This window comes from Rhodovibrio sodomensis (assembly GCF_016583645.1).
Lineage (GTDB): Bacteria > Pseudomonadota > Alphaproteobacteria > Kiloniellales > Rhodovibrionaceae > Rhodovibrio > Rhodovibrio sodomensis.
This window is the reverse complement of the sequence record NZ_NRRL01000037.1, coordinates 1-40,748: the sequence shown is the minus strand read 5'-3', so window position 1 is coordinate 40,748 and position 40,748 is coordinate 1. Positions and strand designations below refer to the sequence as shown.

Annotated in this window: 38 protein-coding genes; 11 read left to right on the top strand and 27 right to left on the bottom strand. The window is 69.5% G+C overall.

Annotated features, from left to right (window positions below):
- Positions 1-202: 202 nt before the first annotated feature.
- Positions 203-1,003, bottom strand: a complete 801-nt coding sequence (gene hutG, locus CKO28_RS13965) for an N-formylglutamate deformylase (RefSeq protein WP_200341404.1) — start codon at positions 1,001-1,003, stop codon at positions 203-205.
- 175 nt (positions 1,004-1,178) lie between these two features.
- Here hutG and CKO28_RS13960 point away from each other — a divergent pair, with 175 nt between their 5' ends.
- Positions 1,179-1,625 (top strand): DUF4174 domain-containing protein, encoded by a 447-nt coding sequence (locus CKO28_RS13960; protein WP_200341403.1) that lies wholly within the window; start codon positions 1,179-1,181, stop codon positions 1,623-1,625.
- Positions 1,626-1,756: 131 nt separating this feature from the next.
- Here the strand turns inward: CKO28_RS13960 and CKO28_RS13955 are convergent, their stop codons facing one another.
- Positions 1,757-3,424, bottom strand: coding sequence for a formate--tetrahydrofolate ligase (locus CKO28_RS13955; RefSeq protein ID WP_200341402.1), 1,668 nt, complete (start codon positions 3,422-3,424; stop codon positions 1,757-1,759).
- Positions 3,425-3,913: 489 nt separating this feature from the next.
- Here CKO28_RS13955 and CKO28_RS13950 point away from each other — a divergent pair, with 489 nt between their 5' ends.
- Positions 3,914-5,257 carry an NAD(P)/FAD-dependent oxidoreductase gene (locus CKO28_RS13950; RefSeq protein ID WP_200341401.1) on the top strand — a complete coding sequence of 448 codons (1,344 nt, stop codon included), beginning with the start codon at positions 3,914-3,916 and terminating at the stop codon, positions 5,255-5,257.
- Positions 5,258-5,321: 64 nt separating this feature from the next.
- Here the strand turns inward: CKO28_RS13950 and CKO28_RS13945 are convergent, their stop codons facing one another.
- The 4 genes from CKO28_RS13945 to CKO28_RS13930 all read right to left on the bottom strand — a co-directional run bounded on the left by CKO28_RS13945 (position 5,322) and on the right by CKO28_RS13930 (position 8,400).
- Positions 5,322-6,023, bottom strand: a complete 702-nt coding sequence (locus tag CKO28_RS13945) for a glutamine amidotransferase-related protein (RefSeq protein WP_200341400.1) — start codon at positions 6,021-6,023, stop codon at positions 5,322-5,324.
- 49 nt (positions 6,024-6,072) lie between these two features.
- Positions 6,073-6,747, bottom strand: coding sequence for a 4Fe-4S dicluster domain-containing protein (locus tag CKO28_RS13940; RefSeq protein WP_207168825.1), 675 nt, complete (start codon positions 6,745-6,747; stop codon positions 6,073-6,075).
- Complete coding sequence (locus CKO28_RS13935) at positions 6,744-7,184, bottom strand: GFA family protein (protein ID WP_200341398.1); 441 nt, start codon at positions 7,182-7,184, stop codon at positions 6,744-6,746. Before CKO28_RS13935 ends, CKO28_RS13940 begins: the two co-directional genes overlap by 4 nt.
- 136 nt (positions 7,185-7,320) lie before the next feature.
- Entirely contained in the window at positions 7,321-8,400 is a 1,080-nt protein-coding gene (locus tag CKO28_RS13930) for a GlxA family transcriptional regulator (protein WP_338050133.1), read from the bottom strand.
- Positions 8,401-8,789: 389 nt separating this feature from the next.
- Between CKO28_RS13930 and CKO28_RS13925 the strand changes: the two genes are divergently transcribed.
- Positions 8,790-9,971, top strand: coding sequence for an ABC transporter substrate-binding protein (locus CKO28_RS13925; RefSeq protein WP_437127630.1), 1,182 nt, complete (start codon positions 8,790-8,792; stop codon positions 9,969-9,971).
- Between the two features lie 169 nt (positions 9,972-10,140).
- Complete coding sequence (locus tag CKO28_RS13920) at positions 10,141-10,479, top strand: hypothetical protein (protein WP_200341396.1); 339 nt, start codon at positions 10,141-10,143, stop codon at positions 10,477-10,479.
- Positions 10,480-10,743: 264 nt separating this feature from the next.
- Here CKO28_RS13920 and CKO28_RS13915 read toward each other — a convergent pair whose 3' ends face one another.
- The 7 genes from CKO28_RS13915 to CKO28_RS13885 form a co-directional block, all read right to left on the bottom strand.
- Complete coding sequence (locus tag CKO28_RS13915) at positions 10,744-11,712, bottom strand: methylenetetrahydrofolate reductase (protein WP_200341395.1); 969 nt, start codon at positions 11,710-11,712, stop codon at positions 10,744-10,746.
- 19 nt (positions 11,713-11,731) lie between these two features.
- A complete protein-coding gene (locus CKO28_RS13910; RefSeq protein WP_200341394.1) occupies positions 11,732-12,031 on the bottom strand; it encodes a virulence factor in 300 nt (99 codons plus the stop codon).
- Between the two features lie 48 nt (positions 12,032-12,079).
- Positions 12,080-12,712, bottom strand: coding sequence for a DUF1638 domain-containing protein (locus tag CKO28_RS13905; protein ID WP_200341393.1), 633 nt, complete (start codon positions 12,710-12,712; stop codon positions 12,080-12,082).
- 119 nt (positions 12,713-12,831) lie between these two features.
- A complete protein-coding gene (locus tag CKO28_RS13900) occupies positions 12,832-13,542 on the bottom strand; it encodes a corrinoid protein (RefSeq protein WP_200341392.1) in 711 nt (236 codons plus the stop codon).
- A 326-nt stretch (positions 13,543-13,868) separates the two neighbouring features.
- Positions 13,869-14,570 carry an ABC transporter ATP-binding protein gene (locus CKO28_RS13895; protein ID WP_200341391.1) on the bottom strand — a complete coding sequence of 234 codons (702 nt, stop codon included), beginning with the start codon at positions 14,568-14,570 and terminating at the stop codon, positions 13,869-13,871.
- Positions 14,564-15,334, bottom strand: coding sequence for an ABC transporter ATP-binding protein (locus tag CKO28_RS13890; protein WP_200341390.1), 771 nt, complete (start codon positions 15,332-15,334; stop codon positions 14,564-14,566). The genes CKO28_RS13895 and CKO28_RS13890 overlap by 7 nt, the downstream gene beginning before the upstream one ends.
- Positions 15,331-17,211 carry an ABC transporter permease gene (locus CKO28_RS13885; protein WP_200341389.1) on the bottom strand — a complete coding sequence of 627 codons (1,881 nt, stop codon included), beginning with the start codon at positions 17,209-17,211 and terminating at the stop codon, positions 15,331-15,333. The genes CKO28_RS13890 and CKO28_RS13885 overlap by 4 nt, the downstream gene beginning before the upstream one ends.
- A gap of 190 nt (positions 17,212-17,401) precedes the next feature.
- Here CKO28_RS13885 and CKO28_RS13880 point away from each other — a divergent pair, with 190 nt between their 5' ends.
- From CKO28_RS13880 to CKO28_RS13855, 6 genes are all read left to right on the top strand, one after another.
- Entirely contained in the window at positions 17,402-17,755 is a 354-nt protein-coding gene (locus tag CKO28_RS13880) for a hypothetical protein (RefSeq protein WP_200341388.1), read from the top strand.
- 173 nt (positions 17,756-17,928) lie between these two features.
- Positions 17,929-18,843: a methyltetrahydrofolate cobalamin methyltransferase gene (locus CKO28_RS13875; protein WP_200341387.1), complete on the top strand. Its 915-nt coding sequence runs from the start codon at positions 17,929-17,931 to the stop codon at positions 18,841-18,843.
- An 81-nt stretch (positions 18,844-18,924) separates the two neighbouring features.
- A complete protein-coding gene (locus tag CKO28_RS13870; protein ID WP_200341386.1) occupies positions 18,925-20,967 on the top strand; it encodes an ASKHA domain-containing protein in 2,043 nt (680 codons plus the stop codon).
- 231 nt (positions 20,968-21,198) lie between these two features.
- Entirely contained in the window at positions 21,199-22,848 is a 1,650-nt protein-coding gene (locus CKO28_RS13865) for an acyl-CoA synthetase (RefSeq protein ID WP_200341385.1), read from the top strand.
- A 396-nt stretch (positions 22,849-23,244) separates the two neighbouring features.
- On the top strand, positions 23,245-24,789 hold the full coding sequence (locus CKO28_RS13860; RefSeq protein ID WP_200341384.1) for a DUF2867 domain-containing protein: 1,545 nt from the start codon (positions 23,245-23,247) through the stop codon (positions 24,787-24,789).
- Positions 24,790-24,914: 125 nt separating this feature from the next.
- Entirely contained in the window at positions 24,915-26,183 is a 1,269-nt protein-coding gene (locus CKO28_RS13855; RefSeq protein WP_200341383.1) for a M20/M25/M40 family metallo-hydrolase, read from the top strand.
- 264 nt (positions 26,184-26,447) lie between these two features.
- On the opposite strand, the gene CKO28_RS13850 is transcribed toward CKO28_RS13855, so the two are convergent.
- From CKO28_RS13850 to CKO28_RS13785, 14 genes are all read right to left on the bottom strand, one after another.
- Positions 26,448-27,104, bottom strand: a complete 657-nt coding sequence (locus CKO28_RS13850) for an SCO family protein (protein WP_200341382.1) — start codon at positions 27,102-27,104, stop codon at positions 26,448-26,450.
- Positions 27,105-27,179: 75 nt separating this feature from the next.
- On the bottom strand, positions 27,180-27,362 hold the full coding sequence (locus CKO28_RS13845) for a hypothetical protein (RefSeq protein ID WP_200341381.1): 183 nt from the start codon (positions 27,360-27,362) through the stop codon (positions 27,180-27,182).
- On the bottom strand, positions 27,359-27,643 hold the full coding sequence (gene pqqD / locus CKO28_RS29615) for a pyrroloquinoline quinone biosynthesis peptide chaperone PqqD (RefSeq protein ID WP_200341380.1): 285 nt from the start codon (positions 27,641-27,643) through the stop codon (positions 27,359-27,361). The genes CKO28_RS13845 and pqqD overlap by 4 nt, the downstream gene beginning before the upstream one ends.
- On the bottom strand, positions 27,640-28,410 hold the full coding sequence (pqqC, locus tag CKO28_RS13835) for a pyrroloquinoline-quinone synthase PqqC (protein WP_200341379.1): 771 nt from the start codon (positions 28,408-28,410) through the stop codon (positions 27,640-27,642). The genes pqqD and pqqC overlap by 4 nt, the downstream gene beginning before the upstream one ends.
- Positions 28,407-29,342, bottom strand: coding sequence for a pyrroloquinoline quinone biosynthesis protein PqqB (pqqB, locus tag CKO28_RS13830; protein ID WP_338050132.1), 936 nt, complete (start codon positions 29,340-29,342; stop codon positions 28,407-28,409). Before pqqB ends, pqqC begins: the two co-directional genes overlap by 4 nt.
- 294 nt (positions 29,343-29,636) lie before the next feature.
- Positions 29,637-29,753: a pyrroloquinoline quinone precursor peptide PqqA gene (gene pqqA / locus CKO28_RS13825; RefSeq protein ID WP_200341378.1), complete on the bottom strand. Its 117-nt coding sequence runs from the start codon at positions 29,751-29,753 to the stop codon at positions 29,637-29,639.
- 126 nt (positions 29,754-29,879) lie between these two features.
- A complete protein-coding gene (locus tag CKO28_RS13820) occupies positions 29,880-30,194 on the bottom strand; it encodes a c-type cytochrome (RefSeq protein WP_200341377.1) in 315 nt (104 codons plus the stop codon).
- A gap of 124 nt (positions 30,195-30,318) precedes the next feature.
- Positions 30,319-31,569 (bottom strand): PQQ-dependent sugar dehydrogenase, encoded by a 1,251-nt coding sequence (locus CKO28_RS13815; protein WP_200341376.1) that lies wholly within the window; start codon positions 31,567-31,569, stop codon positions 30,319-30,321.
- 359 nt (positions 31,570-31,928) lie between these two features.
- Positions 31,929-33,332 carry a 3'-5' exonuclease gene (locus CKO28_RS13810; RefSeq protein WP_242480562.1) on the bottom strand — a complete coding sequence of 468 codons (1,404 nt, stop codon included), beginning with the start codon at positions 33,330-33,332 and terminating at the stop codon, positions 31,929-31,931.
- Positions 33,333-33,345: 13 nt separating this feature from the next.
- Positions 33,346-33,870 (bottom strand): hypothetical protein, encoded by a 525-nt coding sequence (locus CKO28_RS13805; RefSeq protein WP_200341374.1) that lies wholly within the window; start codon positions 33,868-33,870, stop codon positions 33,346-33,348.
- A gap of 78 nt (positions 33,871-33,948) precedes the next feature.
- Positions 33,949-35,781, bottom strand: coding sequence for a DUF294 nucleotidyltransferase-like domain-containing protein (locus CKO28_RS13800; protein ID WP_242480561.1), 1,833 nt, complete (start codon positions 35,779-35,781; stop codon positions 33,949-33,951).
- A gap of 182 nt (positions 35,782-35,963) precedes the next feature.
- Entirely contained in the window at positions 35,964-37,754 is a 1,791-nt protein-coding gene (locus CKO28_RS13795; protein ID WP_200341373.1) for a sodium:solute symporter family protein, read from the bottom strand.
- A gap of 15 nt (positions 37,755-37,769) precedes the next feature.
- Positions 37,770-38,057 (bottom strand): DUF4212 domain-containing protein, encoded by a 288-nt coding sequence (locus CKO28_RS13790; RefSeq protein WP_200341372.1) that lies wholly within the window; start codon positions 38,055-38,057, stop codon positions 37,770-37,772.
- Between the two features lie 369 nt (positions 38,058-38,426).
- Entirely contained in the window at positions 38,427-39,308 is an 882-nt protein-coding gene (locus CKO28_RS13785; RefSeq protein WP_200341371.1) for a glycine betaine ABC transporter substrate-binding protein, read from the bottom strand.
- 1,080 nt (positions 39,309-40,388) lie between these two features.
- On the opposite strand from CKO28_RS13785, the gene CKO28_RS13780 reads away from it, so the two are divergent.
- Positions 40,389-40,748 (top strand): hypothetical protein (locus CKO28_RS13780; protein ID WP_200341370.1); only part of this gene is annotated, 360 nt, incomplete at its 3' end.

Below are 40,748 nucleotides of genomic sequence, written 5' to 3'. Positions count from 1 at the left end.
CCCTCTCCCCTCAAGGGAGAGGGGATGGCAGCTCGACGCCCGGCTATTGCCGCCTCACCCCGCGCGCCGGTCAGGGCGTGGGAGGGTGAGGGGGGCACTCCCCCGCTGACGGCGAGGAGTCTCACCCTCACCTATCCTCTCCCATCAAGGGAGAGGGACCCGCCGAAGCGGTCCGCTTCCAATCGAACAGCGCTACGTGCGCCTACCGGTTCGCGTGCGCCTCGGCCCATTCCCGCATCGTCTCGACGATCCGGCGCAGGTGAGGGCGAACCGACCCGCCGCCTTTGTTGCTGTAGGTCCAGGGCGGGGATTCCTGCATGTAGGTGCGCTGGGCGAGCTCGACCTGCAAGGCGTGGGTGCCCTCATCCGGGCGGCCGTAGCTGCGGGTGATGAAGCCGCCTTGAAAGCGGCCGTCGAGCGTGTGGCTGTAGCCCTCGGCCGCGCGGACCACCTCGGCGACGCGTTCGCGCAGCTCGGGCGCGCAGCTGGCGGCGCCGCGGGTCCCGATGCTGAAGTCCGGCAGCGTGCCCTCGAACAGGCTCGGGATCTGGCTGCGGACGGTGTGCGCCTCCAGCAGCACGACCACGCCGTAACGGTCCTTCGCCTGCAGCATCAGGTTGGCGAGCGCCAGGTGGTAGGGCTGCCAGTAGTCGCGCCAGCGCGAGCGGATCTCGTCCTCGTCCGGTTCGCAGCCGTCCTGGTAGATCGGCTCCCCGTCGAAGCTGTGGGTCGGGCACAGCCGGCTCGGCGCCGCGCCCTCGTAGAGCGGCGAGCCGGCCGGCGGCCGGTTCAGGTCGCAGACGTAGCGCGAGTAGATCGAGCGGATGTGCGGCACCTCGAGGGTGGCCAGAAAGTCGTAGAGGCGGTTGACGTGCCAGTCGCTGTCGGCGGCGGCGCGGCCGGCGTCGGTCATCCGCTCGGCGATCTCCTCGGGCGTCAGCGCGCCGGCGTGCGGCATCGACACGACCAACGGGCCGGTGCCCTCGACGACCTTGTACACCATGGGCGCGTAGGTCCCCCTGTCGGCTTGCGGGTTATCGGCGTGCGGGCGGCGGCGGGCGTGATAGACCAGCCGGGCCGCCGGGTGAAGGGGCGCTGGACGGGCGCGCACCCCGGCCCCAGTTCGCGGGCGGCCGACTGCAACTGCCATCTCGGGGGTCGGTGTGGCGAAAACCGTTATGAGACCAGTCGTGTACCTGGCCGCCCTGACGCTTCTGGCCGTGGGCGCGGCGGCTGCAAGCGAGGCCGGCATGCAGCGCTTCCAATGGCAGAACCGACCGCTGCTGATATTCGCGCCGGCAGCCGGCGGTCCGGCGCTGCGGCGCCAGCTCGAAATCGCGGCGACCCACGCCGAGGGCTGGCGGGACCGCGACATGGTGACGATCGTGGTCGCCGGCGACCGGCCGGTCACGGTCGACGGGACGCGCGCCAAGGACCTGGCGAACGCGGCGCTGCGCCAGCGTTACGACGTTCCTGAAGACCGGTTCGCGGCGATCCTGGTGGGCAAGGACGGCACGCAGAAGCTGCGCCGCGACGGACTGATCCCGGCGTCCAAGCTGTTCCAGACGATCGACGCCATGCCGATGCGACGGCGCGAGATGCGCGAGCAAGACACCTCGGGCTGAGCCGCGGGAACGCGCCCGATCCGGCACACGGCGCTCACGCGCCGACGCCTGCGGGTCGGGCCGGCAGTCGCTGGCCGAGCCCTAGAGCAAGATTCACGATGAAGGTCGACTCGACCTTCATCGATTTTGCTCTAGAACAGGCCCGCGACCTGGCCCTGGTCGTCCAGGTGGATGTCCATCGCCGCCGGCCGCCGGGGCAGGCCCGGCATGGTCATGATCCCGCCGGCCAGCACCACCAGGAAGCCGGCGCCCGCGCTCACCCGAACCTCGCGGATCGGCACCACGTGGCCCTCCGGCGCCCCGCGGGCGGTGGGATCGGCGGAGAAGGAATACTGCGTCTTCGCCATACAGATCGGGAAGCTGCCGTAGCCCTGCTCCTGCAGTTCCTTGAAACGGGCGCGCACCTTCGCGTCGGCGTCGATGTCCTTGGCGCCGTATAGGCGCGTGGCGATCGTGCGCACCTTCTCCCACAGGTCCTGGTCGTCCGGGTAGAGCGGCTGGAAGGCGTCGGTGCCGGCCTCGGTCAGCTCGACCACCTTGTGCGCCAGCGCTTCCGCGCCCGCGCCGCCGTCGGCGTAGTGCGTGCAGGTCACCGCCGGGGTGTCATGCGCCGCGCAGTAGTCCAGGACCGCCTGGATCTCGGCATCGGTGTCGGCGTGGAAGCGGTTGATCCCGACCACCACCGGGACGCCGAAGCCCTTCACGTTGGCGACGTGCCGGCCGAGGTTGGCGCAGCCTGCCTTGACCGCGGCCACATCTTCCTTGTCCAACTCGCCCTTCGCCGCGCCGCCGTGCATCTTGAGCGCGCGCACGGTTGCGACCACGACCGCGCAGTTCGGCTTCAGTCCGGCCTTGCGGCACTTGATGTTGAAGAATTTCTCCGCGCCCAGGTCGGCGCCGAAGCCGGCCTCGGTCACAGTGTAGTCGGCCAGCTTCAGGGCCGCCCGCGTCGCCACCACGCTGTTGCAGCCGTGGGCGATGTTGGCGAACGGACCGCCGTGGACGAACGTCGGGTTGTTCTCCAGCGTCTGCGCCAGGTTCGGCATCAGCGCGTCGCGCAGCAGCACCGCCATCGGCCCCTCGGCCTGCAGGTCGCCCGCGGTGATCGGCGTCAGATCACGGGTGTAGCCGATCACGATCGACGCCAGGCGCCGCTCCAGATCGGCGAGATCGGTCGCCAGGCAGAAGATCGCCATGACCTCGCTCGCGACCGTGATGTCGAAGCTCTCCTCGCGCGGGAAGCCGTTGGCCGGGCCGCCCCGGCCAACCGTGATCTGGCGCAGCGCGCGGTCATTGATGTCCATCACCCGGTTCCAGGCGATCCGGCGGGTGTCGAAGCCGAGGTCGTTGGACCAGTGGATATGGTTGTCGATCAGCGCGGCCAGCAGGTTGTGCGCGCTGGTGATCGCGTGGAAGTCGCCGGTGAAGTGCAGGTTGATGTCTTCCATCGGCACCACCTGGGCATGGCCGCCGCCGGCAGCCCCGCCCTTCATGCCGAAGCAGGGGCCGAGCGAGGGCTCGCGCAGGCAGATCGCCGTGCGCGTTCCGATCCGGTTCAGCGCATCGCCCAGGCCGACGGTCGTCGTGGTCTTGCCCTCGCCCGCCGGGGTCGGGGTGAGCGCGGTCACCAGCACCAGCTTGCCGTCCGACCGGCCTTCGAGGGAGCGCAGGTAATCGTAGGAAACCTTGGCCTTGGTGCGGCCGTAGGGAAGCAGTTCGTCCTCCGGGATCCCAAGCTTCTCGCCGATCCGTTCGATGCGCTCGGTCTTGGCGGCGCGGGCGATATCGATGTCGCTCATGGCGCTTCCCCCCTGTCTCGCCCGGCCAACGTCGTGACGACGCGACCGGGCCCGGTTTTTCTCGCGACCCCGCGGACAAGACTCGCCCGGCCGGTGACCAGACCTTCCGCGATCTTGCCCGGCGATCGGCTTAGGACTTGGGTTCGGGCTTACACTGCGCGTGAACGCACGGCAACCGGTAGGGTTGCGCCCACACCCGTCGAAACCGCGCGCGGCGGGCGGCGCAGCGGGTGGAGAAGCGCCGCCCAGCGCCTTGAAATCGCCGGCCCATGGCCCGCCGCCACGATCCGTCGCGGCGGGTCCGCCAAGGCCTTCGTCCCGTCCGCTCCGCGCCCGCACCGGCCGGCTTTGTCGGCGGCCTGTCTCTGAGAGACCAGCCGGCGTCGAATTTCCGGCAATGGCCGGGCGCGGCGTGGCGTAACGCTAGGAGCCGTCAGACGCCACCCGCGCCGCCTTGGCCGGCGCGCCAACGGGATAGAGAGAAGCTCCATGGCCCTGCCCTCCCATGCGAAATACGTCGTCATCGGGGCCGGCGTGCACGGCCTGTCCACGGCCTGGCACCTGGCCGAGAAGCTGAACGCCACCGGCAAGGGCGACGGGTCCGACGTCCTGGTGGTCGACAAGGCCGGGATCGCCGCCGGCGCCTCCGGGATCGCCTGCGGGGTGGTGCGCAACAACTACTATCAGCCGGCCATGCGCGAGCTGATGGCCCACTCGGTCGCGGTCTGGGAGAGCGACCCCGAGGCGTTTTCCTACCACCCGGTCGGCTACATGCAGATCAGCCCCGAGTGCATGCACGCCGACGTGGCCTCGATCCACCAGCAGCAGCAGAAGATCGGCTACGACAGCGTGTTCGTGGAGGGCGCGCGGGACAGTCAGAAGTACATGGAAAGCCTGCTGGACGACTGGCAGGCCAAAGGCATCACCAGCGTCCTGCACGAGAAGAAGGGCGGCTACGCCAACAACACCCGGTCGATCTACGGCCTGGCCGGCAAGGCGGAAGCCGCCGGCGTGCGGATCGTGACCGGCGTCACCGTCACCGGCTTCCAGACCGGGCAGAATTCCAACGCCGTTACCGCCGTCGAGACCGACCGCGGCCGAATCGCGTGCGAGCAGGTCGTGGTCGGCGTCGGCCCGTGGGTGAAGCAGATCTGGGACCTGCTGGAACTGCCCGGAACGGTCGACATCCTGGGCAAGGACGGCCAGACCCACCACGACGTGCCGATGTGGCGCTACTGGGCCCTTGAAGAGGGCGTGCTGGGCGTCGAGCCCGACGTGCAGAAGACGGTGGGCGGCGACAGCCCGCCGGTGATCCACGTCGACACCGACGCCCCGCTCTATTCCGACGTCGACGGCAGCCTGATCACCGATCAGCTGTGGGGCATCTACTACAAGCCCGACCTGAACTTCGGCGGCATCCAGGGCGGCGCGATGCCCCAGCCGGTTGCGCGCGACGCCGACGAGGTGCAGGTCGATCCCTACGGCCCGGAGAGCCCGGAGTTCGTGGTCGACGACAACTTCGCGCACATGTGGTGCTCGGCGCTGGCGTTCTGCCAGAAGCGCTTCGAAGGACAGATCCACAAGTACAAGAAGGAGCCGTCTGGCGGGCTCGGCTGCTTCACGCCGGACAGCTTCCCGGTGTTCGACCGCTTCCGCGAAAACGTCTACGTGATCGCCGACAGCAACCACGGCTACAAGATGATCGGGGTCGGCCAACTGGTCGCCGGCGAGCTCTTGAACGGCGAAAGCGAGTTGCTCAAACCGTTCCGCTTCGACCGCTACGCCAAGGGCGAGCTGCACCCGACCAGCCACAGCCCCTTCCCCTGGAGCTGAAGAAGCGAGTGTAAGTCGCTATTTTACGTTGATTCCTGGCTTCAACGGACTGCTTCCGCCGGCATCATCCCCGGGGCCCGACGAAGCCCTGCATGAAGCCGTCGAGCCAGCGGGCGAGATCCGGGTCGTGGCGCTTGGCGTCGGTGAAGATGGCGTCCTTCGGCTGGGCGCCGGGCCAGGTCAGCATGTGCCCGGCCTCCTCGATCCAGGTGGAGAAAATCTCGACCGTGGTCTCCGGGTGGAACTGCAGGCCGTAGGCGTGGTCGCCCAATCGGAACGCCTGGTTCGGGAACACCTGCCCTTCCGCCAGGCGCTCGCCGCCGGGCGGGGTCTCGACCCCTTCGGTGTGCCAGTGGAAGACGCGCATCGGGCCGGGGATCAGCGCCCGCCCGACCGCCGTCGGGGCGATGTCGGCGTAGCCGATCTCGTTTAGGCCGTCGGGATGCGGACCGACCTGCCCGCCGTAGGCCTTGCCCAGCAGCTGCGCGCCCAAGCAAAGCCCGAGCAGCGGCCGCTCCCGGTCGCACCAGCCGCGGATGAAGTCGATCTCGTCCTGCAGGTAGGGCTTCTCGACCGTGTCGTTGGCGCTCTGCGGGCCGCCGTAGACGACGGCGAGGTCGTGGTCCGCGGTCGCCGGATCGGGCAGCGGCTCGCCCTTGGCGGCGAAGCGGTAGTCCAGGTCGTAGCCGTGTCGGCCGAGCCAGGACGCGACGCGGTCGTTGCGCGCCTTGTCCATCTGAATGATCAGCAGTGCTTTTCCGGGCATGCCCGCGGGGTGTCCTTGCGCTGTCGGAAGGCGGAGCGGCGCGGGCAGCCTAGCCCGCGGGGTTGGCGGCGAGAAAGGCCCGCATGTGCCAGGACGCCTGCGCGCCGTCGTACCGGTACGCGGTGCCAACCGGACAGGCGCGCCGGGCCAGGCAGCCGCCGTCGACGCAGTCCTGCCCGTCGGGCGTCGCGATGTGGGCGGAACAGGCGGCGACATCGTAGCCCGCGGCGCTGAACGCTTCCACCGGGCAGGTGGTCAGGCACGGCTGGTCCGCGCAGGAGTCGCACGGCCGCGGCCGGTCGTCGGCCGGCGGCAGGTCGAGCGCGCGGGCAAACACCAGCGCGCCGCGGTAGGCGTGCCACAGGCCGTAGTCGGGGTGGATCAGGATGCCGACCGGCGATGGGGCGACCGGCTCCGCCCGCCGCGCCCAGCGCTGGAACGGGGCGTAGGGCGGCCCGTCGAACGGCAGGATGGCGCGCGCGCCGAAGCGCGCCGCGAGCTCGGTCATCACGCGCCGGCTCCAGCGGTCGAGGCCGTTCGCCGCGCCGTCGCGCGCCTCCGGCGCATGCGGGAACACCCGCCACAGAGCCGGGCCGGCGTTGCCGACCATCAGGACCGTCCCATCGCCCTCCGGCAGGCCGTCCCCCGCGGTCGCGCGGAAACCGCCCCGCAGCAGCAGGCCGCATTCGGAAAGCGCGCCTGCGACCTCGTCGTAAACGCTCACGCCGGCCACTCCGCGCTGCCGGTCAGGTCGGTGACGGGATCGCCGTGGCAACCGCCTTCGCGCTGCGGCAACCCGTCGTCGATCCGGTAATAGTCGCCCTTCTCGGCCGTGTAGATGTGGCCGATCAACGCCAGGCCGGTGGCGTCGTCCAGGCTGCCCGCCAGGATCGAGAGGCGGTCGGTGCCGTCCCAGTTCCAGAACAGCGCGCTGCCGCAGCGGCTGCAGAAGCCGCGCTCGGCGTCGTCGCTGGCGCGGTACCAGGTGATCGCCTCGCCGCCGGCGATCTCGACGTTGGAGCGCGCGGCCTGGCTGGCCGCGAAGTAGTGGCCGCTTTGCTTGCGGCACTGATGACAGTGGCAGGCGATCACCGGGCGCATCGGCCCGTCGACGTGATAGCGCACCGCTCCGCACAGGCAGCCGCCGGTCCGCACGTGCATCGCTGAACGCTCTCCCAGATTGAACGCTGTTCGTTGGCTCCGCCCGGCAGATGGGGCCCTGCGGGGCCGCGGGAAAGAGCCGGCCGGGCCTAGCGCAAAATCGAGAGGTGGCCTCACCTTTCAGCTGAATCTTGCTCTAGCCCGAAACCGTGCGTTCCTCCCGTGGGGTCTTGGCGAAATATTCCCGGTAGCACTTGGAGAAGTGGCTGGCGGAGACGAACCCGCAGGCGAGCGCGACGTCGAGCACCGACATCGACGTCTGGTGCAGCAGCATCCGGGCGCGGTGGAGGCGCATCTCCAGGTAATAGCGGGTCGGCGTGCGGCCCAGGTACTTGCGGAACAGCCGCTCCAGCTGGCGGGTCGACAGCCCGGCCCGGCGCGCCAGCTCCGCGCGTGACAGCGGCTCCTCGACGTGCGCTTCCATCAGCGCGATCACACTCAGCATCTTCGGGTGCGAGATGCCCAGGCGCGTACGCAGCGCCATGCGCTGGCGATCCTGCGGGTCGCGGATGCGCTCGTGCATGAAGTTCTCCGACACCGCCGCGGCGAGGTCGCGGCCGTGTTCGAGCGCGATCAGCGAGAGCATCATGTCGAACGCCGCCTCGCCGCCGGCGCAGGTCAGGCGGTTGCCGTCGATCTCGAACAACTCGTCGGAGATGTCGAGCTCGGGATAGGCCTCGGCGAAGGCGTTCAGGTTCTCCCAATGGATCGTGCAGCGGTAGCCCTCCAGCAGGCCGGCGCGGGCCAGCAGGTAGGCGCCGGTCGAAACGGCCCCCAGCCGCACCCCCTGCCGGGCCTGCCGGCGCAGCCAGGCGAGCGTGCCCTGGTCGTCGTATTCGATCCCGGCAAGCCCGCTGACCACCAGCACGGTATGCAGCCGGTCGGCGTCCGCCAGACTGGCGTCGCAGTTGATCTCGACCCCGCTGGAGGCGGGCACGGGCCGGCCGTCTGGCGACAGCAGTTGCCAGCGATAGAGCGTGTGCCCGCTTGCCCGGTTGGCCGCGCGCAACGGCTCCAGCGCGGAGGCGAAGGCGAACAGGGAGAAATGCGGCACCAGCAGGAAGCCGAACGTCGGTGCGCTGCCGGACGCGCCGGCGACCGGGGCGCCGGTGCCGGCCGGTGAGGTGCCGGCCGATGAGGTGCCGGTCTGGGCGCGGACGCCGCCGCGCGCGCGGGCACGCCCAGGGGCATGCCCAGGGCTCGTGGGTCCACTCACATCGCCTCCCCCACGCCGGTTCGGCTCCGTTCCACGACGGCCGCCGCCAGCGCGTTGTTGTGGCTCCCCACCCGCCCCGTCAGCGGCTTGCGAGACGGGTGCGCACCCGGGCGAGGGTGTCTTTGGAAGCCAACTTTTGTCGGCTGGAAAACAAAGTGCGCCCTTCAACTATGAAATCTTACAATCTGAAGGCAAAGCACAAACCCGCCCGTCGCAACCTGGTCACGAAGCGGCGCGTCGCGGGTGAGCGCCATTCGCCGCCGCGTCCCGCGCCGGCGCTTGACGGGGGTGTACCGGGCGACCCAGCTTTGTAGCCACGCACCGCCACGCATGCCGAGGGAGGGCTCACGTTGGCCGGATACACGCGCCGTACGGTTCTTCGAGGGACCGTGTTGGGGGCCGCATCGCTGGCGCTGTCCGCCGGCCCGGCAACCGCCCAGAAGCCGATCAAGATCGGCGACCTGAACAGCTACACCGACCTGCCGGCCTTCACGATCCCCTACCGCCAGGGCTGGAAGCTGGCGCTGCAGGAAATCAATGCCGGCGGCGGCGTGCTGGGCCGCCAGATCGAGGTGATCAGTCGCGACGACGGCGGGGCCCCGGGCGACGCGCTGACGGTCGCCAACGAGCTGGTCCGCGGGGAGGGCGTGTCGATGCTGATGGGCACGCTGCTGTCCCACGTCGGGCTTGCGGTCTCGAGCTACGCCGCCCGGCACGAGACGCTGTTCCTGGCGAGCGAGCCGCTGACCGACGCACTCGTCTGGTCGAAGGGCAACGCCTATACCTTCCGCCTGCGCCCAGGCACCTACGTCCAGGCCGCCATGCTGGCCGAACGCGCGGCCAAGCTGAACGCGCAGCGCTGGGCGGTGGTCGCGCCGAACTACGAGTACGGCCAGTCGGCGGTGGAGGCGTTCAAGAAGCTGCTGAAGGCGCAGCGCCCCGACGTCGAATTCGTCGAGGAGCAGTGGCCACCGCTGTTCAAGATCGACGCCGGCGCGGTCGCGCAGGCGATCGACCAGGCGGAGCCGGAGGCGATCTTCAACGTCACCTTCGGCTCCGACCTGGTGAAGTTCGTGCGTGAGGGCACCACCCGCGGCGTGTTCGCGGGCCGGCAGGTGGTTTCCCTCCTGACCGGCGAGCCGGAGTGGATGAACCCGCTGGGCGGCGACGTGCCCGAGGGGTGGATCGTCACCGGCTACCCCTGGGACACCCTGGACACGCCGCGCCACACGAAATTCCGCCAGGCCTACGAGGCCAGGTTCGACGCGCCGCCGCGAATGGGGTCGGTCGTCGGCTATACCTCGCTGAAGGCGCTCGCCAAGGCGATCCAGCAGGCCGGGACCACCGACAGCGCCGCGGTCGCCGAAGCGATGCGCGGCATGTTGCTGCCCTCGCCGTTCGGCGGGATCACCTTCCGGGCGAGCGACCAGCAGTCGACCATGGGCACCTTCGTCGGCGAGACCAAGCCGCTGGAGACCCGGGGCAAACTGGTCGACTGGGAATACAAGCACGGCGCCAACTACCTGCCGCCGGCCGAGCAGGTGAAGAAGTGGCGGCCGCAGGGCAGCTGAGCTGTAGCTGAGCCACACCGGCGGCTTTTCTGCGCCGGGCGCGGGATTTTTGTCGCCCGCGCCCGGTTGAAACCCGCATACGTCGTCCTCATCCTCCTCGGAAGGCGCGGCGTGTGCCGGCAACGCGTGACGCGCTGCAATCCAGACCCAAAATGCTCCGGAGCATGCGATGAAGCTGTCCGACAACCAGGTGAAGGCGGTCGAGGAACAGACCGGCCTGCAGCCGATCCCCGAGGACAATCCCGCGATGGACCAGCTGAAGGAAAACTTCGGCGACCACACCTTCTATGTCGACGATCGCGGGCTGTACATCCTGGAGACCCCGCAGGAAGACAACCAGGAGACCCAGGCGACGGCCGTTCAGGTCGCCCAGTGGACGGACGAAAACCGCAACGCCCTGCAGGCCCACGAGCCGACGGCGACCGACGCGGTGTTCAGTCTGCAGCCCCAGGGCGACGGCGCCGAGAGCGCCAACGGCGCGGCCAACGACCAGGGCAACAGCCAGTAAGCTGCCCGGTCCGGCCGCACGCCGACCCGTCGACGACAACGCCAACAGCATCACCGCCCCGCCGAACACCCTTCGCGCGGGCGGCTGAGCTGTTGGCTTGTTTCGATTCTGCGGCGTCTGACGGGCGCTTTTCCAACGCGGGACGTGCCGGCGGGATGCCGCGGTTCCGGACGGCTTGACCGGGTCGCGCGCAAACAGGGGGTCAGTGCGGCCGCCGCCCACCGGCGGCGACCCCACGCCAGGCAGAACCGTCCCGCTTGCGCGTTACGCCACCGCGCGGTTGACGGTGAAGCCGATGCCGTCGCGCTTCATCTCGAAGTCGCCCTCGGCGACCGCATTCGACCAGGCGGCTGACTTTTTCAGGCCGCCCAACGGGTACATGTGCACCCGCGTGATGCCGCAGTTCGGGTCGATCTCGGCATAGTGCGCCAGGTTCGACACCAACTCGTCCGGCGCGTTCACCGTCATCAGCTTGGTGACGTTGCGCGCCTGCCGGGTCAGGAACCGCATCGAGGCGCCGATGCCGCACGCCCGGGCGTGGTTGATCAGGGTCTTGAGGGTCGCCAGGCCGGGCACGCCGATGTGCACCGGCAGATAGATGCCCTCGCTCCGGATCTGGCGGTCCCAGTCGATGATCGGCTGGGACTCGAAGACGAACTGGGTGCAGATGTACATGCTGGCGTCGGTGCGCTCGGCGAAGCCCTGCTTCCAGCGCAGCGCCTGCCAGATCGCCCGTTCCGGGATGTCCGGGCTGCCCTCCGGGTGGCCGGCGACGCCGATCGTCGAGATGCCGTGACGGTCGAAAACCCCCGTCTCGAGCAGCTGCATCGAGTCCATGAAGTCGCCGACCGGCCGGTCGACCGCGCCCGCCAGCGCCACGACCTGATCGACTCCGGCCTCGCCGACCAGGCGGCGGACGTACTCGTCCAGGGTCTTGACGTCGGGCAGCGAGCGCGCGGCCACGTGGGGCGCCGGCTCCATGCCCTCGTTGCGCAGGCGCTTGGCGGTCGCGACCGTGTCGCGCCAGTCGCTGCCCGGCAGGAAGGTCACGGACACCTTGGTGCCCTCCGGCAGGTGGTCGCGGAAGTCGTCGATCTTGGCCGACCCGCCCGGGGTGGTCTCGATCGAGTAGTTCGCCATCAGGTTGACGATCTGGTCGGCGCGGGACCGCGGGGCCTGCGAGCCGTAGGTCGCGGTCGCGGCGGCGGCGGAACTGGTCTCCAGGAGGGTCATGGCGCGCGGTCCTTCACGCTTACTGTTCGACGCCGCGGGCGGCGACTAGGGCTTTCAGTCGGTCCTCGTCGTAGCTTTGCTCGAGCCGGTCGGCCGCCGCGGCGACCTCCGCCTCCAGGTCGTCGCCCACTTCGCTGGGGGCGCCGCGCGCCCAGTGGGCCAGGTAGTCGTCGGTCGCGCGCAGCTTGGCCTTCATCGCCGCCCGGTCGATCGCCGTCTCGAACCGCTCCGACAGCTGGCGTTTCGCCGACTTTCGCCCCGATTTAACGATGACCTGGGCCGGAATATCCCGCCAATAGACGACCGTCATTTGCGCCATTGCGCCGCCTCTCGACTGCGTGAGTCCTTGCGAGGGGACCCGGGAAGATTACGCGTATCTTACAAGCTCAGACGCGAGCTCGCCGTAACCGGTGAGGTCGCGGGTGTAGGCCAGGCCCAGGCGCGCAGCCGCCGCACGCGCCTGCCGGTCCAGCTCGGGGTCGTCCGTCTGCGCCAGATAGACCAGCGTGGTGTAGTTCCCGAAGTACATCTCGCTCAGCTCCGGAAACCGGTCGAGGCCGAGGCCTTCGACGATCAGCCGGTCGAAATGGCGCACCAGGTAGTCGGTCAGGTAGAAGCAGGCCGGATCGCGCTCGGCCATCGCCGCGAAGCTGTCCTGCCCGGCGTAGCTCGCGTAGCAGTGCGGGCCCGGCAGCCGGGTCACGCCCTCCTCCGCCAGCACCGCGTCCAGCTGGCCGCCGGTGCCGCAGTCGGCGTAGACGCAGAAGATCCGGTCGTAGACGTCGCGGTTGGCTCGGATCTTCTCGCGCACGCCTTCCGGGATCTTGCCCGGGGTGTTGTGCCAGATCGCCGGCAGGCAGGTCAGGTCCATGTGGTCCCAGCCCTCGCGCGCGATCAGCGCCAGGATTTCCCGGGCCAGCGCGCCGCACCCGATCAAGAGCGTGCGCGGCCGGCCCGCGCCGGCGGTCGCACGCACTGTCCCGGGGGCGGTGTCGGTCATGACCGGCCTCTAAGCCATCCGCGCCACGGCGCGGCGGGGTTGCGAAGGTGGGGGACGGGGCCCAGCCGGCCGGCCGACGCACGCGCCCTGGCGCGACGGCCGGCCCGGCTGGCGCGGAGCTATTGCGCGGCGGCCATCGGCTGCTGGTTGTGGCGGCGCACCATCAGCTGCTTCGCCGTATCCACGGCGACCGCCGCGTCGCGGCAATAGGCGTCGGCTCCGACCGCGTCGGCGAACTGCTGGTTGAGCGGCGCGCCGCCGACCATGACGATGTAGTCGTCGCGGATGCCGCGCTCCTTCATGCCGTCGATCACGACCTTCATGTAGGGCATGGTCGTGGTCAGCAGCGCCGACATGCCGAGGATGTCCGGCTTATGTTCCTCCAGCGCGTCGAGGTACTTCTCCAGCGGGTTGTTGATCCCGATGTCGATCACCTCGAAGCCGGCGCCCTCCATCATCATGGTGACCAGGTTCTTGCCGATGTCGTGGATGTCGCCCTTGACCGTGCCGATCACCATCTTGCCCATCTTGGGCGCGTTGCTCTCCGCCAGCAGCGGGCGCAGGATGTTCATGCCCGCCTTCATGGCGTTCGCGCTCATCAGCACTTCGGGCACGAACAGGATGCCGTCGCGGAAATCCACGCCGACGATCCGCATGCCCTCGACCAGGGCGGTCGTCAGGATACTGTACGGCTCCCACCCGCGCTCGAGCAGGATGTTGACCCCTTCGGCGACCTCGTCCTTCAGGCCGTCGTAAAGATCGTCCTGGATCTGCTTGACGAGTTCGTCGTTGTCCAACTCGCGCAGATCGAGATCGTCAGCGTCGGTCATCCTCAAACCCCGTGGTTCGCGTTTCGCCGGCCGTGCGCATCCGACGACCTTGATTCTATTTGGCAGGCAAGCGGCTCCCGGTGGCTGGCGTTGCCGCGACTTCGCGTATTCGAAAAGCGACAAACCGCCGAACCGCGCCGCTTCGCGCGGGACAATGCGACCCAGGCGCGCGCCCGCCGCTGCCCAGCCGGCGGCCGATCGTTCAATCCAGGCGGCGCCAGGGGCGTGTCACGCCTTAATCGTTGCTTAAGAAGAGCGCCGCGCTCGCGCGGCAGTACGTAGTCACGCCAGGTGCAGCACTTGATAAACGGCTTGGCTCGTCCAAGTCAGAGCGCCAGATAGGTGTGCCGCAACGCCGGGTCGTCCGCCAGCGCCGCCATCGCTCCGTCGAAGCGCACGGCCCCCTTTTCCAGCACCACGGCGCGGTCCGCGACCGACCCGGCAAAGCGCAGGTTCTGCTCGCTCAACAGCACGGTGACGCCGCCGGCCTTGAGCGCGCGCACCGCCGCCGCCATCTGCTGCACGATCACCGGCGCCAGGCCTTCCGACGGCTCGTCCAGCAGCAGCAGGCGCGGGTTTCCCATCAGCGTGCGCGCGACCGCCAGCATCTGCTGCTCGCCGCCGCTGGTCTGGCCGGCCCGGCGGTCGCGCAGATCGGCCAGGTTGGGGAACAGCCGCTCGACCTCCGCGACCGTCCAGGGCGCGCGCCCGTCCGCCGGCGCCCGGCGGCCGACCTCCAGGTTCTCCGCGACCGTCATGTCGGGAAATATGCGCCGGTCTTCGGCGACGTAGCCAAGCCCGGCACGCGCGATCCGGTAGGGCGGCCAGCCGTCGACCCGGCGCCCGTCCAGCCGGATCTCCCCGGACGCCGGCGGGACCAGCCCCATCAGCGCTTTCAGGGTGGTCGACTTGCCGGCCCCGTTGCGGCCCATCAGCGCCGTGACCTGCCCGCCCGGCACGTCGAAGCCGACGCCGAACAGCACCTGCGCCCGGCCGTACAACACCTCGAGCGCGCGCACGCTCAGCATGCCGTGGGCTCCGTGGACGCGGGCGCGCCCAGGTAGACCCGCTGCACTTCCGGCTCGGCGCGGACCGCCTGGGGCGTGCCGCGCGCCAGCACGCGGCCCTGATGCAGCACCACGACCCGGTCGGCATGACCGAACACCACGTCCATGTCGTGCTCCGTGAACAGCACCGCGATCCCGCGGGCGCGCGCGATCTCTTGGGTCAGCGCCATCAGCTGGCCGCGTTCGGCCGGTGCCATGCCGGCGGTCGGCTCGTCCATCAGCAGCACCCGCGGGTCGTTGGCGAGCGCGACCGCGAGCTCGACCCGCTTGACGTCGCCGTAGGCGAGCGTGCCGCAGGTCCGCTCCGCCGCCCAGTCCATGCCGACCTGCGCCAGCAGCGCCCGGGCCCGCTCGCGGCGGTAGCGGTTGGCGCGCCGCCACGGGCGCCACAGCTGGCGGTCGTGCGACAGCAGCGCGACCTGCACCGTCTCGGCGACCGACATCGAGGCGAACACCGCCGCGACCTGGAAGGTCCGGCCGATCCCCAGCCGCCAGACCGTGCGCGGCGGCAGGCCGGTGATCTCCCGGCCGGCCAGGCGGACCTGGCCCGCGTCGGCGCGTTCCTGCCCGTTCAAAAGGTTGAAGCAGGTCGACTTGCCCGCCCCGTTCGGGCCGATCATCGCCAGCACCTCCCCGGCCGCGAGGTCGAGCGAGACGCCGTCGACCGCGCGCACGCCGCCGAACCGCTTGGCCAGGTTCTCGGCTTCCAGGACCGGGCGGCTCATCCGGACGCGCCCTCCTCGGATACGGCCGGGGTGTCGCGCCGGCTCTCCTGCAGGGCGCGCAGGTTGCCGACGAGACCGCGCGGGAAGGCGACGCACAGCGCCACCACGCCGGCCCCGACGATCGCGCGCCAATAGTCGGTCTCGCTCATCAGCCAGGTCTGCAGGCCGTCGAATACGGCGGCGCCGACCAGCGGGCCGGCCAGCGTCTGCACCCCGCCCAGCAGCACCATGACCAGCGCGTCCAGCGACATCGGGATCGACAGCACCTCCGGGAACACGCTGCCCTTGGCGAAGGCGTAGAGCCCGCCGGCCAGCCCGGCGAACGCGCCCGCCAGCGTGAACCCATACCAGCGCTGCCGGCGGGTATGGATACCCACCGCCTCGGCGCGCAGGGTGCTGTCCCGCGACGCGCGCAGGCCGTAGCCGAACGGCGCGAACACGATCCGGCGCAACAGCAGCACGGCCGCGGCGACCAGCCCCAGCGTCAGCCAGTAGAAGGCGGCCGGAGCGCTGGCCCAGGCGGCGGGCCAGATGCCCAGCAGGCCGTTGTCGCCGCCGGTGAGCCCGACCCACTGGAACGCGACCGCCCAGGCGATCTGCGCGAAGGCGAGCGTCAGCATGGCCAGGTAGACGCCCGACAGACGCACGCAGAACCAGCCGAACACGAGCGCGCCCAGCGCGCCGGCGACCGGCGCCAGCGCGAGCGCGCCGGTCATCGGCGCGTGCCAGTGCGTCACCGACAGCGCGACCGCATAAGCGCCCAGGCCGAGGTAGGCGGCGTGGCCGAACGAGATCATCCCGCCGACGCCCATGATGAACTGCAGCGACGCGGCGAACAGCGCGAATATCAGGATCTCGCTGGCCACCGAGAGCTGATAGCCGCCGGCCACGAGCGGCAGCGCGGCCAGGGCCAGCAGCACCGCCAGGCCGATCAGGCCGAGCGTCCAGCCTTCCGGCCGGAGCGGGCTTTCCGGCGCGCCGTGGGTGGCGCTGCCCGCCAGTTCCTTGCGGCCCAACAGGCCCTGCGGGCGCAGCACCAGCACCACCGCCATCACCAGGAACAGCAGCACGATCGAGATCTCGGGCAGGATCAGGATGCCGAAGGCGTTCAGCTGGGCGACCAGCAGCGCGGCCAGAAACGGTCCGGCGATCGAGCCCATGCCGCCCACCACCGTGACCGCGAACACCTCCGCGATGATGTTGAGGTCCATGTTGAGGTTGGCCGCCTCGCGCGGGATCTGCACCGCCCCGCCCAGTCCGGCGAGCGCGGAGCCCAGGAACACCACGCCGGTGAACAGCTTCTTCTGATCGACGCCGAGCGCGCCCACCATCTCCCGGTCCTGGGTCGCAGCGCGCACCAGCACGCCCCAGCGGGTGCGGTGGAACAGCAGCCACAGGCCGGCGAGCACCAGCGGACCCAGCGCGATCAGCACCAGGTCGTATTCCGGGATCTGCTCGCCCAGCACCGTGACCGCCCCGGCCGCGCCGGGCGCGCGCGGACCCAGCAGGTCCTGCGGCCCCCAGGTGATCAGCGCGGCGTCCTTGATCACCAGCACCAGACCGAAGGTCGCGAGCAGCTGGAACAGCTCGTGCGAGCGGTACAGCCGGCGCAGCACCGCGACCTCGACCAGCGCGCCCAGCAGGCCGACGCCAAGCGCCGCCAGCGGCAGCGCCAGCCAGAAGCCGAGCCCGCCCAACAGCGGCATCAGCGCGCCCGACAGGGAATAGGCGCCGTACGCCCCGACCATGAAGAACGAGCCGTGCGCGAAGTTCACGATTCGCGTCACCCCGAAGATGATCGAGAGCCCACAGGCGACCAGAAACAGCGCGCACGCGCTCGCCAGGCCGGTCAGGAACTGCACCGCGACGAAATCCATGGCTCGGAGACTAGCGATCAGGTCGCGGCATGACAGGGGTTTTTCGCACCGGGCGGACGCTCGCGGGTGCCTGCGCGCGGCCGGCGCCATGGCGCCGCGCCGCTTGCTCCAGGCGCGCCGGCACGCTATGCGCGGAGGGCTCACCGCGCGTACCCTCGCCCAAGCGCGGTTCAACCACGGAGCTCCAGGCATGCCGCTTTGGCGTTTCAATCCCGTCGCCGATCCCCGCGACAGCCGTTGGCAGGACCGTCAGATCCGCGACGGGCTGGTCGTGCGCGCGCCCTCGGCCGCGCTGGCGCGGATCTATGCCGACCGGGAGGTGCCGAGTTCCGTGCACGGGGCGGTTGGTAACGAGACCTGCAGCTTCCGCGGCGGCTTCGCCGACGCCAACCTGTACTGGGTGCAGCGGGTCCCCGCGGAGGAAGCCAAGCAGCTGGGCGGCGACTCGGGCCCGGACGGCGTGGTCCGGGAAGGCACCGCGCGCGAGACCGAGCTGTCGGTCTATTACGGCGAGGCCGGCGCCCGGCGGCGCGAGCGTACCTAGGGCAGCGCGAGCGCCCCCCGCGCGACGGTCTTTCACTATAAGATGTCGCACCCGTGGAAGCCGTGGGACGCCAGCGGGCGCCTGATAGGTGTCGACGCTGCGGGTCAAGCCCGCGCGCCCCCGACACCGCACGCCCTTTGTCCGCGCCCCCAGCCACGGAGCCGCCCCTCAAGATGGCCCACACCGTCGTCACCTCCCACAAGAAGAAGGTCGTGATCGGCAACGATCAGCCGTTCTGCATCATCGGCGAGCGGATCAATCCGACGGGCCGGAAAAAGCTGGCGGCCGAGATGGCCGACGGCGATTTCTCCACCGTCGAGCGCGACGTGATCGCCCAGGTTCAGGCCGGCGCGCACATGCTCGACGTCAACGCCGGCATCCCCCTGGCGGACGAGCCGGCGATCCTGGCGAAGACCATCCAGCTGGTGCAGCAGCTGACCGACGTGCCGCTGTCGATCGACAGCTCGATCGTCGAGGCGCTGGAGCGCGGCCTGGAAGTCTACCAGGGCAAGCCGCTGGTGAACTCCGTGACCGGCGAGGACGAGCGCCTGGAGCAGGTGCTGCCGCTGATCAAGAAGTACAACGCCGCCGTGGTGGCGATCTCGAACGACGAGACCGGCATCTCCGAGGATCCGAACGTGCGCTTCGAGGTCGCCAAGAAGATCGTCGAGCGCGCCCAGGACCACGGCATCCCCAAGGACGACATCGTGGTCGACCCGCTGGTGATGCCGATCGGCGCGCTCGGCCAGGCCGGCCGGCAGGTGTTCCACATCCTCAACCGGCTGCGCGACGAGCTCGACGTCAACTCGACCTGCGGCGCCTCCAACGTCTCGTTCGGCCTGCCCAACCGCCACGGCCTGAACGCGGCCTTCCTGGCGATGGCGTCCAGTAACGGCATGACCTCGGCGATCCTGAACCCGCTGCACGAGCCGGAGGTGCAGGGCATCCTGGCGGCCGACGTGCTGATGGGCACCGACAAGGACTGCCTGCGCTGGATCAAGCGCTACCGCGAGCCCTCGCAGGCGGAAGCCGCCGGCGGCGAAGGCCGCGAGGACCGCCGCGAGCGCCGCCGCCGCCGCGCGAGCTAGCGCGGGCAGCGCTTCTCGGGAATGGCGCGCGCGGGACGACCCAGCGCGGCCCTCGCGCGTGGAGACATCGAGAGGACCCGGATGGCCGACAGCCAGGATACCGCGCTGATCGTGTTCACCCCCTCGGGCCGGCGCGGCCGGTTCGAGACGGGCACGCCCGTGCTGACCGCGGCGCGGCAGCTGGGGGTCGACATCGACAGCGTGTGCGGCGGCCGCGGCCTGTGCGGGCGCTGCCAGTGCACGATCGGCGAAGGCCGGTACGCCAAGCACGGCATCGACAGTGCGGCCGACCACGTCTCCGCCTGGTCCGAAACCGAGACGCACTACAACGCGCGCGCCCGGCGTCGGCCGATCAAGGCCGGCCGGCGCCTATCCTGTCAGGCGCAGATCCTGGACGACGTCGTCGTCGATATCCCGGCGGACGCGCAGGTGCACAAGCAGGTCGTGCGCAAGCGCGCGGAAGCCCGCGACATCGTGCTCGATCCCGCGGTGCGCCTGCACTACATCGAGGTCGAGCAGCCCGACATGCACAAGCCCACGGGCGACCTCGAGCGCGTCTACGGCGCGCTGGCGGCGCAGTGGGACCTGCACGAGCTCGAGGACTGCGACCTCTATACCATCCAGTGGCTGCAAAAGGCGCTGCGCGACGGCGACTGGAAGATCACCGTCGCGGTGCACATGGGCAAGCGGATCACCGCCGTCTGGCCGGGGTTCCGCGACCGCGCCTACGGCCTGGCGGTCGACGTCGGCTCGACCACGATCGCCGCCCACCTGTGCGACCTTCAAACCGGCGAGGTGCTGGTCGCCAACGGCGTGATGAACCCGCAGATCCGGTTCGGCGAGGACCTGATGAGCCGGGTCTCCTACGCCATGATGAACGCCGGCGGCGCGCGCGAGATGACCGACGCGGTGCGCGGCGCGCTCAACGAGCTGATCGTGGAGACCGCGGCGGAAGCCGGCATCGGCACCGACGAGATCCTGAACGCGACCTTCGTCGGCAACCCGATCATGCACCACCTGTTGCTGGGCATCGACCCGACCGAGCTGGGCGGCGCGCCGTTCGCGCTCGCCACCTCGGCGGGCCTGACGCTGTGGGCGAGCGAGATGGGCATCGCGCTGCACCGCGACGCCCGGGTCTACGTCCTGCCCTGCATCGCCGGCCACGTCGGGGCGGACACCGCGGGGGTCGCGCTGTCGGAAAGCCCGCACCTGTCCGAGGATACCGTGCTGATCGTCGACGTCGGCACCAACGCCGAGATTTTGCTGGGCAACAAGCACCGGGTGCTCGCCGCCTCCTCCCCCACCGGCCCGGCGTTCGAGGGCGCGCAGATCTCCGGCGGCCAGCGCGCGGCCAACGGCGCGATCGAGCGCGTGCGCATCGATCCACAGACGCTGGAGCCGCGCTACAAGGTGATCGGCTGCGAGCTATGGTCGAACCAGGACGGCTTCGCCAAGGCGGTGCGCAAGGTCGGCGTCACCGGCATCTGCGGCTCCGGCATCATCGAGGCGCTGGCGGAGATGTACCTGGCCGGCGTCATCGCGCCCGACGGCACGATCGACGGCGCGCTCGCCGCGCGCACGGAACGCGTGCAAAAGGACGGGCGCACCTGGTCGTACCTGCTGAACGCGGGCGAGCCGGAGGTGCGGATCACCCAGAACGACGTCCGGGCGATCCAGCTCGCCAAGGCCGCGCTCTACGCCGGCGCGCGCCTGCTGATGGACCAGCTGGAGATCGACACCGTCGACCGGATCGTGCTCGCCGGCGCGTTCGGCAGCCACATCGACGTCAAGTACGCGATGATCCTGGGCCTGATCCCGGACTGCGACCTCGCCAAGGTCAGCTCGGCCGGCAACGCCGCCGGCACCGGCGCGCGGATCGCGCTTTTGAACAAGAACGCCCGGCCGGAGATCGAACGGGTGGTGCGCCAGATCGAGAAGATCGAGACCGCCGTCGAGCCCGCCTTCCAGGCGCACTTCGTGGAAGCCATGGGCTTCCCGCACTCGACCGCCCCCTACCCCAGGCTGCGTCAGTCGGTCGCGCTACCGGAAGCCAAGAAGCCCGCTCCGCCCGAAGGCGGCGAACAGCGCACCGGCCGCCGACGCCGCGCGCGGGCGGCGGGTTAGGCGCAGCGGGTCCCCTCTCCTCCACTGGGAGGAGAGGGCTCGGGAGAGGAGGTTGCCCGCGGCATTGATGCCCGTGGCCCCTCCTCCCCTAACCGCTCCTCCCGGTTGGAGGAGGGGAATTAGTTTCGCGTCCGGCGCAGCGCACCCACCCGGTTCTCGCCAGCCGCCCCGCCCCGGTGCTAGACCAGTCACCAACACCGAGAGAGAACCGGTCTGGGGAGGCCTGGCGCCATGCTGCCCGACGTGCAGGGCTACGACGCCCTGGTCCGCGATTTCCGCTGGCAGGTGCCCGATCGCTACAACATCGGGGAAGCCTGCTGCGACCGCTGGGCGGCCAAGACGCCGGACGCCCCGGCGCTGATCCAATGGACCGACGGCGGCGTGCAGGCGGTCAGCTTCCGCACGCTGCGCCAGCGCGCCGACCGGCTTGCCAATGCCCTGCACGGCCTGGGCGTGCGGCCCGGCGACAAGGTCGGCATCCTGCTGCCGCAGTGCGTCGAGGCGGCGGAAGCGCATATCGCGGTCTACAAGCTTGGCGCGGTCGCGATCCCGCTGTTCACCCTGTTCGGGCCGGACGCGCTGGCCTACCGCCTGGCCGACAGCGGGGCAACCGCGCTGATCGGCACGGCCGAGGGCTTGCGGACGGTGCAAGCCCTCGGCGACCAGCTGCCGGCGCTGAGCCACTGGATCGCGGTGCACGGCGAGGCGCCCGGCGCGCACGGCTACGAAGCGCTGCTGGCGCGGGCGCGCGACCGCTTCCAGGCGGCCGACACGGCCGCCGACGATCCGGCGGTGGTGATCTACACCTCCGGCACCACCGGTAATCCCAAGGGGGCGCTGCATGCCCACCGCGTGCTGCTGGGCCATCTGCCGGGTGTGGAGTTCCCGCACGAGCTGTTCCCCAAGCCGGGCGACCGCTTCTGGACGCCCGCCGACTGGGCCTGGATCGGCGGGCTCTTGGACGTGCTGCTGCCCGCGCTCGCCCACGGCGTGCCGGTGGTGGCGCACCGCTTCGCCAAGTTCGATCCGGAACGCGCGCTCGCGCTGATGGCGGCGACGGAGGTGCGCAACAGCTTCATGCCGCCAACCGCGCTCAAGATGCTGCGCCAGGTCGACCGGCCGGCCGAGCGGTTCGGCGTGCGCCTGCGCTCGATCGGCAGCGGCGGCGAGACGCTAGGCGCGGAACTGCTGGACTGGGGCCGCGGCGCGTTCGGGCTGACGATCAACGAGTTCTACGGCCAGACCGAGTGCAACCTCGTCGTCGGCAACTGCGCCGGGCAGATGGCCGTGCGCCCCGGCGCGATGGGCCGGCCAATCCCCGGCCACACGGTGGCCGTGCTGGACGCCGACGGCCAGCCGCTGCCGCCCGGCCAGGAAGGCCGCGTGGCGATCAAGTCCCCCGACCCGGTGATGTTCCTGGAATACCTGAACAAGCCGGCGGCGACCCGGGCCAAGTTGACCCGCGACACCAGCGGTGGCGACTGGCTGCTGACCGGCGACACCGCCACGTCCGACGCCGACGGCTACCTTTGGTTCGTCGGCCGCGACGACGACGTGATCACCAGCGCCGGCTACCGGATCGGCCCCGGCGAGGTGGAGGACTGCCTGGGCGCGCATCCGGCGGTGGCGATGGCCGCGGTCGTCGGCGTGCCGGACGCGCTGCGCGGCCAGCGGGTCAAGGCGTTCGTCGTGCTGAACCCCGGCGAAAGCCCGTCCGACAGTCTGACCCGAGCGCTGCAGGACCACGTAAAGACCAGGCTCGCCGCCCACGAATACCCGCGCGAGATCGCCTACGTCCCGGCCCTGCCGCTGACCGCCACCGGCAAGATCAAGCGCAAGGACCTGCGCGAGCAGGGCACAGCGGCGTGTCCGACGGGGTGAGGGGTAGCTAACTCATCCCTCTCCTCCACTGGGAGACACTTTTGCACGCCGCTTTCGACCCCCCGTCAGGCGTCCTTCGACACGGCCGCGATGCGGCCTGCTCAGGATGAAGCTGGAGTTTGTAAATTGATAGGAAGATCAGAAGCTTAAAAACATTGACTTCATCCTGAGCAGCCGACCGCAGGTCGGCGTGTCGAAGGACGCCTGACGGGTATAGCCACCACCGTGCAAACGTCTCTCCACTGGGAGGAGAGGGGACCCGCCGATGCGCCCTGCCTGCACGCCCGCATCCGATTGATCCGCGCGAAAACGCGCCCCATCCCCCTGGGCGGATGGATCGGCTAGGCTAGGCTTATCGATTGGCGGCGCGACCACCCCGGAACGAGACGGACGGTCATGGCGGACAGCGATACCACGACAGGCGCGAAGAAACAGCAGAGCAAGACCGGCCAGCCTAGCCGCAAGCCGGTCCTGGTGTTCGGGGCGGGCGGCTACATCGGCCGGCACCTCGTCCCCGCCCTGTTGGCGGAAGGCGAGAAGGTGCGCGCGGCCGGGCGCCGGCTGGCGCCGCTGCAGGCGGAGGGCTGGCAAGGCGTCGAGCTGGTGCAGGCGGACGCGCACGACCCCGACACCCTGCCCAAGGCGCTGAACGGCGTCTCAGTCGCGTATTTCCTGGTCCACTCGATGGCCGACGGCGCCGACCTCCCGGAGCGCGAGCGCCGCGCTGCCGCCGCGTTCGCGCACGCCGCCGAGAAGGCGGGCGTCGAGCGGATCGTCTACCTGGGCGGCCTGGCGCCCCGGGACGCGGCGTCGACCCACCTCGCCTCGCGCGTCGCCACCGGCGCGGAGCTGCGCCGCGGCCAGGTGCCGGTGAGCGAGCTGCGGGCGCCGGTGATCGTCGGGCCCGGCTCGGTCGCCTTCGAGGTGATGCGCGACCTCGCCGCCTACTTGCCGGTGATGGTCACGCCCAAGTGGGTGCGCGCGCAGTCGCCGCCGATCGCGCTCGACGATCTGCTGGGCGACCTGGTCGCCCTGCCCCGGCGCACCCCGGCGGACAACACGATCTACGAAACCGGCGGGCCGGAGCAGCTGAGCTACGAGCGCATGCTGCGGATCATCGCGCGCGAGCTGGGCCGGCCGGAGCCGATCATCATCCCGGTGCCGTTCATGTCGCCGGAGCTGTCCAGCTACTGGCTGGCGTTCGTCTCCGCCACGCCGAGCGACGTGGCGCGGGCCCTGATCGGCGGGCTGAAGCACGACCTGTCGGCCGACGACGCCCGCTTACGCCAGCGCATCCCGCGCGACCCCATGCCGTTCGACGAAGCCACGCGACGCGCTTTCGAGCGGGAAAAGCAGTTCACCGCCCACGACCGCTGGCGCGAGGGCGCCTTCAACCTGCGCGGCGAGCGGCACGACATCGGCTATTACGCCAAGAAGATGGCGCGCTCGGCGACCACAGGCGTGGACGCGGAGACGCTGTGGCGCACGTTGTCCGACATGGGCACGCGGGAAGCCGGCTACTTCTTCCTGTCCAGCCTCTGGGAGCTGCGCAAAGGTGTCGACCGGCTGCTCGGCGGCAAGCCCGCAGGGCGCCGACGGCCGGGCCGCGATCCGGAGCCGGGCGAGCGGTTCGACATGTGGGAGGTGCTGGCGGTCGACCGGCCCCGGCGCCTGACGCTTAAGATCCGGGCGGTCGTGCCCGGGCGCGGCGGGCTGGAGTTCGAGATCGACAAAACCTCGGACGGCCACAGCCGCCTGACCGCGACGATGTACTGGCATCCCGCGGGCGCGCCCGGCCTGCTCTACTGGTACAAGCTGGGCCCGCCGCATGCGCTGCTGCTGCAGGGCATGGTCGCGCGGATCTGCCAGCGCGCGGAAGCGAGCGCGGAAAGCAGCCGCCCCCCGGCGCACCCAGGGCTGCGCCCAAGCCCGTCGCGGTGAGGCCGCACCGGCTCGCCCACACAAGCGGATCGAGCCACGGGATGACACCGCCACCCGGCATGGCCTAAGCCGGGCAACGGCTTACCTTGTCAAACACGCGAACAATTCGGGAGACCGAGCTAAAGATGAGCGACAGCAACGCGCCCTGGACCCAGCCGATGCCCCAGGAACAGTTCCAGCGGATGCGCGACATCCTGGCCGCGCCCAGCCCGGTCGGGCTCGAGGGCGCGATGACCTACGGCGTGCTGAAGCCGTATTTCGACTCGTTCGCGCCGACCGGCTGGCACGTCCACCAGTTCACCGGCCACGCCGGCATCGTCCTGGACAGCCATCCGGGCGAGGACGAGCGCTTCAAGATCATGGTGATCGGCCACGCCGACAAGATCCGGATGCAGGTGCGCTCGATCGGCGAGGACGGCAAGATCTGGATCAACAGCGACAGCTTCCTGCCGACCGCCCTGATCGGGCACGAGGTCACGCTGTTCAGCGAAAACCCGGACGCCCCCGGCCAATACCGCCGGATCGAGGGCGGCACGGTCGAGGCGGTCGGCGCGATCCACTTCGCCGATCCGTCGGTGCGCTCCGGCGACAAGGGGATCAAGAAAGAGCAGCTCTACGTCGAGCTGCAGATCCACGGCGACAACAAGAAGCAGCAGGTCGAGAACCTGGGCGTGCGCGCCGGCGATTCGATCCTGCTCAACCGCCCGATCCGCCACGGCTTCAGCCCGGACACCTTCTACGGCGCCTACCTGGACAACGGGCTGGGCTGCTTCGTCGCCGCGGAGGCCGCGCGCCTGGTCGCCGAGGCCGGCGGTCCGAAGAAGGTGCGGATGCTGACCGCGATCGCCAGCTACGAGGAGATCGGCCGGATGGGCAGCCGCGTCATGGCGGGCGAGCTCGAGCCGGACGCGATCATCGCCGTCGACGTCAACCACGACTACAAGGCGGCTCCCGGCGTCGGCGACAAGAAGTTCAACCCGCTTGAGATGGGCAAGGGCTTCACCCTGTCGGTCGGGTCGATCGCGAGCGAGCAGCTGAACGCGGTGATCGAGCAGACCGCCAAGGACCACGAGATCCCGATGCAGCGCGACGTCTGCGGGGCGGATACCGGGACCGACGGCATGGCCGGCGTGCTCGCCAGCGTCGACTGCGCGGCGACCTCGATCGGCTTCCCGATCCGCAACATGCACACGATCTCGGAAGCCGGGAACACCCAGGACGTGATCGCCGCCGCGCACGCGGTCGCCAAGTCGATCCAGGCGCTCGACGCCCGCGACGACGGCCGCGAGAAACTGCGCGCGCAGTTCCGCAACAACCACCCGCGCCTGGATACCGCCGAGCCGCTGCGCCACCAGGGCAGCGAGAAGCCCAAGGACACGGGCAAGGAGGAGTAAGCCCGGCGGGTGAACCGCCCGACGCCGGAGCCCCTGCACGGCGGCTTCGACACCTGTTGCCGACCCGTCGAGATGCCCAGCGCTGCTGGGCATCCCGGGATCGGGTTACGGGGTTTTTTCCATACGATAACGTAGCCCGATCCCGAGGCGCCGCGCTGAGCTTGTCGACCGGACGCGTCTGGGAGCATGCCCACGCGTGGTGCCGCATCAGGGACGAAAGGCCCGGACACGGGCCGGTCCACCCGGCGGCCGGCAAGCGGCCGGTCAGGATGCGTCGACGTGCTCTCTCAGGCCCGCGGCGATCTCGGCCGGGCCCGCCTCGTGCTTGAAGTTGGCGACGTAGCCGCCCGACGGGCCGATCAGCAGCATGTAGGCGGAGTGGGCCATCATGTAGTCGCCTTTCTCATGCCGTTCGGGCGCGTCGCCGCCGAAGTAGGTCTCGGGCATGACCTTCTCGTGATACACCCGGAACGCGTCGGCCGCGGCGCGGAGCTGCGCCGGGGTGCCGGTCAGGCCGACCAGGCGCGGGTGGAAGTTCTCGACGTAGGCGGCCATCGTGACGACGTCGTCGCGGGCCGGATCGACGGTAACGAAGACAGGCACGACCCGCTCAAGCTTCGCCGGCGCGGCGTCGGCCAGGCGGTCGAGCGCGCGGCTCATATCCATGAGCGCGCTGGGGCAGACGTCGGGACAAGAAGTGAAGCCGAAGAACAGCAGCATGTAGCGGCCGCGGAAGTCCTGGTCCGTGACCGTCTCGCCCTCGGTGTTGACCAGCTCGAACGGCCCGCCGATCGCGGCCTCTCCCCGGGTCGCGTGCGCGCCGCCATCGGACGCTTCAGTCACCACCCAGGCGGTCACGGCGCCCGCGACCACCCCGACGATCGCGACCAGCGCGATCAAACTCCGGCGCAACGCCAACATCCCAGTCTCCCGAGTTGAGCGACCGCCAGGGCGAACCGGCACGGCCGGCCTTGCGGTCCAAACGTGACGCCGACCTTACGGGGTTATCGAGAACAGCGTATTACCGGACGGACGGGCCGCCGCGGTGATCTCGGCGATCGCCGCCAAGTCTCCGGTCACCCGCAGCCACGGGTCGCTCGCAAGCTCGGCCAGCAGGGCCCGCGGCGGCACGGGCGGGGATTCGTCGGATGCATTCGCGGCGCGGTCGTTCGCGCTCATGCCTCGACGAACCCCTTCTCCGCCAGGTCGGCCAGCATCGCGCGCACGTCGGCCAGGATGGTGTCCGCCGGGGCGTCGTACTCCGCGGCCAGCTCGTCGGCCAGCTGGCCGAGGCTGCGCGCGCCGTCCAGACGCCGCAGCACCGCCACGGCCGTCTCGTCCAGCACCAGAACCCGCTCGGGCGCCAGCAGCACCGTCTGCCCGCGCGCCCGGTCGTCCTTAAGCCGCACGCCGGAGGCCAGCCGCGGCACACTCTCGGCGGTGAACCCGGGCGCGGTCATGCCGCCTCCGGCTCGAACGCGCCGGGCGGGACGTGGCCGGGCGCGACGTAGGCGTGGTGCAGGGCGTCCAGCATCGCCCACAGGACGTCGCACTTGAACTTGAGCGCCCGGATCGCCGCCGTTTGTGTCTCCGGCGTACGGGCGTGCTGCTTGACGTAATCGAGCGCCCAGTCGGCGTCGCGCGGGGCCTGGGTCAGGCGCGCGTTGAAGTAGGCCAGCGTCGCCTCGCTGACGAAGTCGTAGTTCGCCAGCATGCCGGAGACGCGCTGCGAGATGATGCTGGGCGAAAACAGCTCGGTCAGCGAGCTGGCGACCGCCTCCAGCAGGCTGCGCTCGGCCACGAAGCGGACGTACGCCTCGCAGGCGAAGCGGGTCGCCGGCAACGCCAGCTCCTGGCTGCGCACGGCCGCGACGTCGAGGTCCAGGCCCTCCGCCAGCTTGAGCCAACGGGCCAGGCCGCCGTCGCCCGGCGCGTCGCCATCGTGGTCGACCAGCCGGCGGCGCCATTCCCGGCGCAGTTCGGGATCGTCCGTGCGCGCGATCAGGGCGGCGTCCTTGCGCGGGATCGCCGCCTGGTAGCAGTAGCGGTTGAGGGCCCAGGCCTGCACCTGCCCCTTGGTCAGCTCGCCGGCGTGCAGCAGGCGGTGAAACGGGTGATGGACGTGATAGCGCTGCTCGCCCAGCCGGCGCAGCGCGTTGTCCAACTCGTCCGGGCTATAGCTCCGGCCCTCGGCCTGCGGGTCCGGGATCGGCGGAAACGGGTTCATGCCTCGAACTCCATGCCGTCGGCCGCGACGTCCCAGCCGGCCGCCTCCACCGCGGCGCGTTCGTGCGTGTCGGCGCACAGGATCGGGTTGGAGTTGTTGATGTGCACGTAAACGCTCCGCTTGATGCCGAGCCCGGCCAGCGCCGCCAGGCTGCCGTCCGGCCCGGCGACCGGCATGTGGCCCATCCGCCGGCCCGTCTTGTGGCCCAGACCGGCGGCGCGCATCTCGTCGTCGCGATACAGCGTACCGTCGAAGAACACCAGATCGGCCCCTTCGAGCCGGCGCGCGGTCGCCGGATCCAGGTCCGCGCAGTTCGGCACGTAATAGACGCGGGCGTCGCTGCCCGGCTGGATCAGCCGAACGGCCACGGTGTCGCCGGCCGCCCCGGCGTAGTCGCCCGCGCCGCGGCCTCGCTCCTGGTAAAGCGGGACCTTGCCCGGCACGGCGAACGTCTCGACCGTCAGCCCGATCTCCGCGCCGGCGCCGTCGAGGATCGGCGTGCGAACGTCGAGCGGCAAGTCCCGGCGCGTCACCGCCTCCGGGTTCAGGACCTGGAAAATCGGGTTAGCGTCCAGCGTGGCGTGCAGGCGTGCGTGCGCGTACAGGCTGAACGGCCAGCCCTCGCGCAGGTTGATCAGGCCGCCGGTATGGTCGACGTCGCCGTTGGTCACCGCGACCGCGGCGATCGGGCTATCGCGCAGGCCGGCGTCCGCGCGCGGGTGCAGGGCCGGGGTGTTCTGGATCTGCTGGCGCAGGTCCGGCGAGGCGTTGAGCACCAGCCAGCCCGCCCCGTCCGCCGACACGGCGAGCGAGGATTGCGTACGCGCCGGCGCCGCCGGGTCGCCCGTGCGCGCCCGCCGACAGTTGCCGCAGGCACAGTTCCATTGCGGGAACCCGCCGCCGGCCGCCGCGCCCAAGACGATCAGATGCACGATTGGCGGTCCGTAACAGGGCTGCGTCGCGGACGGACCCGGAGAGGTCCGTCCGCGACGCGGCACGCCTAGGGCGATGTCGCTGACGGTCGGGTCGACCTTCCGCGTGGATTTCGCCCCAAGCTCTTCACGACAAGGCAAGAGGCACGCGGGCGGTGCGTAAACCGTCCATGATCTTGCCCCAGAGCTACATGCTTGAAGGCCGAAACGGCCGTCGAGCTGAATGTAGCTCTAGCTTTTTGAAGCTAGGGAAGGATTCAGCTGAAAGGTGATTCCGCCTTTCAGCATCTTGCCCTAGCGCGCGCTCTCCGCGCAGGCGTAGGCATTGATCTCCATGCCCACGGCGATCTCGTTGACGCGCGGCTTGGACCAGACCTTCTTGGCGCCGTTATCGGCGGATCTACGCTTCATGGCGTGAAACCTCCCTTGGGACGTTAGCCGGTCCGTCTCGACGACCGGGTTGATTAGTGTGCGCGACGTCCCGCGGCGGTACAAGCCCGCTCCGGCGGATCGCGCACTTGGGGGCCGTGCCGGGGATCACTGGCACGGTTTCAGGCTGGCATAGTACGCCGCCAGATCGCTGATGTCCTGATTGCTCAAGTCCTTGGCGACGATACTCATCTGCGCCGCCGGGCGCCGCCCGGAGCGGAACGCCTTCAGCTGCTGCTCGAGGTAAGCCGCCTTTTGCCCGGCGAGATTTGGGTAGATGGGCATAATGCCCTGCCCATCCTTGCCGTGGCAGGTCCGGCAGCCGAGCTCCTTGGTTTTCTCCAGGCCCTGCTCGACGGACCCTGCCAGGGCCGGTGGCCCGGCCAACAGGAGACCTGTGAGCAGCGCGGCTGACACACGCATCAATAGGCTTCTCCACGTCACGGTGCGGCCGCCGGAGCGCGGGCACGCCGCCGCACGGGACGGCGCCCCGGCTTCGCGGTCCAAAGCAGGACGGCGGAAGCGGGCTCAGCTTCCGCCTCTTGCCCTATCCCTCGTAGTGGATCCGATAGATCGCACCGGTGAAGTCATCGGAGACCAGCAGCGAGCCGTCCGGCAACTGGGCGACGTCGACGGGCCGGCCCAGGTACTCGTCGTTCTCGGTCAGCCAGCCTTCGGCGAACGGCGTCTTGGAGACGACGTTCCCCTCCGCGTCGACGTCGACGTGCATCACCCGGGCGCCGACCGGCTCCTTGCGGTTCCAGGAGCCGTGCTGGGCGACGAACAGGTCGTTCTTGTAGCTGTCCGGGAACTGGCTGCCGGTGTAGAAGGTCAGGCCGAGGTTCGCCGTGTGCGCCTGGAACGTCAGTTCCGGGAACACGACGCCCTCAGGCGGCTCCTTGTCTTTCCACGGCTCGGTCCGGGTGTCGCCGCCGCCGTACCAGGGGAAGCCGAAGTGCTGGCCCTTCTGGGTCGCCTTGTTCAACTCGCCGGGCGGGATGTCCGGCCCCATACCGTCGACCTGATTGTCGGTGAACCACAGGTTGCCGGACTCAGGATGGTGCTCGACGCCGACCGAGTTCCGGATCCCGTGGGCGTAGACCTCCCAGCCGGAGCCATCCGTGTTCAGCCGCACGATCGTACCCTTCGGCTCCATCGGCCATTGATCCGGCGACGGGACGTTGTAGGGCTGGCCGATCGACATATAGAGCTTGCCGTCCGGGCCGTGGCTCAGCACGCGGAAGGCGTGGTTGAAGTACTCCTCGTCGCGCGGAAAGAACTTATTCTTCACGATGCCGACGGCCGGATCCTTGCCCTCGTAGAAGAACTCGGCGGCCGGAAAGGCCCAGAGCCGATTGTGGCCGGCGACATACAGAATCCCCTGGTCGTCGAACGCGACACCGTTGGGAAACTTGAAAGGGATGCCCGGCGCGAACTGCTTGACCTCGTCGCCCACCCGGTCCTTGTCGCGGTCGGTTACGGTCCAGACCCTTTCCTTGCGGGTTCCCACGAACACCACCGCGGTGTTGGGCCCGACCGCCATGTGACGGGCGTCCGGGACGACCGCATAGAGACTGATTTCGAAGCCGTCCGGCAGCTTGATCCGCTCCAACGTCTTGCGGATGTTGGCGGCCCGCTCGGTATCCTGCGGCACCATTTCGGGTTCGGGCGCTTCGGTTATTCTGAAATCCTGCAGCTTGTCCAAGGTCTCCTGGACGTTGCCCTGTGCCAGGGCCGTGCCGCCCGCGAGCAGCGTCGACGCGGCCATGGCGGCTGCAAATCCAAGGCGTGTACCCATGAGTGATCCTCCCCAGGATCGAATTCTGGTGAGCGTATGAGCCGGCCGGGTTTGTTGTTCGTGCTCTCCACGGCTCTCGGCTTTGCGCCGACCGTTGCCGGCACCCCCCGTTGCGTTTTTATCCAGACAGTGTGTCGGGGCGGTCGTGAACCATAGGCGCGCTTTCAGGCGCCATGCAAGCATGACCCCCGCCGCTGGTCTGGTGGCAAGACCTCTCAAGGCGGCATTAGAGCAAAATCGATGAAGGTCAAGTCGCCCCTCATCGTGAATTTTGCTCTAGCTGCTTGAAGAAAGAGCAAGATTCAGCTGAAAGGTGGCTTCACCTTTCAGCATCTTGCTCTAACGCCCCGCTGGCCTCTTCAAGCGTTCAGATCCCGCAGCAGCCGGCCGTAGCGCCGGGTTTCGCGCAGCACCTCCTGCAGCGTGGTGAAGCCGCGGCCGCGCAGCATCGGGATCATGGCGCACAGGGCGGCGGCGGTGGCTTCGGCATCGCCCATGGCGGTATGCCGCCGGTCCGCCGGGATCTCGATCCCCAGCCGCGCGCACAGCGCGTCCAGGCTGTGCGCCTCGTTGGTGCCGAACAGCACCGCCGAGAGCAGCACGGTATCCAGCACCGGATGGTCGAAGCTGGCGCCGATCGCGGCTTCCTGGCGTTTCAGGAAGGCCAGATCGAACGGCGCGTTGTGCGCCACCAGGACGGCGTCGCGGGCGAAGCCGTGCAGCCGGGCCACCGCTTCCTGGATCGACGGCGCGTCGGCGACCTGGTCGTCGGTGATGCCGTGCACCCGGCTCGCCTGCTTGGGAATCCTTCGGCCGGGATCGACCAGCGTATCCATCGTCTCGGCCGCGATCGTCCGGCCGTTGACCACGCGCACCGCGGCGATCTGGACCAGTTCGTCGCGTGCCGGCTCCAGGCCGGTGGTCTCGGTGTCGAACACCACGAACGGGATGTCGCCAAGCGGCCGGTCCGCAAGCGTCCCCGCCCCCTGGCGCTCCAGCAGCTCGAAATCGAACACCAGCGGCCGGGCGGCGCTGGGCGACAGGCCGGCGGCCGGCTGCTCCAGGATCAGCATCTCGCCGAACCCGCGCGCCAGCGGCTTCAGACGCACCCGCACCGACACCTCGCCACGCGTCCCGGGCGCGTCGAAGGCGACCTCGCCGCCGGTTTCGGAGGCGTCCCGGCGCGCGGCGTCGAGCGCCGTGCGGTCCAGGTAGTCGACGATCGGGGCGCCCAGGCGCGGCGGCGCGATCTGCGCCAGGACCACGCTCGCCTGGGCGTCGTACAGCACGATCCGGCCGCTCTGGCTGACCAGCACGACGGCGATCGGGATCTCGCTCAACAAAGCGGTCAGCCACTCGCGCTCGGCCTGCAGCCGGGCGGTCGCCGCGTCCACGCCGCCCGCCTGTTCGCCGCCCAGCCGCTCCGCCAACGCCTGCGCGGCCGGCCCCAGGTCGCCCAGGTAGCGGGCGTTCAGGTCGGCGACCTGCCCGGCCCCGGCGTGCGCCCGCGCGCGCATTTGCGAGGCCAGGCGCTGCACCGGCTTGGCGACGTTTTCGTCGAACAGCAGCCAGACCAAGACGGTGAGGCCCAGGACCGCGAAGCCGGCGACCACCCCGGCGGCGACAAAGCCGTTCAGGGTGTCGGATTGCCCGGCGTAGCGGTAGCCGAGCACCAGCCCGACCGCGAGCGCGGCCAGGATCGCCCCCGCCAGCAGGGCGAACAGCAGGAAAATCCGCACCCGCAGGCCGATGCGCGGAGGCATCAGCGGGTGTCCATCAAGACAGGTCCGCGCAGCTGGCGCGCTGGACCGGATCGTCGGCGGCGACCTTATGCCAGTTGACATTGGCAAGCTCGCCGTCCGGACCGAAGCCAACCGCCCCGGTCAGGCGGGCGCGCAAGCCGCGCGCGCAGTCGACCACGATGGTCGCCTGCCGGGGTTGCTGCCAGCGGCCGTAGAACAGCAGCTGCACGATCCGCTGCCCGGGCCGGTCCGGATGCGTGCGGATCGAGGCCCGGTCGATCGCGGCGAACCGGTCGACGTAGGGGAACAGGTAAGTCCAGGGCCGGTACATTTCCTGCGACCGGTGGACGTTCGCGACCACCACGCCGTCCGGCAGACTGTCGCGCGTGCGCTCGTACCATGTGTATTCGTTGACGATGGTCACGCCCAGCATCGCGGCCCCAGCTGCGACCGGCACGAACCAGCGGGCCAGCCAGCCCCGGGTCAGGCGGCGCAGCAGGATGGCGACACCAGCGGCGCCGACCGCGGCGCTGATCGTCGCGATCAGTTCAAACAGCATGGATGCCCGTCATCTCCCCAGCGGGCCGGCGCCTTGTTCCGGCGGCGCGTGCGTGCCCGTTCGTCGCCGGATTTCAGCCTAACCGACGCCGCGCCCATGGCCGAGGGAAGATTGCAGTCCCTTGACCACGACGAACGCATCGCGCAGGTGGCTGCGCTCCAGTTGCGGCAGCTCCTCGGGAGCCATGTAGTTGTCCGGCGGCGCACCCTGCTCGACCCGGCGGGCCTGATGGCGCAGCCGGGTCTCCGCGATCGTGTCGTAAGCCGCCAGCAGATCCTCACCGCCCTGCTGGCTGATCAACTTCGCCGCGCCGGCGGCTTCCAGCCGGGCGCGCGTGTTGACCGGCTTGAGCCGCCCCTGCAGCGCGTAGATCCGCGCCAGGTCGACCACCGGCACGACGCCGGCATGCTTCAGGTCGAGCTGGCGCTTGTGTTCGCCCGAGCGGATGGTGGCGAAGCCGCGCAGCAGGCCCAGCGGCGGCGTATGCTTGAGTGCGTTGGACGCCAGGTGGGCGACGAAGATACTGTTCTTGCTGGCCCGCTTCAGCGTCTCGCCGTGCAGCCCCTCGAACAGCTCGAAGGCGCCGCCGATCGGGCGCAGGTCGAACATCACGCTCGCCAGCATCTGCGCTTCCGGGTTGGGGGCGTCGATCCAGTCCCGGAAATAGCCGCGCCAGACCCTGAGCGGCTGGCGCCAGCGGGGGTTGGTCGCCATCATGTCGCCCGGGCAGTAGACGTAGCCGATCGCGTGCAGACCGTCGCTGACGAACCGGGCGAGCTGCTCGAAATAGGCGTCGTCGGCTTCGCTCACGCTGTCGTCCAGCATCAGGCAGTTGTCCTGGTCGGACACGCCGGTCTGCTCCTGCCGCCCCTGGCTGCCGCAGGCGAGCCACAGGTAGCGCACCGGCGGCGGGCCCAGCTCACGTTCCGCCAAGGTCAGCAGCCGGCGGGTGGCGGCGTCGGCGATGTCGGTGATCAGGCGAGTCACCGTCTCATGGCGGTGGCCCAGGCTGACCAATTGGGACAGCAGCTGCGGGATGCGGGCGGTCACCGGGACCATCTCGGCCGCGCTTTGGGCGGTCGCGACCTCGCGCACCAGGGTCGCCGACGACAACGCCTGGAAGCGCATCAGGTCGGTCTGGGTGACAACCCCCAGCAGCTTGCCGTCGTCGACGATCGGTATGTGGCCGATGCCGCGCTCCTGCATGGCGTGCAGCACGTCGGAGCCGATCGCGCGCGGCGACAGATGCAGCGGATCGGCGGTCATGACCGCGCGCACCGGGGTGTCGGTCGGCAGGTCGCGGGCCACCACCTTGCCGGTCAGGTCGCGCACCGTGACGATCCCGGCGAGCCGGCCGTCCTCGACCACGCACAGCGACGAGATCCGCCGCTCCGCCATCAGTTGGGCCGCCTCGCGCACCGGGGTGTCGGGCGTGCAGGTAACCGGCGTGCCGCCCATCAGCGACGATACCCGCGAGGTGCCGAGGTCGTCGCTGTCGCGCCGTCGCCGGCCGGAGCGGTCGAAGAACCGCCGGGCGGCCGCGTTGTCGGCGATCATCGCCTGGAAGTCGGCGCGCGGCAGCACCAGCACCCGGGTGTCGCGCACCGCCTTGGCGGAGGTCACGGCCTTGCCGTCGCGCAGCAAGCCGCGCTCGCCGAACGAGTTGCGCGGCCCCAGCAGCGACACCGGCGCGTCGTGGGCGTCGCGCACCTCCACCTCGCCGGCATAGATCAGGTACAGCCCGTCGAGCGGGTCGTTCAGGGCATAAATTGCGGTCTCGGCGTCGTAGTCGCGCTGTTCGAACCGCCGGGCCAAGTCCGCCAGCGCCGTATCGTCCAGACTGTCGTAGGGATGGACCGAGCGCAGGAAGGCGAGCAGGCCGTCTTCCGACAGCGCGGGCGTCTCGGTCATCGAAGCTCTCCCATGCCGGCCGCCTGGCCGGCGATCCATCGCATGCCGGCCGCCTGGCCGGCGATCCATCGCGGGCGAAGACGGGCCAGGGCACGCTCGCCCCGGCCCGCCGGCCGCACCGTCTTTGGCGCCAGGGCAGGATGCTGAAGGAATCACCTTTCAGCATCCTGCCCTTGCTTCAATCAGTGATCCGCCTGGGCCGCGGCCGCCCCGCGGGGCGAGCGGACACTGTCGACCAGATCCTTGATCTCCTGCGGCGTGTCGGCGGTCGCCTTGGAGACGGTGAACGCCACGACGAAGTTGACCAACGCGCCGACCGCGCCGATCGCGGTCGACTTCAAACCGAACAGCGAGCCCGCCACCGTGTCCGGGAACTGGTTCGTGTCCGGGATGAAGAACCAGCCCTTGTGCATGAACACGTAGACCAGGGTGAAGATCAGACCGGACAGCATGCCGGCGACCGCACCCCGGTTGTTCACCCGCTTGGTGAAAATGCCCATCATCAGCACCGGGAAGATCGACGCCGCGGCGATGCCGAAGGCGAGCGCCACCGTCTCCGCCGCGAACCCGGGCGGGTTCAGCCCTAGATAGGTGGCCACCACGATCGACGCCGCCATCGCGACCCGGGCGCTCAACAATTCGCCCTTCTCGCTGATGTTCGGCGCGATCGCGCCGCGCACAAGGTCGTGGGAAACCGCCCCCGAGATCGCCAGCAACAGGCCCGCGGCCGTGGACAGGGCGGCGGCCAGACCGCCTGCGGCGACCAAACCGATCACCCAGCCGGGCAGGTTGGCGATTTCCGGATTGGCGAGCACCAGGATGTCGCGGTTGAACTTGGTAAGCTCGTTGCCTTCCCAGCCGTTCTGCGCGGCAATCTCCTGCATCCGCGGGTTTTGGTCGTTGTAGTACTGGATCCGACCGTCGCCGTTCTTGTCCTCGAAGCCGAGCAGGTTGGTCTCCTGCCAGGTCTTCATCCAGTCGTACTTGGGACTGGTCTGGATGGTCTCGATCTGCACCGCCTGGCCGTCGGTCCCGTTCGGCCACATCAGGTCGGTGATGTTGAGCCGGGCCATCGCGCCCACCGCCGGGGCGGTCAGGTAGAGCAGCGCGATGAATACCAGCGCCCAGCCGGCCGACAGGCGCGCGTCGGACACCTTGGGCACGGTGAAGAAGCGGATGATCACGTGCGGCAAGCCCGCCGTGCCGATCATCAGCGACAGCGTGAACAGCACCATGTTCAGGGTATTGCCGCCGTGGGCGGTATACTTGTCGAAGCCGAGGTCGGTGATGACGTCGTTCAGCCGCGCGAGCAGCGGCTGCCCGCTCGCGGTATGCTCGCTGAACAGGCCGAGCGGCGGGACCGGATTGCCGGTCAGTTGCAGCGAGATGAACACCGCCGGGATCGTGAACGCGAGAATCAGCACGATGTACTGCGCCACTTGGGTGTAGGTGACGCCCTTCATCCCGCCGAGCACGGCGTAGAAGAACACGACCGCCGCGCCGATCAGCAGGCCGGTGGTGTTCGACACCTCCAGGAAGCGCGAGAACGCCACGCCGACACCGGTCATCTGGCCGATCACGTAGGTGATCGAGGCGACGATCAGGCATAGCACCCCGACCATCCGCGCGGTCGGGCTATAGAAGCGTTCGCCGATGAACTCCGGGACCGTGAACTTGCCGAACTTGCGCAGGTAGGGCGCCAGCAGCATGGCCAAGAGCACGTAACCGCCGGTCCAGCCCATCAGGTAGGAGCTGTTGTCGTAGCCGACGAAGGCGATCAGGCCGGCCATCGAGATGAACGAGGCGGCGGACATCCAGTCGGCTGCGGTCGCCGCTCCGTTGACGATCGGGTGAACGCCGCGCGAAGCGGCGTAGAACTCGGCTGTCGAGCCGGCGCGCGCCCAGATCGCGATCCCGACGTAGAGCGCGAAGCTGGCGCCGACGAACAGCAGGTTGATGACGTATTGATCCATGATGAGGTGCCCGCCCTACTGCTCGTCGAGGTCGTATTTACGATCGAGTTTGTTCATCTGATACGCATAATTGAAGATCAGCACGATGAACACGAGGATGCTGCCCTGCTGGGCGAACCAGAAGCCGAGATCGGTACCACCGACCTCGATGCCCTTGAGAAGCGGCCGCAGCAGAATCCCGAACCCGAACGAAACGAGCGCCCAGACCAGCAGGCTCCAGACGATGATACGTATGTTGGCCCGCCAGTACTTCCGCCGGGCCTCCTCGACCGAGCCGACTTTGGGCTCGTTGCGCGATGACATGAGCTACCTCCCCTGCCGTGTGCGACGTATTGGAAGACGCAGGAACACGCCGCCGGCGTTGCGTGCGGCGTATCCGACTTTTTCAGTCTCTTCGAAGCAAGACGTTCCCAGCGCCGCGCAGAAGGTAGACAACACGCCGCGGGTAAGCAATTCGGCTTGCGTGCGGGCGCGCGGAAAAGGTGGATTTGACGCACGCCGCCGGTGTGTGGGGCCCGCCGCGTCGCCGTCTCGCGCGGTTGTTTCGGGCGCGGTTGTTTCGGGCTGGCCCGCGCCGGTCGTCGGCACCTCGGGGCGGAACGGGGCCAAAGCCGCAAAAAAGCCCGGCCGCCGAGGCGACCGGGCTCCTTCAGGCCAACCGTCCGGCGACGGTTAGTTCGGCATCTCGCCGGTGATCCAGAAGTTCACCAGATCCGGATGGTTCTCGACGTACTGCTTGGCCGCCGTCGGATAGCCCTTGCGCTCGCCAACATCCATGCCGGCCTGCACGTCCTCCAGCGGGATCGAGATCCGGTCGAGCATCTCGTAGACGTTCGGGAACTCCCGGTAGAAGCCCTCGCGCGCCAGGATGTCCGCGCGCTCGATGCTGCCCAGGACGCCCTTGGGATCGTCGATGTAGCGCAGATCGAACCGGCCGAACTTCCAGTGCGGGCTCCAGCCGGTCACGACGATCCACTCCTCGTTGCTGATCGCACGCTTGAGCGCGGCCGTCATGCCGCTGCCCGAGGAGACGACCAGGCGGTAGCCGGCGTCCTTCAGCCCGTACTCGTTCATCGCGTCCTTGGACAGGCGGGTCAGGCCGGCGCCGGGGCCGATGCCGATGATCTGGCCGTCCAGCTTTTCCCGAATCTCCTCGGACTTCAGGTCCTGGATCGAGCTCAGCTGATCCTCCGGCACGTAGTCCGGCACGATCCAACCCAGCCGCGCGCGGCTGTAGATCGGCCCGATACTGACGGTGTCCTGGGACACCCTATCGTAATAGTCGGAGTGCGTTTCCGGCAGCCAGGCATCAGTGTGGAAGTCGAGATCGCCGGACGCCACCGCCTGATACACGGCGGCCGGATCGGCCTTCGTCATCTCGACCTCCTTACCCATCTTCTCCTGCACGATGTACTCGACGACGTGCGAGGTGAAGAGGGCGTCGGACCAGTTGAAATAGCCGATCTCGACGACCCCGTTGTCCTCGGCCTGCGCCGCGCCCGCCGTGCCGACGGCCATCGCGAGCGCCAGGCCAGCGCTGGTCAGTTTGTTCATCTCTCGGCCTCCCTATTCGTTGGGCTGTTCGTGGTTGCGTCGGGGGGCGCGCGACAAAACTTCGCTGCCGCACGCCGATCCAACCGCTTCCCACGCGGCGTGTGCTCACGCGGCAGTAGAGTGGGGACGATGAACCGAGCGTCAACCGTCAATTGCCGCGGATGCGCGATTCACCGGCAAGCATTTATCGATTTGCGCCCCGTCGTCCTGGCTGCCGCGATCGCGTTCGACCGAACGGTTTATATCGTAATGCTGAAATACGGGCGCGGCGTCGACGCCGCTTTCCGAATCGCGGCCCGAGAATATTTTCCGACCTTCGTTTGCGCGTCCAAAGCCGCGCGTCCGACAAGCGCGAAACCGGTCGTACATCGGCTTGAGCGCCCGGTTTGGCGCCTGCGGAACCGGTTGCCCCCGCCACAGCCCGGGCGCGAGGACGTTGTCGCGAACAGGCCCCTTGCGGTGTCGTTCGCAACCGCGGCTGAGCGGTTCCCGAGGCGTCCGCGACCGCACCCACCGACACCCGATAGCTGCCGTGAATTCCCAAGAGGCAACGGGGAACATCCAGCGGCCAGCGGCGTTTCGTCGCGCCGGGCTATACCGGCAAAGGCGCGGGTGTGGGCCACCCGCGCCTCTTCGATCAGCCGTATGGGCCGCCGGGCCGCCCAGCCCATGGCGAGCCGGCCCGGCGCCTTGCCCGCTTCCCGTCCCGCGGCATGGCCGGCCTGAGTAGGCCGGAATGGAAATTTACAACTGAGCGCCAAACGCCTGTCCGATCGGCTTACAGTCGGCCTCGGCATACACTTGCATTCAAATCGTGCGCGGTGCGTAGCCGGTTGAAAAGACGGAAACTTCGTCTTTGGCCCGGATCTTGCTCCAAAATCTTTTGACCCGAAGCGATCTGTAACCCGCGGGGCTTGGGCGTGCGCCCGAAGACCCACGCGTTCCCGATCGTCGAACGGCGAAGTTCCCGACCTCTCGACAACAAGGAGGAGTGCCGCCCGTGCCGGACGCGAGGGGGGACGCCGCGCGGCGTTCGACCAGCGCACGAGACGAGCCAATCGGACCCCAGGGAGAACTGCAATGTGCATTCGCAAGCTGCTGTATGCCTTGATGGCCTCGACGTGTCTGATCGTGCCGGCCAAGGCTGCAACCATCACCGTCGACACGGACGCCGGGACGATCAACGGCGTCGCCAGCGGCGGTAGCTTTAACGGAACGCCGTTCACGACGCAGGTCATCGGCAACGTCATGCGCTTCCAGTTCGCCGGCGACCTCACGATCGACGACGACGATCGGGTTGTCGGGACCGGCAGCCGCGGCGCGTCCTTCTTCGCCGGCAACAACGCCAACATCGGGGCGCGGGTTACGTTCGACTTCAGCGCCATCGGGGCCACGCCCGGCGCTGGCGGCGGCAGCGGCGGGACCGCCGGCGCCGCGGCG

What these genes read in the sequence shown, in the direction of transcription:
- hutG (WP_200341404.1), bottom strand. Translation starts at nt 1,003, where the DNA reads ATGGTGTACAAGGTCGTCGAGGGCACCGGCCCGTTGGTCGTGTCGATG.
- CKO28_RS13960 (WP_200341403.1), top strand. Translation starts at nt 1,179, where the DNA reads ATGAGACCAGTCGTGTACCTGGCCGCCCTGACGCTTCTGGCCGTGGGC.
- CKO28_RS13955 (WP_200341402.1), bottom strand. Translation starts at nt 3,424, where the DNA reads ATGAGCGACATCGATATCGCCCGCGCCGCCAAGACCGAGCGCATCGAA.
- CKO28_RS13950 (WP_200341401.1), top strand. Translation starts at nt 3,914, where the DNA reads ATGGCCCTGCCCTCCCATGCGAAATACGTCGTCATCGGGGCCGGCGTG.
- CKO28_RS13945 (WP_200341400.1), bottom strand. Translation starts at nt 6,023, where the DNA reads ATGCCCGGAAAAGCACTGCTGATCATTCAGATGGACAAGGCGCGCAAC.
- CKO28_RS13935 (WP_200341398.1), bottom strand. Translation starts at nt 7,184, where the DNA reads ATGCACGTGCGGACCGGCGGCTGCCTGTGCGGAGCGGTGCGCTATCAC.
- CKO28_RS13920 (WP_200341396.1), top strand. Translation starts at nt 10,141, where the DNA reads ATGAAGCTGTCCGACAACCAGGTGAAGGCGGTCGAGGAACAGACCGGC.
- CKO28_RS13915 (WP_200341395.1), bottom strand. Translation starts at nt 11,712, where the DNA reads ATGACCCTCCTGGAGACCAGTTCCGCCGCCGCCGCGACCGCGACCTAC.
- CKO28_RS13910 (WP_200341394.1), bottom strand. Translation starts at nt 12,031, where the DNA reads ATGGCGCAAATGACGGTCGTCTATTGGCGGGATATTCCGGCCCAGGTC.
- CKO28_RS13905 (WP_200341393.1), bottom strand. Translation starts at nt 12,712, where the DNA reads ATGACCGACACCGCCCCCGGGACAGTGCGTGCGACCGCCGGCGCGGGC.
- CKO28_RS13900 (WP_200341392.1), bottom strand. Translation starts at nt 13,542, where the DNA reads ATGACCGACGCTGACGATCTCGATCTGCGCGAGTTGGACAACGACGAA.
- CKO28_RS13895 (WP_200341391.1), bottom strand. Translation starts at nt 14,570, where the DNA reads ATGCTGAGCGTGCGCGCGCTCGAGGTGTTGTACGGCCGGGCGCAGGTG.
- CKO28_RS13890 (WP_200341390.1), bottom strand. Translation starts at nt 15,334, where the DNA reads ATGAGCCGCCCGGTCCTGGAAGCCGAGAACCTGGCCAAGCGGTTCGGC.
- CKO28_RS13885 (WP_200341389.1), bottom strand. Translation starts at nt 17,211, where the DNA reads ATGGATTTCGTCGCGGTGCAGTTCCTGACCGGCCTGGCGAGCGCGTGC.
- CKO28_RS13880 (WP_200341388.1), top strand. Translation starts at nt 17,402, where the DNA reads ATGCCGCTTTGGCGTTTCAATCCCGTCGCCGATCCCCGCGACAGCCGT.
- CKO28_RS13875 (WP_200341387.1), top strand. Translation starts at nt 17,929, where the DNA reads ATGGCCCACACCGTCGTCACCTCCCACAAGAAGAAGGTCGTGATCGGC.
- CKO28_RS13870 (WP_200341386.1), top strand. Translation starts at nt 18,925, where the DNA reads ATGGCCGACAGCCAGGATACCGCGCTGATCGTGTTCACCCCCTCGGGC.
- CKO28_RS13865 (WP_200341385.1), top strand. Translation starts at nt 21,199, where the DNA reads ATGCTGCCCGACGTGCAGGGCTACGACGCCCTGGTCCGCGATTTCCGC.
- CKO28_RS13860 (WP_200341384.1), top strand. Translation starts at nt 23,245, where the DNA reads ATGGCGGACAGCGATACCACGACAGGCGCGAAGAAACAGCAGAGCAAG.
- CKO28_RS13855 (WP_200341383.1), top strand. Translation starts at nt 24,915, where the DNA reads ATGAGCGACAGCAACGCGCCCTGGACCCAGCCGATGCCCCAGGAACAG.
- CKO28_RS13850 (WP_200341382.1), bottom strand. Translation starts at nt 27,104, where the DNA reads ATGTTGGCGTTGCGCCGGAGTTTGATCGCGCTGGTCGCGATCGTCGGG.
- CKO28_RS13845 (WP_200341381.1), bottom strand. Translation starts at nt 27,362, where the DNA reads ATGAGCGCGAACGACCGCGCCGCGAATGCATCCGACGAATCCCCGCCC.
- pqqD (WP_200341380.1), bottom strand. Translation starts at nt 27,643, where the DNA reads ATGACCGCGCCCGGGTTCACCGCCGAGAGTGTGCCGCGGCTGGCCTCC.
- pqqC (WP_200341379.1), bottom strand. Translation starts at nt 28,410, where the DNA reads ATGAACCCGTTTCCGCCGATCCCGGACCCGCAGGCCGAGGGCCGGAGC.
- pqqA (WP_200341378.1), bottom strand. Translation starts at nt 29,753, where the DNA reads ATGAAGCGTAGATCCGCCGATAACGGCGCCAAGAAGGTCTGGTCCAAG.
- CKO28_RS13820 (WP_200341377.1), bottom strand. Translation starts at nt 30,194, where the DNA reads ATGCGTGTGTCAGCCGCGCTGCTCACAGGTCTCCTGTTGGCCGGGCCA.
- CKO28_RS13815 (WP_200341376.1), bottom strand. Translation starts at nt 31,569, where the DNA reads ATGGGTACACGCCTTGGATTTGCAGCCGCCATGGCCGCGTCGACGCTG.
- CKO28_RS13810 (WP_242480562.1), bottom strand. Translation starts at nt 33,332, where the DNA reads ATGCCTCCGCGCATCGGCCTGCGGGTGCGGATTTTCCTGCTGTTCGCC.
- CKO28_RS13805 (WP_200341374.1), bottom strand. Translation starts at nt 33,870, where the DNA reads ATGCTGTTTGAACTGATCGCGACGATCAGCGCCGCGGTCGGCGCCGCT.
- CKO28_RS13800 (WP_242480561.1), bottom strand. Translation starts at nt 35,781, where the DNA reads ATGACCGAGACGCCCGCGCTGTCGGAAGACGGCCTGCTCGCCTTCCTG.
- CKO28_RS13795 (WP_200341373.1), bottom strand. Translation starts at nt 37,754, where the DNA reads ATGGATCAATACGTCATCAACCTGCTGTTCGTCGGCGCCAGCTTCGCG.
- CKO28_RS13790 (WP_200341372.1), bottom strand. Translation starts at nt 38,057, where the DNA reads ATGTCATCGCGCAACGAGCCCAAAGTCGGCTCGGTCGAGGAGGCCCGG.
- CKO28_RS13785 (WP_200341371.1), bottom strand. Translation starts at nt 39,308, where the DNA reads ATGAACAAACTGACCAGCGCTGGCCTGGCGCTCGCGATGGCCGTCGGC.